The following is a 57,671-nucleotide window of genomic DNA, read 5'->3' on the forward strand; positions in this document are numbered from 1 at the left end:
CCCCATAAAAAAATCCCCTCCATAATAAACAGTAAAGTAACTTTCTTTCAACTGTCTACTATAAGGGGATCATATCAGAATACCGAAACCATCTTTTTTATTGCTTGATTTTTTAGAGTCTTTTTATTAAACTGTCCATTTTATAGAGTACAGTTCAATTCTTTACAATCTCAATTGATTGACAGTAACTATATTTACATCAACCAAGAAATCAAAAAGGGAAGGGTGACAAGAGACATAAGCGCACTAATAACAAAAGAAGAAGCTGTCTCACCTGCTAGACTGTCAAATTTCACTGAAATCATAGCAGCTACTGCAGATCCTGGGAATGCTACTAATAAAACTAACTTTGTTACGTCATCTGAAGATAATCCTATTGCAAGCGCAATTCCAAGCATGACAAGTGGTTGAACGATTACTTTAAGAAGTGAAATCCCAAATGCAGTTGGGCTAAATTGAACTTTACGAATTCCGATTGTGACCCCAACTGCAAATAACGCTGCACCCGATGTAATGCCACCAATTTGCTCTAAACTCTTCGCTAATAAATGTGGTGACTGGAACCCGAATAGCACAAGAATAACCCCAATTAAAGGAACACAAGCTAGCGGCTCTGAAAGACCATGTAAAATTGATTTAATAGTTACTTTCAAAAGACTTTCTTTCTCGTCAGTCTCTTCATTCTGACGTTGACCCACTGCACCAATAATAGTAGCTAATGGATCTAGCATGGCATTCACAACGATTCCTGTAATGGCAATTGGAAGCGCAGCCACACTTGCTCCAAACAAACTTCCTAAAACCGGAGTTCCCATAAATGCAAAAGTTGGTTGGGCTGAGTTTAAAGAAAACATTGATGCTTTTGTTAATGAAAACTTAAATACGTATTTAGCAATTAACAAGAAAACAATATAAAAACCTACAATACTAATAACTAAGGCAAGTAAAAATGGCCATTTTTCAATTAATGTTTGCTTAGGGGTTGTTGTAATCCCCACAAATAGATGGGCTGGTAATGCAAATTTAGTTACTAATGTATTTAATCCTTTTGATGTCGTCGCATCAAATTTTTTAAAATATCCAGCTAAATATCCTAATAGGATGGTAAAGAAAATAGGTGTTAAAATAATAAAGATTTGACTAATATCCATTTTAAAATCCTCCATACTTCACTATGATCTAAGCGTATATATCCTAAATTACGATTTAATTTCAAAGTGAATAATTTCTATTAAATACCGATGTCTATCAAGGTGATAGGCATTCATTTAAACTTACATAGCTATCTCCGAATTTTCACTAGCTTTGATTTGCTTATAAGTTGGATGCCACATGGCATCTTTTACAGCTTGTTCAACATCTTCTGGAACATGTTGAGCCACGCCGTCTTGAATAGCTGCTTTTGCAACTTTAATTGCTACTGCTATAGAAACAGAACGCAAGTCCTTTGTACTTGGAAGTAATGAAGCACCAGTTTTACGACTATCAGTCATATCAGTCACAGCATTTGCAACAGCAGTAAACATACCACTTGTAATCACTTTAGCTTTTACGACAATCGAACTAAGTCCTAAACCAGGGAATACAAATGCATTGTTAGATTGACCAATCTCATATACTGTCCCTTTATAAAAAACGGGCTCAAATGGACTACCTGTTGCAATTAGTGCTTTTCCATCAGTCCAAGTAAGTAAATCTTGCGGAGTTGCCTCTGCTAATGGCGTTGGGTTTGACATTGGCATAATGACTGGGCGTTCCACATGTTTGGCCATTTCTTTTACGATTTCTTCTGAGAAGGCTCCTGCTACACCTGATGTTCCTATAAGAATAGTGGGTTTTACTTGTTTAATTACTTCCAGAAGAGTTATTTTACCGGATTCATCACGCGCCCAACCTTTTACTTCTTCCGATTTTTGTAAGTAAGGTTTTTGGAACTTTAGAATACCATGCATATCGTCTGTTAAAAGTCCTCGGTAATCAACAGCCCAAAATCTACTATATGCTTCTTCTGCCGAAAGACCATCAAACACCATCGCATTATGAATTTGATCAGCATTACCAATCCCTGCAGCTCCTGGTCCAAATACCACTACTCGATGCTCTCGTAATGGAACGTCAGTAACTTGAACAGCAGAAAGGATAGCTGCTAATGTAATAGCTCCAGTACCTTCAATGTCATCATTAAATGTTAAAATCTTATCTCCGTATTTCTCAATAATGTTGCGAGCATTGACATTACCGAAATCTTCCCAATGTAATAAAGCATTTGGGAACATTTCTAATGATTTTTCAACATATGCATCAATAAATTCGTCGTATTTTTCGCCTCGAACTCGTTCATGTCGATTTCCAATATAAAGAGGATCTTGTAACAATTCTTCGTTGTTTGTCCCTACATCTAATACAACAGGTAACACACGACTAGGATCGATACCAGCAGCTGCCGTGTAAACAGCCAATTTACCAACAGAAATATTAATTCCATTTGCTCCCCAATCTCCAATACCCAGAATACTTTCAGAATCTGTAGCTACAATTAAATCAATGTCCTCTGCTTTAACTCCACTATTTGCAAATGCCTTTTCAATACCATCCATATCATTAATAGAAAGATAAATACCGTCTGGACGATGATATTCATGACTATACTCTTGAATGGCTTGTCCAACAGTCGGAGTGTAAATGATAGGTAACATTTCACTAAGATGATCTGTTAGTAATCGATAGAATAATACGGTATTGCGATTAGATAAATCGTTTAACCAAACATTTTTTCGTAAGTTATTAGGTTGTTCTTTAAATTGTAGATAAGCACGTTTAACTTGTTCTTCTAACGTTAAAACTGTTGGAGGTAATACCCCTTCTAAGCTAAGATCTTTACGTTCTTGTTTTGTAAATGCTAATCCTTTATTTAAGAAAGGTTGAGCAAGAAGATTTTTCCCTTTCAAATTTGTTTGAATAGATCCGTCATTGGAAAGATTAAATGTATTCATGTGATGATTCCTTCTTTCTAGATGCTTTGTATTGTATTCTTTTTTTTATTTATTAGAGAACCATAATTGGGTAGTAACAAAAAATTCATATGGCTTCTTTAATATGAGTTATCCTTTTTCTAAATAGGTTCCTTTTCACATAAAATCGTTAGGCTGTCATACAACGTTCTATATCAAGATTGTCATTGTTTTTGACACGTCAACATACTCAATCGTTTTAACAGATTAATTTGTCTAACGACCTAAAATAAGCGAAAAACGATTTCCACAATAATATTCAAAGGAGTCAATACTGGATGAATAACGAGATAGATAACAACTGAAAAGATCAGTGCTCCAATCGTTATTTTCATCGTTTGACTATAAGACCCTCCACCTAGCTTTACATTGAAGAGGACGATACTTCCCTAAAATAGTGCAGGAAGAATAGTTCAGAGAATATCCATTTGATTCAAACCTTCTTTCTTAAATCCTTAATGTATTTGTAAAGTGTCTTATTTGATTGCGCCACTCAAGGTTACTAATAGTAACTAACGTCACTCAACGTTACTAATCGTAACCAAGGTATTTTAAATAGTCAACAATTTTATTTTTCCTTATTTTCCCTGAAATTTACTTCTAATTATTTTTTATCGGCTAGTAAATAAATAGTTTCCTCTATATAAACAAAATTAAAACCGTATAGAATAAGGATTTTATTTTTACTTACATCAAAAAATTAATAGAAATAATTTAGAAAATATGAACCTATATAAATGTTTTTTTAGAAAGGAAAATATAAATACAATAAAAAACCTTCGGTTTAATTAATTACCTAGGTTATTTTTTGTAACCGCATTAGTTTATTGACCACCCTATATGTGGTTTATTATCTATCATATTAAAAACAGAAAGGTGAGAATGAATAATGGCAAAAGTGATGTGAGATCCAATTCACTCAGTATTTGACGATTCACACATAAAATCTCCCTGAATAAAGTCAACCTAGTTGACTGAATTCGAATTCTATTGTACTATAAGTAACGTAGTAAACTTAATTGACTATTTTTAGAGTATAAAAGGAATAGGATTCACCGAAACAAAAATTAATACATTATGGAGGTTTCTCATGGCTAATATCGTTAAAATTAGAGGAAGTGTATTTGCTCCGTATGCTTGGTTAGAACCTATTAAGGATTCTGCAACAGGAAGAATCTTAGAGTATACTGGTGATGCACGTGAATTTACACCATACGCCGTAAACACAATGCGATCAAGATTAGAGCAAGAAGTGATTATTGATTTTTATAAAAAAGAAATTTTCACATTTGCAGATGCTTGTATTACAACTGTAAAAATTACAAATCCAGATGGTTCTATTGAGCATAAAAAAGGAAAAACAGGTACAGAAAACATTGTATGTACGAATGTTGTGTGGGGCGCTGATGAAGTCTCTTTTGAAATGAGGGCAAGTGCCAGCAACCCTTTAGATACAGCAGCACCTGCGGCTGATTATTTATTAACTGTACGTGTTAACAAAAGTAGAGCTTTGCATATTGAAGGTTCTCATGATGGGTTCCCTTGCTATGAATTTTATAAGCAAATGGATTTTGGTCGATTTGAATTAATCTATACACATGATTACAGAGAAACTGGTGACACTCCAGCGGCGCTAGCTGGAGAGATGGAATACAGTTTTAAAAAGACAATATAAATATAAATATGAATCAGAAGAGTATCACACTTTACAAGCAGTAGCGAGTATAAAAGGAAAACAATTGATTGTTCTAAAGAAATTGTGACCTGTTTTTCTCAATGATGAAAGGTTATGTATTATCCAAAATAAAATTAAAATTACAGAGGTGTTTCTCATGACTAATATCGTTAAAATTAGAGCAAGTGTATTCATTCCAATGTCTTGGACTGCAATAGGTTGGACTGGACCTAAGGAAGATAAACAAAAGGGAAACTTAATCGAATTCGAAGGTGACTCACGTGAATTTACCCCTTATGCTGTAAACGCTATGCGTTCTAGAGTTGAACAAGAAGTAGTTGTAGATTTTCATAAAAAAGAAATTTTCACATATGGGAATACGGGTATAACAACGGAAAGAGTTACAAATCCAGATGGTACCGTCAATAAAAAAACAGGCAAAGCTAGTACAGAACGTATTGTATGCACTGATATTGAATGGGTTTCTGATGACGTCAAGTTTCAAATGAGTGCAAGTGCTAGTAATCCATTAAATATAAATGCACCTGCTGTTGACTATCTTTTAACTGTGCATGTCAAAAAAGATGGTACTGTTGATATTGAAGGTAAACATGATGGATTCCCTTGCTATGAATTTTATAAACAAACAGATTTTGGTCCGTTTGAACAAATTCATATACATGATTTCAGAGAAACTGGTGATACAGCTGAAGCTCTAGGTGGAGAAATGGAGTATAGTTTTAAAAAGGTATTGTAAAGACAATATAATTTCCCTTTTAATGAAGAGTCAAGGTTTCTTAAAAGATAAACAAGGGCCTGAATATATAAGGAAATATTATGCGGCTATTAGTAATTGCTGTAAATTATGATACACCGAAAAGGCGAAGTCTATTTGAAGACTTCGCCTTTGTTTTTTCTCATATGCAAATACGGGTATAACAACAGAACATGTCACAACACTAGATGGTTCAGTTAATAAAAGAACGGGAAAAGTTGTTTTATTTCCATAAAAAAACTAAATTTCACTTATCCTACGGGAGCAAATATACAAATTATTTTACGGTTATTTAGCCCATACACAAGAAGTGATGGATTAAGTATTAGAGAATATGGCAATGGAACAACTCGTTACATTATTAGTAAATAAAATAAATTCTTCGTATAAAGTGTATATTTTTTTACGCCACCTATAACTTATATAGTTACAAGTGGTGCGATAAAAAGAAAAGTGAGGAAACGTATATATGACTGTAAAAATTAAAGTTTATTCTGATTTTGTATGCGCATTTTGTTTTTTAGCAACAGGTCCTTTGGATGAGGTGTAAAGGAAAAAGATGTAGAAGTAGAATGGATGCCATTTGAATTGCGTCCTAGTCCATCTCCGAAAATTGATCCACGTACACAACCTCGTGTAATGGCAGCTTGGGATTCATTTATTTATCCTACTGCTGAAAAATTAGGATTAGAGATAAAGTTACCACATTTTCGTTCGTATACACTCCTTGCGTTTGAAGGTTATCAATTTGCAAAGGAACTTGGAAAAGGAAATGAGTTTCACCATAGAGTGTTTATTGCACATTTCCAAGAGGAAAAAAATATTGAAGACATCGAAGTGCTAACAAAATTGGCGGAGGAAGTGGGACTTTCTCATGTTGCATTTAAAGAAGCATTAGTATCACGAAAGTACCGAGAAATACATCAAGAAGCTCTAAGACATGCCCATCAAGAAGCACAAATTATGGCTGTTCCAACGTTCATTATTGGTGACGAAGTCATTCAAGGATTTGCTAGCAAAGAAAAATTAACAAAGGCGATTGATCAAGAATTAGAAAAGGGTAAAGAGAATGAGTTAGATGGACTGGACCGCAATGTAATGTAATGTAATGTATACGGAGATTGTTAATGCTAATGCTATAAATACTTGATGATTCATATATAAAATTCAATAAAGTCAATTAAGTTGACTTCACTTGAATTTCATTGTACTATACGTAATGTAGTCAATAAAGTTGACTACATTGTTTTTATTATAAAAGAAATGGGATACCCATTTTTAATGGGTAAATATAGAACAACGTAAAAGTGAGTAACAGGAGGAAAAGAGAATGACAACAGTTTTATTTGTAAAAGCAAACAACCGTCCAGCAGATCAAGCAGTTAGTGTGAAATTATATTATGCTTTTTTAGCAAGTTATAAAGAATCACATCCAAACGATACAGTGGTAGAGCTTGATTTATACAATGAGGAATTGCCATATGTAGGAGTAGATATGATTAACGGTACATTTAAGTCTGGTAGAGGATTTGATTTAACAGCAGAAGAAGCAAAGGCAGTAGCTGTTGCTGATAAATATTTAGATCAATTCCTTGCAGCTGATAAAGTTGTATTTGGTTTCCCGCTATGGAATTTAACAATCCCAGCTGTACTACACACATATATTGATTACTTAAACCGCGCGGGCAAAACATTTAAGTATACGCCAGAAGGACCAGTAGGTCTTATTGGAAATAAGAAAATTGGATTATTAAACGCAAGTGGCGGTGTATATTCTAAAGGACCAAAAGCTGAAATGGAAATGGCTGTTAAATATGTAGCAAGTATGATGAGCTTCTTCGGTGCGAAAGATATAGAAAAAATAGTAATTGAAGGTCACAACCAATTCCCTGATAAGGCAGAAGGTATTATTGCTGCAGGGCTTGCAAAAGCGATTAAAGTAGCAAGTACGTTCTAATTAACAAAACACTCGTCACTCATTATGGCAGTACCAACACTTCTATAGCGATGGTACTGTTTTTTTATTCGCTTCTCTCTCTACTTTGTAGCAGTAAGAACCTAATTGATGCGAGCTTTCCATTCCCAAATTATTCAAACGAAAGAAGGATTACATTACAATGGAACGATTGTGGACAAAGAACTATATAATGCTGACAATTACAGCATTATTACTATTTAGTGGTTTTTATTTACTAATGCCAACATTGCCTATGTTTATTAAACAATTAGGTGGAAGTGAATCTCAAGTTGGATTTATTATTGGAGTGTTTACAATATCGGCAGTAATTTTACGTCCTATTGTTGGCGGATTAATGGATCGATATGGCAGGCACGTATTTATAATAAGCGGACTACTATTTTTTGCAATTACAATGTATTTTTATGATTGGGTAACAGGAATTATATTTTTAGTGGTATTACGTATCATCCATGGAATCGGCTGGGCGATTGCTACAACTTCGATTGGAACGGCTGTGACTGATGTGATTCCACCATCTCGTCGCGGAGAAGGAATGGGATGGTACGGACTTGCGATGACTTTAGGTATGGCTTTAGGACCAATATTAGGTCTTTGGGTGGTAAAATCATTTTCATTTCATTATCTATTTCTACTATGCACAGCATTAGCAATTATAGCATTCATACTTGCATTTGGTACAAAAATCCCAGCAGTTCAACCTACATCAAAACAACCAATATCATTTTTTGAAAAAATGGTTTTACCAATCGCTATTGTGACATTTTTCCTATCCCTTACTTTTGGCGGCATTACAACATTTTTACCATTGTTTGCGGCAAAAATTCAAGCTAATGCTGGTACTTTTTTCTTAGTTTATGCTGTCACACTTATAGTAATTAGACCGATTGCAGGGAAAATATCCGATAAGCGTGGAGAAGGAATCATTATTGTTCCTGCGCTTATTATAATGATAATTGCACTATTCGTCCTAGCAATGACAAAAGGGCTTGTTGGACTAGTTATTACAGCTATTTTGTACGGAATTGGATTTGGAGCAGCGCAACCTGCTCTTCAAATAGTAACGTTACGATTAGCTCCACCAGAGAAAAGAGGAGTAGCGAACGCTACATTTTTTACTGCTTTTGATTTAGGGATTGGTTTAGGATCTATTCTTCTAGGATTTGTTTCACAGCTCATGGGGTATCAAATGCTATTTATTGTGTGTGCTGTATCTGGGTTTATTAGTCTGTTAATTTTTACTTTGTTTGTAAAAAAGACACTAAAATAACTTTTTAATTTACGAAAAAAGCGCTATTCTTTTGTGGAAATACACAGAAAGGATAGCGCTTTTGATATCTTAGGCGTCGTATACAATTATTCCATATCTCATAACCCATATAGCTTAACTTAAAAAATGAAGCCTGTTAGAGGTTATTGGGTATGCGGCAAGACCTCCATCAGTAAGTGTTCTCCTGTATTCCCACTGATAAAATTTTTATTTCTCCTTCAAAAATTCACTGTGTATTCATTGATATATTTCTAACCCTAAGATATTTTACATTTAATTATTTTTATATTTAAATTTATTTCTTAAGTAACTTTTTAAGGCAGTTAAAAACATCCTTCTTATTTTGCAATATATAATACCTAAACCTCTCATCTTCAATGTTTTTATAAACAGAAAAAAGGGTAGATGATGAACGATTATACGGTTTAGTTAGCAGGGGTGTAACCAATTTTAAGTATGTTCTATTTCAAAAACCCATCTGTAATTTTATTATTTCTCCTCGATAAAATGAATTACAGGGAAAGTATTAATATATTAAATATTCAATAAAATTAAAAGCCAATTTGGAAAGAAAAAAGTTGATGGCATTATCAATTTTGATATTCAAATTCAGAAAAATAGTTTAACTGAACAATATTCAAAAAACTATGCACGTATGGTTTTGGGTTTATTTTCTCAAACTTTAGAGAAAGCCATTAAGTTCAATATGATTAAAACTAATCGTGCTAAGCAAGTAGGTGCAATAAAAAAAGAAAAAGTAAAAGTTGAATTTTGGACTAAGAATGAATTTGAGAAAGTTTTATCAACATTTAATCTTGATGATTATTATGGAGATATAGAGCATAAAAGTAAAGTTCCTGATAAAATTTTCGAATGGAATAATTTAACCTTGGCATGTGGTAAATGCAATCTCAATAAAAGATATTATTATGATGTAAAATCACCATTATTAAACCCTTATATTGACAAACCTGAAGAGGAAATAATATTTATGGGACCCATAATTTCCGCAAGAAGTGAACGAGCTCTCATGACAATAAAAAAACTTGACCTTGATAGAGTAGAATTATATGAAAGAAGAAAGGGGCATATAGATTCTATACAGCCCTTAATATATTTGTATGCTACTACCGGTGACTTTAAACTAAAGGAAATATTATATAATGACTTACTTAAGTATACTGAGGAAGATAAAGAATATATTTCAATGATGAAAAGCATTATACATAATATTAACCCTCCTGTACCAGTAAAGGTGTAAGTTTTGATTGACGATATAGTATTTCATTATCTGTTCTTTGGCTAATAATTATCTTTTCCAAATCTATATATGAAACAAAAGATATTCTTCCTTCAAAATCAATCAGTTAATTAACGTTACACATAAATCATTTCATTCTCTAATTTTTCATAAAATGCCCTTATTGAATAAAATTTCAAGTAAAAACATTTGGTAAAGGATAAATAAAAATATCCATTCTTTTTTATTAAATTAAAAGCAATAACTCCAGGGAAGCATATCCTTGCATAACAAAACAGGAATCATAACTTTGCATAAACCTGCATTTTATGCAAAGTTATGATTCCTGTTATACATTTCACCATTTATACTTTTATATATTTATAAAATTATAAATCACCCCAAAACTTCCACCACGATTTCTTTTTCGCTGCCGCTACTTCTTCCTGTGCTGATACAATAGTACTTTTCGCATCTTGAATTTCTCTAATCACTCTCATAAGGTTTTCATCTCTTTGCTCTAACCTTTTTTCTATCCTTTCTTCACGTTCCTTCCTATCTTTCATATCATCTTCAATTAACTTATTCCTTTGATCTATACGATCGCCTAGTCTCTTTTCCATTTCTAACAAGTTCGCTTGCTGCACCTTATTAATTTCTTCTATCATAGCGCTATATTGTTGTTGAAATTGATACTGCATTTGATAAGGTATTGCATCTGTCCCCTGGCTTTCTCCCTTCTTATTATCGATTCCAAATTGCTTTGCAATCATTTTTGCTGCTTTTTCTAAGGTCATACCATCCTGCTTACTCAACTCTACTAACTTTTCAATAAGTAACACATCAAACTCTGTATATTCTCTTCTTCCTCGACTATTTTTTTTTGCATCATATCCTTCACGCTCAAGAATATCTGAATACTTTCTAAGCGTGCTGCCACTCACTCCTAAACGATTATAAACCTCATTAGCGGTGTATACTATCTCCATTTCTGCCATAGCGCTACGCCACCTCCTATAAGAAAAATTCAATAAATGAGGACTAATACCTTTAATAATCAATCGACGAAGCTCGTACTGTCTTTGCTGTATTTTGTCGGGATAGAGGTATCTTAAATTATTTTTCAATACAATAAAATTTTTAAAAACGATCCCCTTATTAAAATCATGATAATATTATAGAAAAGGAGGTTTACAATATGCAAAATTCAGCATGTGATAAATGTGGATCTACTAATCTTAAAGAAGGAAAAGTAGGATACGGTTTCCATGCATATATTTATGAAAATATAGCTAGTACAATCTTCAAAGGTGGGAAACGATCTAAACTATTAACTACATTTTGTCTTGATTGCGGAGAAGTAATTTCCTTTAGAGTTGAAGAACCAAGTGTATTTAAAAAATAATATATACATTTAATAATAAAGGCACTCAAATAAAATAATGAGTGCCTTTATTATTAAAAATTATTCATTTGAATAACATTTTCGCTCCTATGACAAGATTATGCAAAAGAACAAAGAGAGAAAAACCAAAAATCGTATATTTGATTTCTGGTTTAACATCTAGTTTTAGGATTAATATAGATACACATATAATGATCAATGCGCTAAAAAAATACGTAATGTAAATAGGTAGAGACATATTAGAGTATTTTAAAATTACATATCCAAACAAAGATAATATTAAGAAAAATATAATCATAAATGTAGTAACCTCCTAAATAAAAGAAAACAATGAATATACATTGTTTTCTTTTAAAATATTATTTTATCTACCAGAAATTTGTACAATATTTACTGGATTCCAGTTACTCAAATATATTTTTGTTCCTTTACTAGTCATTCTATAATCCACTTCATTTCCTACCCACCAAAGCCCCGCTGAAATTAACCCAGCCGCTAACGCAGCTGCCGCAGCCTGAGGTACACCCATGGCCGCTACATAACCAGTGATAACAGCAACACCAGCTGCACCTGCCGCCCATTTATTACAGTTATATACAAATGTCTTTGATTCGGAGTTACTTAAATAAAAGTTCCAACCATAAAAATTACTATCCCATGTCCAACTAGGAAGACTTGACTGATTTGAAGGTGCAACCGTTTCTAATGCCAATGAATTCGTATTTGCATTTACATTGACCTTCACGTTACCAGTTGCAACTGCTAGATTAATAGCTTCTACACCTTTTCTATACTGATTTAAATTTTCCTCAGTAGTTCCAAGTTGTTCCGCAGTTGCATTAAGGCTCAGTGTACCATCTACATTCTTCACAAAATATTTCTCTGCTTTTTGTGCAATATCGTACATCTCTTGTTCATTGTTAAATTTTATTTCTGCACTTTTTTCACTTTGAACCTCTTGAACAGAATTTGTTTTTTGTACCTGTTTTTCATTAACAGCCGCTAAAGACGGAGTAGCAGAAAGAACCAATAATGTCGATACAATAGTACCAGTTACAAATTTTTTAGTTATCATCCAAATACCTCCTAGAAATATTTTACAAATACATGAATATATTAACATATTTTAAAATATTTGTATTAATCATTAGATTGATAAATATTAAACTGAATATTCAATTATCGATTGCACAGATACAGACTATAAAATTCTTTATAGGGGTATACAAAGAAAATTTAATAGAGAGAGGGATACCCTAGGAATCTATCCTCGCAGCGCTGTTGCTAAATAGGAAATTAACTCTCTATAAGATTCTTATATATATATAATCTACTCAACCAATCTTTATCTGAATTAACTTTATATTATGAAGAAATATTTGAAGTATTTTTCCAAGCCTGTAAATTAAGATGGCGTATAGCTTTAGAATACACAAGATAATATATCAACCAAAAAGAACTCTTCAGATTATGAAAGAGTCCTTTTTATTTCTTGCTAATAATTTAATAATCAAAACCACTTTATAAAAGAACATAAGTTCGTTTATAATAGGAACTAACGTTCTTTTTTTCGTTAGGAGGAAATCATAATGTACAACTATTCACTTTTACCGAATAGAATCATTTTATGCGTAGATCTTCGAAGCTTTTACGCTTCAGTTAGTTGCATCAAAATGCGATTAGATCCACTTCACACAAAATTAGCTGTAGTTGGTAATGTTAATAGGAATGGCTCAATTGTCTTAGCTGCAACTCCACCATTAAAAGCAATAGCTAAGTTCGGCAAGAACAGCATATTAAGAGGGATTTCTTATACTCATAGCGCTACAGCAAGACACAGAAACACATTGTTAGGAGAGCATAAATCTTGAATCATACAAATATACCAAGAGGACGAGGCATGGTAAAGTTCAGTCCATTTTCTGCAATTCCTGAGCAATTCGAAGGGATTAAACAGATTATTCAAGAACAATTAAAGGTAGAGAAGCCAGTGTTAGACGAGCAACAAATAGAGGAGATAGGGCGAACATTAAATGAAGCGCTACATACAAAGCAAGAAGTAAATCTATGGTACTACAAAGACGGTTGTATATACCATGAAATAATGGATATCCAAAAGATTGACCTATTTAAAAAAACAATAATTACTACCGATGCATTTCGTTTTCAAAATAAGTTTGACCTGGATGACATTGTTGATTGTAAATTTCATAATTAATATCAAAAAGGAGAATACAGTATGAATGTTATTCAATTTGAACAAGCAAGAAAAAGAAAAATCAACGAACTACAAATGACGACAAAAATACCTATCGTCGAACGAATTTATGAAGTGAATGGAGAAGTAAAGTTTGATGTATCTGGTGAAAAGGAATTACCTAAAGCATTTCTAGAAAAAGATGTTAATTAAGAATAGGCGTGTTAATTTTAAGTATTGATAAAACAACTGAAAAATAGAGAAACCTTTTTATTTTGAGGTTTCTCTATTTTCTTGAATAACTAAGATTGTTGTAGCCTTGAAATAAAGTTTGATTAAATCAGCTTAATATACCTTCATAAAAGGGGCAAATGGAAAAAGCGTGTCTGAAAAAAAATTTATCAAACTACGCTTTTTCCATATTCAATATAATCAAACTTTTATAAAAAAGTTTGATTATAAATTATATAGAAGTCTCATTTTTATATACATAAGATATTTTATACTTTACATTTACTAAAAAGTTAGACGCAATACAACAAATAATTCCAGTAATAGGAACACTAAATGATAATATTTAAAAAGATTGTTGTTTTGAAACCGAATTAAATTTACATCACATTAGAAATCGGTGTTAACATTTCTCTAACAAAGCTTTCGTGAATGTTTTGTATTATTTGTTCTATTTTTGGAATGTCTTCTTTTGGGATATGTAACAATTGAATTGAAAAGTTAAATTCATGGACTACTAGAGCATTTTGTAAGAATAAAAATTTGACAGTATTAGATTTATAGTTATTATCAGGTCTTAGCGTTAAATCTAGTATGATGTTATCTATATTGTTAAATGGGATGGATTGAATTGAAATATTCTCTGAATCTCTAGTTGATGAGGATGTTTCTTTTGTTGTTCTTCTTATTTTAATCATTTTATTATGAAGAGATATTTCAATGTTTTCTTCATTTAATACACTTGGATCTTGATTATGTGTGTAGTAATCAGTCCGAATATTATAACTAAGTATATTATTATTTAAAGCCTCATGGATTTCAAATGGTATCGAATTAAACATTAAAGTCATTGTATCAGCCCTTTCATTTTTTAAAATATAGAGTGTTTTACTCTAATTAAATTATAGCATTTTTAAAGTGTTTCTTTACAATAAAGTTGATTGGAAACACCTCATAAACCTGTGTTTTTCGGTAAATAGGGTCACGTCAAATGTCCACTTAGCTTGGTTGCTGTACAAGGGAAATTCAACATTTCATCTAGGATTTTTGAACAAACTTTTTTACAAACGGTGCAACTTTGTTTCAAAATTACAATTGTCTTATGATTGAATCTTGTTCTCCAACTCTTGGATTCTCTTTTCTAACTTTTTGTTTTTTTCCATTTCTTGATAAACAAGTAAAAAAGATAAACTCCCCATACATAAAGCAAGCCATTCCATATTCGCACCCCCAAACTATACAATCATGCATTAAACGAGAAATAGCCTAAGAGTCGAGGGTATTTCCCTTCCGTCTTAGGCTATTAGAATAGGATTTGAAGGTATGTCCTTTCCCTCGCTATTCCACACTCTGAATACTCGTTACAACGTTGTTATAGCATTCATGATAACCTTTTAAAATGAAAATGTCAAATTTTGTCGTTTTAAAGCCTTCTCACTCGAATCTATTGTAGCTTTGAAATAAAGTTTGATTAAAACTCTCGCAAATATATGTATTGCCCATAACCTAGTTGTACACGTATCTCGACTGTACCCCTATTGCATGATTTGGTTCCGTTGCTACACGGCCATACTAATTTAACGATTGGTAGGATGCTTTATTTATATCTATTTTCCTACTTTTTCTATACTGAAAGTTTTTAATTTCTCCCAACTCTTTTTAGGGTGTCTCTTCCTTGTATGTCTTCTCTTTTGTTCATTCTTAATAGCATCTATCAACATTTCTGGACTATGATGATAGTATGCTTGCTCGTAACCATCCTCAATCATACCGAAATAATCACATTCATTGTCGAAAAAGTAATTATCCCCAATTAACTTCTCAAATTCACTTTCAATATAACCCCAATTGTGTACTTTACTATCAGAAATTGAAACACCATTAGAAGTTATTTCGAGCTTATCCAATAAATAATCCATATACTCTCTTGATACTTTCTCTAATTCCTTAATTTTCTTCATATGTTCCTTATTTTCCAGAATAAATTCAATATACTTTTTTTCAAACCTACACTATTCGTTACTTATAGGTAACGAACAACCTTTACAGAAACAAAATGGCAAAAAAGAAGGTTGACTTATAATCAACCTTCTTTTTTATTAAGTGTGAATCAGAATCAATTTACATTCCAAAGACTCTCAATAACAGTCGGTATACGTCTTTTGATACAAAATTAAACATCGAATGACTAATCCAACTAGCCAAGAATCCATATCTCAAAAATAACACTCCGTATAAAACACCTGGTATCAAGTAGAACCAAATATTCATCATGTTGACTCCATGACCTACCGAAAAAAACACGCTAGATCCTAAAAGCCATAAACAAATCCATATTCTCTTCTTTATTTCAGAGCCATCATAAACCTTTCTAATTAATGAAGATTTATCTTTTATCAACTCTAGTAATTCAAACAGACCTAACAGACCCATATAAAGCCCATATCTATAGATAGCTTCTTCCAAAAACGGTCCTGTTAAATATACTAAGATCCATTCACCTGCTGCCGTCAAACGTCCATCCGAAACATATTGTCCTGAACCGACAGGAATATCAAAACCTAACCACAGCACAAAAATTTTAATGAAAGATAGGGTTAATTGCATGATAATACCCAACAAAACAGGTATCCCAATCACAAAAAACATTTTCTTCTCCCTAATGAAATGTTTAGAAAAAGACGATCTAAAACCCCTAAAAAAGATTAGTGCCACTAAAAATCCTACAATCAATCCCAGGTGACCAATACCAACTGGACCTGATAATCCCAATCCAAGAGCTATATCTACTTGTCGCATTAAGAGAAATGCTAAAACAGTTGATATAGTATATAGCGAAACTATTAAAAGACCCTTTAAGATTTCTACTACAACATCCCAAATACGATTCTGAACAGGCGAATCCACACCACTCACCCCCTTCAACATTTTGTTATTACCATTATAATACAGAAAAAACTTGTCATGTGGTCGATTCGTATCAAGCAATAAAAACCTAAACATTCGACTCATAAAGAAAAAAAACTCTTGAGAATCTGAAAGAATTCTTTTTCTTTGAAATGGCAATATTTTTTATCCTTCCTTATAACTATCAGTACTTTTTCAATATTTCCACTAAAACTGTAACTATTTGTAACGTTTACAGTTTTACGTGTCACCGCTTCAATAGGTACAGTTTTTACTTTTGGTGACGTGACGCCTATAATAATATTAACAATCTATGTTCTATATAATAGCTGCTACATTATCAATCTTATAGAGGTGTATATATGAAAATATTATTAGAGGGAAGAAGAATATTTGAACACGAAACTGATGAAAATACAAAGTATCTGATCTTTTCGAATGAAAGTTTAAAAAAATATGTGTACAATTCCGCATCGATATTTATTAAAAAAGGGGACTTTTCTTATCCTCAAAAATGGCTCATTAGTGACAATTTTGAAACTAGAGAATTATTAACTCCTATAAATGATTTTGATTCCAGTATTTATGAATATATGTTTCATATTGATTGGCCGCTAGTAGAAAGGGTAACCCAAATTCTAAAGCCATATGGCATACAAGTTGCCGAAGAACCTAATGGAGTACGAATGCGCGATTTAAATGGTTTGTTGCGTTTAGAAGAGATACCTCAAGAAGTTCAAGATGAAATTAGAGGTGCTTTAGCAGAGGAGGATTTAAGGACATACGAAGAGTTTCAAGTATTCGAGTGTTACTCTTGTAAAGAAAAGGGTAATGAAGAATTCTTCATTATAAATGGAGATAATGACATAATCTTATCCGATATTTCTTACGATCAGACAGATTGGTTTTCCGATAAATATATAGTTGAAACATATCGAAAAAAAACTCATTCAAACACGGAGTATGTGTTTAAAACAGATAGAGACGAATGGTTTATATACTTCCCTGGAGATTCAGATAGTAACTATTGGGTTTTAGAGCATATATATGACGATGAATTGGAGGACTTTCCGCTTTCTTCTTATATAAAAGTTGAAACAGAAAAGAGAGAGATTCCCGAACGAGAAGATGAAATCGATTTTCAGCGTTATTTTAATAAAGATACTCCTTACGACTTTTATTATTCAGATAAGATGTTTGCACTAAGAATTTTACAAGACGAAGGACGATTCAATATGGCAAACATTAATGGAAAATGGCAAAGGTATACAGAGATGGTTTTAAAAGATGAAGAACCGTTCTGCAAGTGGGATGATATGAAATATGTTGGTTCGGGCATCTTCGGTGATATTAAAGAAGAAAAATTATCACAGGTAGAGATCATGAACTTTGCTGTTGAAATTAGGGAAAAGAAACAGAAGGACACAACTATACACTAAGGAAAACTCAAAAGATACGGAATATTTAAAAATGTACCAACTAAAAAAGAAAGTAAACTTTTGAATCATTTATAGCTAATTTTGTAATAAATTTGTCAATCGGATATATATTTTAGAGAAACTTTTGTACAATTGTATTTTCCATGCATGTCTTTAGGAATATCCCTATTACTTTGGTTTCAAACGAGTTAGAAATCGGAAAAGGAAACATATTTCATCTTCAACATGCTAGAATGCCTAGTCAAGAAATTCTATTATTCATCAAGAATTTAAAACAGCATGTTGATTCTTTATATGAGGAAAATAAGTGTTTATCTAATATATAAAAATCTTCATTAAAAATACATTAATATTTCGTTTAATCTGAAATGAAAATTTCATTTGAATATAAAAAAACGCTATTCTTTTTGTAGAGATATACAGAAAGGATAGCGTTTTTTATGAATCTTTCGATTCAAGGTGAACTACAATTCTTACTTTCAGATATCCTTCGGTTTCTGTACAAATCCTAATTCTATTAAGTGAAATTTTTTAATATAAAGGTAAAAAAATTATGTAATGCATGAATAAAAAAAACAACCCAATATGCGGAGAGTGTTTTAGGTGTTTTTTCCTTCTTTTTTTGATAAATCCAATATGAGTATCCTAGAATGACACCCATTAGGCCAGTATAAACTTTATAGGAAATCCCATATGAGTGAATAGTTCCAAAAATAATGGCTGAAAGAAAAATCGTTGGAATATTATCGTATTTACGTATAAATGGAATATCTTTTAAAATCCAAAACAAAAACATCTGATAAAGAGCTGTTTCTATTAGTGGAGCTACGACACAACCAGATATAACTTGTCGAATAAGAGAGACATCCTCAATCGGATTTCTTTCTGCTTCTATCGGTATAAGAAAGGATACCAATGGTAGTACAAATGTAGCTATAGTCATAAGTATGATGAAATACGGAAATCTTAAGTTATAAATAAAACGATGTAAATATTTACACATAATGTACTCCTTTGACATGTTGTGAAATTATTTATTCTGGTTAGGAAATATGTATTTTATTTTACTACTAATCATAATGACGAGCAAATATAGAAAATGCATATTAAATATAGAATTATGTAAATGTAATCTAAATTTATTATTTTGAAAAAAAATTGAACATTACTATTGTAAACGTTTCCATATAGTTGTAGAATATATATCGTAAGCTTACATCTATATATATATATAATTTAAAAAATGGAGGGCGTTATGTATGAAAACTTTAAACAAAGAAAATAGTTTATTAGCAAATCTAGAAGAAGTTGAACTAGAAGAAATCAATGGTGGAGGTTGGAAAGACGCTGCTAGATGGGGCGCAGACTTTGTTAGAGGGATTTATTCTAAGGGTCACGGTTGCGGTATGGGTGACGGATACACTAAAGGTTTTACAGGTAATGGTAATTACTTAGAAGGGGCATATGGCCACCGTTAATAACTTTAATTGATAGATAATAGTTACAGGGTTAGTTTACAAAACTAACCCTGTAACTATTAAATGAGGGATGATGTATGGGAAATTTCAATTATATTTCAAACGAATTAAGATATAATATAAATTTTTTTGAAATATCATATAATAAATTGTTAGCTATGAATATTAATGATGATAACTTGTTAAATAAGGTTAGTAAACGAATATCACTTTTAAGAAATATTAATAAATATTCAGAAGAAGCTAACGGATTACTTTCTGATTTACATTCAAATCTAGTTAAGGAATTGAATTATTTAAGTGATACGCAATTTATAGAAATATTAAAGAATTACCTAACCACTAAAAAAATTAAAATTTCTGTTAATATTATGACGTTGAATGAGGAAAGATGTATTGCTAGATGTATTGAAAGTATTCAAGATCTTGCAGATGAAATTATTATTTTAGACACTGGCTCTACCGATAAGACACGAGAAATAATTCAAAATAATTTTCCAGATGTGAAACTATATCATTTAGAATGGAAAAATGATTTTTCAGAGTGTCGAAATCGCTTAATAGACTATTCGACGGGTGATTGGGTACTTCAAATTGATGCAGATGAACATTTAGAAATCAAACAAAAGGATATAAGAGAATTTTTGGAACTGTTTTACGAATTCCCTATTTCTCCAGTAGTCATCTGTCCAAAAATTAAAAATCACGATAATCAAGAGATGGATTTTAATAAGAGAATCTTTAGAAAAAAGGATAATCTAAAATACTTTGGAATAATTCATGAAGATTTACGTTATGATATTCAGAAAAAAGGAAGCGACTTAATCTATTTCACAACAGATTTTACGTTTAATCACGATGGGTACAAATCAGAAATAAGAGAATCTAAGAACAAGTGCAAAAGAAATTTAAAATTACAGCATAAAATGATACATATAGAACCAGACAATATAAGATGGTATTATTTCTTAGCAAGAGAACAAAAACAAGCTAGTTATTCTGATGAAGAAGTGATTAATACACTTGTACAAGGAATTGAAAATAGTAAAGATAATCATGAAAATAATCATTTTTATTTACGCTCTCTATTAATGTTAGCGGATATCTATGATTCTCAACGTAATTTTGAAGCATTACAAGGAATTGTCAATGAATTATCTAATAGATTCCCATATTGTATCGATGGACTATACTATAGTCTAATAAATAACTGGGCAAATCAATCGTCTCAGATTTCAAATCTTATTCAAAGTAGTATTCAACATATGCGAAAGATTGAATCCCCCTTTTCTATAATTAATTCGGATGGATATCATATCTTTTATCTACTAGGTATGTTGTATTTTAATCTGGGTAATTATGAAAAAGCTTTTCAAATGTTTTCTATTATAAAGGAGGATGCTTTGTTAGATGAAATTAAATCAAAATTAAATGCTTTAAAAGATAATATTGAAAAATTTTTAAGTAAATGAATAGTATTATATTCTAACTACTATAAATACTTTTATTTTGCGTTAGGATTTATGGTTAACAGAGCTAGATCCTAACGCAAAATAAAATTGTAAGGAGTTTTTGGAATGCAAAAGTCATTGGAAAAAATAAAGAAACAATTGGATGCTACAGAAAATATATTGTGTGTATTACAATGCTCATTCGACCTATATGTCAACCAAAATTCCTCTCGTCCTGGCATATTGGTTGCCACTGAACGAAGAATGATTTTTTACGGGCCACCCCTTTTAAATTTTAAAAACGAAATGGTTGAAGAATTCCTTTATGAAAAAATCTCTTCATTTACATTGAAAAAAAGTATCTTTGGAATAAGAATTCGAATGGAGTACAATGATGAATATTTGAAATTCAATAAAATTACAAATACGTATGCTACTACATTTGTAGAAACAGTGAATACCCTGCGTAAAAAGTAATAGCAAACTTCATATCCTCCACTTTGATAGTAAAATGTTTTGGAACTTAGCGGTTTTATCACTGAGAAAGAAGGTAGTATTTTGGTTCGAAAGAAGTTTCGTTGTATCAAACAACATGATTTAAAAGACTGTGGTCCAGCTTGTCTAGCTATGATTTCACGTCACTACGGCCTTTCAATATCCATATCAAAAATTCGAGAGGTTGCTGGAACGGATCTACATGGCACAAACATCAAGGGTTTGCTAGCAGCTGCTAATAGCTTAGATTTTGATACGAAGGGTGTGAAAGCAACAAGCGTAGATGCATTGCAAGAAATACCTTTGCCTGCTATTGCTCATGTCATTATGGACGGTGGACTACTTCATTATGTAGTCATACACAAAGTAAAGAACGGTAAAATCTATGTAGCAGATCCAGCACAAGGGCTTGTTACATATACATTAGTTGATTTTTGTCAGATTTGGCAAGGAATATTGGTGTTATTGACCCCACGTCAGAATTTCCAAAAAGGAAAAAAATCTGAAGGAACACTTTTTCGATTTTTTTCACTATTAAGACCTCAAATGAGTTTGTTATTTCCATTATTTATAGCTTCTATTTTTTTTAATATATTTGGTTTTGCTGGCGCATTTTATTTTAAGTTCTTAATTGATGATATTGTGACGAATCAATTGTTGCAAACACTCCATATAGTGTCTATAGGAATTGTTATTTTATACTTCTTTAAAGTATTACTCTCCTATTTTCGGACGCACCTCATTTTATACTTAAGTAGACGGATAGATATTCAATTGATGCTTGGATATTATCGTCATGTTGTAGGTTTACCTATGAATTTTTTTGAAACACGAAAAGTCGGTGAAATCATTTCCCGCTTTATGGATGCAAGTAAAATACGCGAAGCTTTATCGACAATTACTATTACATTAATGATTGATACAGTTATGGTTTTCTTAGGTGGTATTTTATTATATGTACAAAGCTCCACTTTATTTGTCGTCACATTGCTTCTCATTCCATTTTATATCGGAGTTATTTTTTTATTTCATAAACCCTATCAGACTATAAATCGTAATGAGATGGAAAGTAGTGCAAAATTAACATCGTATTTAGTGGAATCATTAAATGGAATTGCGACGATAAAGTCTTATAATGCAGAGAGAGAAGTGTTTTTTCAAACAGAAAGTCGCTTTGTAAATTTGTTAAGACATATATTCAAAAGAGGAATGGTATCGAATTTGCAAGGTTCTATTAAAATGGGACTGGCGCTTATTGGGGGCACTGTTATTCTTTGGGTGGGAGCGATGCAAGTCCTAAAAGGAAATATGACAATGGGTGAACTGATTACATATAATGCACTTTTAGGATATTTCTTGAATCCAATTGAAAATTTAATTGGTATTCAGCCTACGATGCAAACTGCATTAGTTGCTGGTGAACGTTTAAATGAAATCTTAGATTTAGATGGAGAAAAAGATGAAACAGAACAACGTAAAGTTTCCCCTAAAATATTATCTGGGAAGATAGCATGCTTAAATGCTACATTTCGATATGGAACACGTAAAAACGTGTTGCAGAATATTAATTTTTCGATTCAACCAGGTCACCAAGTTGCATTTGTAGGAGAAAGCGGTTCTGGTAAAACGACCATTGCTAAGTTATTAATGAATTATTATGAACTACAAAAGGGTGACATATATTATGATGATTTTCACATAAAAGAGATTAACCGAACGGCACTTCGAGATCGAATTGCTTATGTATCACAAGAGTCATTCTTCTTTAGTGGATCTATTTATGATAATTTAAGATTTGGATTGGAACGCATGCTTTCGTTAGAAGAAGTCATTCAAGCTTGTAAGGATGCATGTGCGCATGAATTTATTTGTGATTTACCTTTACGCTATGAGACTTCCTTAGAGGAAAATGCTTCAAATTTATCTGGCGGTCAAAGACAGCGATTAGCTATTGCAAGGGCACTGTTAAAAAAACCAGATATTATTATTTTAGACGAAGCAACAAGTAATTTAGATTCAACAACAGAAAAGTATATTACAGATATGTTAAAAGACTTAGGTTCCAAAGGTATAACAGTTATTATGATTGCTCATCGACTCAGTACAATTCAGCATGCCAACCAAATTTTTGTAATGGAAAAAGGAAATATTATAGAAGAAGGACCTCATGAGGAATTATTACTCCAAAAAGGTGAGTACTACCGACTATGGAAAAATCAAACCGTTCATGTAGAATATCTTGAGACTGAATTTGATGCAATGCGAGGTGGGCAACATGGTTAAGATGTACTCTTTTGATGAATTAACTGATAGTGTTGAGTTATTAGAAAGAAACCCGCCTCGTTTTATAGCTATATTATTGAGTTCTCTTTTTTTGTGTCTATTAGGTTTTATTGTTTGGGCATATGTTGGAAAAATGGATATTGTCAGCAAAGGTACTGCGATAGTTGAAGGGAAATCAAATATCAGTACAATTCGTACGCAAATTGTAGGTATTGTAGACACTGTTTCTGCTCAATCTGGTGATGAAGTGAAAAAAGGCGAGGTTTTACTCCAATTGAGGAACCAGGAGTTAACAGGTAAACAGAATCAACTAAATGACATTATAAAACATGTAGAAGAACAAAAAGCAATGTTAGAGCAGTTAAAAAAGAGTATTGAATCTGAGAAAGCACTTTTCTCTGAAGGATTAGATCAAAAAATACGTGATGAATACAAGGCATATGAGCAAGGATATCAAGCTTTAGAAAAAGAACAAGAAAATGAGATTAAATCCCTCATGAATAATAAGTTATCTAATGAACAAGATGAGGTTTTACAAGGGTTGCTTGCGGAAAAGGAAAACATACAAAGAGAGCTGAAATCTACTCAAAAACAAAAACAGAAAGAACAGCTTCTACCAGAACAAATTGATTCATTAAATGAAAAGATTCAATCATTAGAGGCGCAACAAACTAGTGTAGAAAAAAGAATAGAACAGAGAAAAGTAACATTAGAAAGTGAAAGAAATAAAATTGAATCAGCTAAAGAAGGAAAACAAGAGCAAAAGAAATATGCCTTACGTCAATATAAAGAGAATGCTATTGTTTCAGTTAATCAGCGTATTCAGTCTGTAGAACAAGAGCTGTTTGTAAAAAAACAAGAATTGAATAGCTTGCATCATCAAAGTGAAACGACTGTTATAAAGGCACCAACGGATGGTATTATACAATTCTCCTCTATTTTGCAAACAGGAGATTTAGTTGATCCTGGTCAAGAGGTAATATCGATTGTTCCAAAGGAAAGTATCAAAAAGATAAAGGTACTATTGCCTGCACAAGAAGTAAAAGGGATAAAAAAAGGAGACAAAGTGCAGTATTCCTTTAAATTAAAAAAGACAGATAAGCAAGTTGGAACTGTAACTTACATATCTGCCCATCCTATTTTTGATAAAGATTCCAAAACATATATGTATGAACTGAAAGCATCGATTGATACAAACGAATTTGATGAATTACATATGGGAATGGTAGGTAGAGCTTCTGTCGTAACGGGTGAAGAATCTATTTGGAAACTTATTTTACGTAAGTTAGATTTTATTTCTAATTAGGAGTCTCGCCACATCGCTATCAAGCTAATAAAAAGAAATGCGCCTAAAATGAAAAAATACGCTATTCTTTCTGTAGAATCATAGGAAAGGATGGCGTTTTTTATGTCTGTTTCTGTGTCTGATGAATTACATCTATTTGCTCAAGAGATTCAAAGTTTTTTATCTCCAAATACCTTACAGGATCTTGCTAGAGATGCTGGTTTTGTACAACGAACCAGTAAGTACCAAGCAAAAGATTTAGTAGCTTTATGTGTATGGGTGAGCCAAAATGTAGCTATGACTTCTTTAACTCAGTTATCTAGCTGTTTAGAAGCATCAACAGAAGTACTCATCAGTCCTGAGGGACTGAATCAACGGTTTAATAAGGCGGTCGTCCAACTTTTACAACACCTACTTGGGCTCACCATATCAAAAAAGAAAATTGTACGTTTAGACATTGTCCTGTACCTTTGTTAATGAAATAAACTCACTGTTTGACTTATTTAAATTTTTTGGGCAGCACCATAGGTATTACTATAATATAAGTAATTCTTTTTATTATTTATATTTTTGTTATTTCCTGTTGCAGAATCCTTAAGCTATTAAGGATTCCTTTTTTGTATCTAAAATCCAAAAATTAAAAGATAAGATCCGGGAACACGATCTTATCTTTAGCACAAGGAGTAAACATATGGGATAACCATCATGTTTTTATTATACTTTATTTTTTGTAAATTTTTAATATTAAAGCCATAATTAGCAAATATATCTATATTGAGAAATTTATTACAAAACGAACTATAACTGATGGAAAAATCGAATGTAAACTTTTAGCCATTAGTTTACATTCAAATCTCCTTATTCATTGACTTCAAACCAAATCCCCCGATATAATCAATATGCACAACAAAAGTATACATTCAAAATGCTATAAACAAAGAGGACAAGAAATCTGTAAACAAAAAGATCTCATTAATATAAAAAAGAATACCACCTTTAAAGGCGGTATTCTTTTTATATTTTCATCTAAGCAACTAAATAATTAAATGCCATATATATAGTTAAAAATACACCTAATACTAATTCAAGACCAATAATTATATATGAAACATTCAAATTAAAATCTCTTATACTTCTATATATAAACATAATCCCTAATAAGAAGAATGTAACATATAAATATTGACCGATACTAAAAGTTAAAGTACTCGATAGTAAAATTAAAATTATAAACATTTTGTCTATTGTTTTATAATTAATTATTTTTTGTCCAACAAATGGTTGCATAAATCCCCTCCTAACATTTTTTTCTAATTATGGATATTATAAAGATTATTATATCATGAATTTTCTGTTTTTTAAGGTTATAAATACGCTGTTTATATAAGTTTACATAACCCCACTTATCGGTATTCAATGTATCTAGAAAAAACCCCTTCAGTTTACTTGCTGAAGGGGTCTCGTATTTACATAATTACCGTTATTGGAAGTTGATTAATATCAGTTTAAAGTTAGCTTAAAGGAAATTATTTACCATTATGTTGATTTGGATTATACATTCCGTTTTGAACCATATAATATTCTATTACTTGGTCTAACCATCTTTCTTCTTCCTCTGTGTAAGGAGAGGCCATCATACATTGAAAACCTTCTATTTCCTCGTCCTCTAATTTTCCAAAAGCGTGCATAGCCTCTTCACCAACATATTTAAGAGATGCCTGCAAATGTTTATTTGCTAACTCTTGTACTTCTGGATCATGAACTGGTTTTCCAACTAAACTCTTCACATCTCTCGATAAATCAATAAACTCTTTATCTAAGGACAAATTCTCCTCGTCAGTTTTATTGTAAACTTTATCTGCAATTTCTTTAGAAGTGAAATGTTCAAGCCATGTACGTTGATTTTCTTCATTTTGAATGTTATTAATCAAACTAATTAATATTTCACTTGGAACATCCTTTTGACTATCTAACAAAAAAATTGTCTGATTAATTGCCTTCAGAACTTTATCTAAATGCTCTTTTTTCTTCTCAAATGCTTTTTGTTGTTGAATTAAAGTGTCCTGTAAGCTTAAGTTGAGACTTGTATTAGTTAGCATTAATCTTATTTCTTCTAGGTTATAACCTAAGAATTTTAGGGCCAAGATTTTTTGAAGTTTTACTATATGATCCTCTCCATATAGTCGATGGCCAGAACTGAGGTCTTTTTGAGCTTTGAGTAGCCCTATTTCGTCGTAATAATGCAATGTCCTTAGTGAAACACCAGTTTTCTTAGAAAATTTACCAATTGAGAAACTTAAATCATTACCCAACTTATATAACCTCCTTACAATCTATTATTAATTTCATCATAATATCTAACGTAACTGGAGGTTCAAGCGTTAATTTTTACAATTTAAATTTTGTATATCCTATACAGAGTTAGTCGACATAACGCATCATTATTGGTAGCAAAAAAAAGCGAATCCCTACTTTCAAAAGGAATTCGCCTTTTTCTTTTTCTATAATCCTATTCATCTTTTTATACATTCCTATCCTGGCGTGGGTTTAGGTTTCTTGTTTGTTACAGGATTAGCGAAAAAACTGTATAAAATCTTGTATACTCTTAGCGTGGTTATTTCCCAAAATGCTGGTGGAACCCCACCGCCATCAAGCTAAGAAAATACAACTACTCTCAGAGCGAAATTTTGTGCTAACTTGTAACAAAAAAGCTCATTTTTTCATTTTGGAGTAATTCTGAATTCTTAAGTTGATGGGCATGTATGGTGACCCCTAATAGTAAATATATTTTCCATAAAATTCATTATAACACAAAGAAAAGGGGTTGCTTTAGACTGCACTCTAGGGTGTAACGTTTAATCAAGAGTTACTTTTTAATCAATTGATACTACGCAATATAGACGTACTAAATGCTTAAAAATCTAAACTGGTAAATTATTAGGAGGTAAATACAATGAGTAATGAACGTTATCAGCGTGGCTGGAAAAAACTAATGGAAATAGATGGAGAGGGTGGGCAACGTGTTATAGATTCCCTAAAAGATATTGCTCCTAATCTCGGTAAATATGTTGTTGAATTCGCTTTTGGCGATATCTATCCTCAAGAAGGATTAGATCTCAAACAAAGTCAATTGGTTACAATCTCATCACTAACTACACAGGGTGGCTGTGAACCACAACTTGATGTCCATATTAACGCGTCACTTAATGTTGGTCTCTCACCAGATGAGATAGTAGAAGCAATTATGCATTGCATCCCTTACACGGGCTTCTCACGAGTCCTTAATGCGATCTTTGTGGCAAAACGAATTTTTGAAGAACGTAAGCTAAACTTAAGATGAAATTCCCGAAAAATGGAGGTATGCACATTGAAAAAGGAAAACATTGTATATAATAGGGTCTGGTTCATTACTGGGGCTTCAAAAGGATTTGGACGTGCATTAGTTGAGGCAGCACTTGAGCAAGGTGATATGGTAGTAGCTACAGCACGTAAACCAGAAATTTTAGCACAATCTTTTCAAGATAATAATCATTTATTAATCCTGCCTTTAGACGTAACAAATTCTTATCAAATCCAAGAATCAGTCAAAAAAGCCATTGAAAAATTTGGGCATATTGATATTTTGGTCAATAATGCCGGGTATGGACTGTTAGGAGCAGTGGAAGAAGCGAACCTGGAGGAAGTAAAACAAGTATTTTCTACTAATGTTTTTGGTTTGCATGCTGTAACACAAGCTGTCTTACCCCATCTTCGATCCCAAAGATCCGGTCATATTATCAATATCTCTTCAGTTGGTGGATTTTCAGGTTCTATAGGATGGGGAATCTATAACTCCACTAAATTCGCAGTGGAAGGATTATCGGAAGCGTTATCGTTAGAAGTGAAACCTTTAGGTATTCACGTTACCATTGTCGAACCAGGAATGTTTCGTACCGATTTTCTTGCAAGTTCTATGCGTTCTGTTAATACAGTTATTAAAGATTATACAAATACTTCAGGACAAACACGAGAAACGGCTAATGAAAGTAACGGTAATCAGCCTGGTGATCCTAAAAAGGCAGCTTCAGCTATCTTGAAGGTTGTTGCAGCTGATGATCCACCACTAAGACTTGTTTTGGGGCCTGATTCCCTAAAGCGAATAAAAACAAAACTTGAACAAGTCAAAACAGATTTAAATAATTGGCAAACTGTCACATTAAGCACAAATATAGAGGATGAACAAATTGATTAAATCTTTATATCTGGTTTTTAAGTTGCAAGTATATTTACAAGAAAAAATTCAATATAATACTTAGAATTATATTGTGATATATATCAACGGTAGATTGCAAAGAGATTTTCGTGTCTCTTCCCCTACTTTTTTCCTTGTTATATAAAATCTATATAATAAACATGAAATTATCAAAATAGACGTAACATCCCTAAGCCGCAATGTCTTAAACAAACGTTTGTTTAATTTCCCCACAATTAATTGCTATATAATATAAGTAAAAAAGAGATAAGAGCACTTTTTTAAGTGCATTATCTCTTTTCGAATATGCATTTTATATCCCATGTAAATTTACCACATATTTCAACGGGACTTACAAATTGCTCTTCAATAGTAATTATATCTTTTTTTTGTAAAAAATATACGATTTCAAACTTTTTCAAAAATAAAAGGTCAGAATGTCAGTGCTTTACATGTTTTAAAGAATTATAGTTAGTGATAACATGAAATTCATTTTATTATAGTTGTTTATACTTAAATATAAATATAGGTCTTTCTGTAAGAATCCTATACAAACTTCTCTAATATATTATAATTTCTCTTCATAAAAGAACAAACATTCTTTTATAAAGAGAGGAATCACAGTGTATGACTATTCAATCCTATCGAATAGAATCATCTTATGTATAGATCTACGAAGTTTTTACGCTTCAGCTAGTTGCATCAAAATGGAGTTAGACCCTCTGCATACAAAATTAGCTGTAGCCGGCGATATAAATAGAAACGGTTCACTCGTTCTAGCTACAGCTCCGCCTTAAAAACCTTAGGTATAAAGAATATGGCAAGACTATACTGGATTACCAAAAAAACAGACACATCCTCTACAGTGGCGTGCCTGTTTTTTATGTATAATTAATAGAATTATATCATTACAATTGTTGCAAGAAATTTTTCAATTCTAATAAACTATCATGTTCTAAATCCCAATAATGTTTTTGCGCTCCTAGACCTAAACTATTAACTATTTTAGGCTTGGTCGCTAAATAAACCTGTACTTTAGCTTTTGATAGATTCCGAGGAAATTCAGATGTGTTACTTCCTACACATTCAAAAAATTGATTAACACAATTCATTACAGGATCTTCATTTTTGGTTTTTAAACATAAATCTTCTAACATCGTTCCATCTTCTGGATTTCCTGGCATTATAAAAATTCCAAAGCTAACTTCTCCTTCACAAGAAAACGTATTAGCTGTTTTAGGGCCAACAAATCCATTTTTCTTAATTACATCACATGCGCTTTGAAACGCCCCATCAAAGTTAGCATCCGCATCCCTTACCAACGCAATTGATTCTACAAGATCAGAAAATCCCGTACGATTTATTAATGCTGGAAGTTCAGTTTTAAATTTTTCTACTCCACCTACATCAATTATTTGAACATCATTGTCCATTTTATGTTTGCTTAAGAAAGAGCGAAAAAATGAAATTTCATCTTTTCCTTCTACTAATAAAAGTTTTGGCTTAAATATTTCTCCATCATTTGGTGATATTGAATGTGGTAATACTGGCATTAGCGAACCTCCCAGCCTTTCTCTATTGCAACTTTTAGTGTTTCATAGTCGAATGTCTTAGAAACTACCTGCTCACTTTTCTTTGATCTCTCAACCCTAAAGTACCTAAAATCAAGCTGATTTTCAGGACGAATACCATTAATTGCTGCACTTAAGCATTCATAACTATGCGTAGTTGCATACAGTTGGCAGTTATAATCAATCGCAGCTTTACTAATAACTTCCCATACTTTACTTAATACAGAATAATGAATACCATTCTCTATTTCATCTATAAATACTAATCCATTTTTATTTGTAACTATAGCAAGTAATATAGTTAACAACCTTGAAACTCCATCTCCCATATACGAGATTGGAACCTTTTTCCCAATACCAATATCCGCATGCAACATAGAACTTCCATTCCCCATTGTAATAGAAGATATTCCTTTTAATCTGGGCTCAATTATAGTTAAAAAGTGAACTATAATTTCTGCTTCTCCACGTACATCCAATTCTCCAAATCGAATTGCGTCTTGATGGGCATGAGGTTGTACTTTCGCAGGAAGATAATCTGCTGACTTCGGTTCTGTATATGCAGCAATTACTTCCATTCCAAACCCTTCATTGTTTACTATTAAATTTACTTCCTCTGTCTTCATGTTACTTCCTTTATACCTTATATTCAAATAATTGGCAGCGATTATCTGTTCATCAGTTCTAATTTGTCCATCCTGGCTTTTCATGGGTATAATTTTTCTACTACCATCGTTTTTAAATTTTATAGCCATATTCACATTAAATTTCTTTTCATCCGTTGTTTCTATTACAATTGATTTATTTAGATCAAAATTATAAAAAATAGGTGCAAATAATGATTCTGGATTTAGTGTTAACTCATTTACCCCACGCCAATTATATTGTCTGAGAAGAACATTAGGATTAAATTTGTCATGAAACATAAATAAAGCTTCTAATACCGTAGTTTTTCCTGCGTTATTTCGTCCACCTAACAAATTTATTTTCGATACATTATTTAATTGAAAGTTTTCTAACCCTTTAAAATTCCTAATCCTTACTGATTCTATCATTTACCTTCCTCCTATACACAATACAGGAAAACTTCGTTAACCAATCCTGTATATGCTACACACTCTTAAGTATATATCAATTGTACAATCTTTAATCGATTCAAGCAGTATTTTTTATTCCTAATCTTAATTATTATAAGTAACTACAATTAAATCATATTATATATTCACTCAAATAAAATCGTGGTTTCTATCATCAATTATTTTATTCTACAAATCATTAATTTCCTGTGTTTTTTTAGGGAAAAGAATATTCATTGCTTCTACTGTTAAAATCCATTCCCCACGTTGTTTCTCTTGGGGCTTGTAGTATTTAATTTTCCCACCCTTAATTAGTTCATCTACTAATTTATTATCTTTCCCTCTCTTCAATTTCATCCGTAGTGCTTCTTGTGTAATTCCCCAATGATCGCATGCTTCTCTAGGTGTCATAATTTCCTCTAGCATAAACAACATCAAAATCACCCTTTTCATTACTTATAAGTAACTTATATTAAAAGTGTACATTGCTTGTAAGTAACATACAAGAATCTAAGACAAAAAAGACCCTAAATAGGGTCTTTTTCTTAACTTGTTTCGGTAAGTTATAAAATATCTGAATTTTTTATAATAATCCTCCATAACCGACATCATTTGTCATTATCGTACCAAAAGGTATACCTTTTGATGTGGTGTAAAAACTATCAAAATAAAAACTTCAAAAGGTTTGAAATCTCTTTTTGAACTAGTTCAAAAAGAACATATATCTTTTGATTCACTTTTGGTATAATTATAGATAAATAGATAGAATAGTATTAATGTTCTTGTTATAAGAAAGGTTGTTGTTTTATGAACACAAAAAAATTCGGATATGTTCGTGTTTCAAGTAAAGATCAGAACGAAGGACGAAAAATTGTAAATATGAAAAATATCGGAATTGACGAACGAGATATTTTTATCGATAAAAAAACTGGAAGTAATACGGATAGAGAAAACTATCAAACGATGAAACGAATTGCTCGCACAGGAGATACAATTGTTTTTGATTCTTTAACAAGACTCGGAAGAACTATGAACAATATTCTTGAAGAATTCAAATATTATGAGGACCAAAAAATAAATTTACATTTTTTAAACGAACCCTTTATAAATGTAACTTATACCGGAGATGACACGAATGATGTAATTCAAAGAGCTATCCAAAAAGCAACCACCACTATCCTATCAGCCTTTGCCGAAAAAGAGCGACAGGATATTAAACAACGTCAGGCTGAAGGAATTGCTTTAGCAAAAGCAAAAGGAAAACACTTAGGTAGACCTCGCATTCCGATCACTCAGGAATTTACCGATGCTTATAATGAATGGAAAGAAGGGAAAATCACAGCTACAGCTGCTATGAAAAAGTGCAAAATTTCTAGTAGCGCTACATTCTATAGAATCGTCAAGCGCTATGAAAATAAAGAATTTGACACTATTTAAATACTGAGGATATAGATTAGAGAGGTGAAAGAAAAATGTATGAGATAACAATATTGGATTCCTTTCTATTAAAGGCCCTTCAAGATAGTTATGAGGATATAATAGAAGTCAAAAGAAATGATCCTTGTCCTTGTGGTTCTGGATTGAAATTCAAAAATTGTCATATAAAATCAGATGAAAAATGGGGGGAAGGTTTCGAATTTTATGACGGTAACTTCGGGTATGAAAACATAAGTCTAACTATAAAACTTTTGAACACTATCCAAGAAATTTCATTTAAACTAAAACCTCATAATTCTATAGATGAAGAGTTGGGTTTAGAACTCCTCGAAAAATTATATTCAGCATATGATCCAGCAATAGAACAATTACAAAAAAACGCCCCTTGCAAAAAGGGATGTATCGCCTGTTGCTTCCAAGAAGTTAATCTTCAAAAAATAGAGGCTCAAAGAATTAATATAAATATGAATAAAGAAATCAAAAAAGTTATTAAATATAATTTAAAAGAAACTAAAGCAAGAAGAAAAGTTCCTTATTCCCTTTGGACTGACAGACAGAGTTCTCTTGAACCTTGTCCTTTTCTTGATATTACAAAAGGAGAATGTTCAATATATAATATTCGACCATTTAGCTGTAGATCGTACTTTGTCATAAGTAACCCGCATATGTGTAATGAAATAACAGGAAATGTCACTTGGTTTAATCAAGATATATATATCAAACTTACACGTTCAATAATAGCTTTAATTAACCAACTCGTTTACAACGATGACCAACCTAAACTTTTAAAAGAATTTTATGAAGAACTTTCATTTAAAAAACAACTTAATCATTTTTTTAAACACCTGACTTCAAAAAGTGACAACGTATGATTTATGAACAAATGATGATGACAGTGAAATTAACAATTTCTCCAAAGATATAATCCTAATATTATTAGAAGAAATTAAAAAGACGAGAATAGAAGCCCTTCAAAACTTACGAAATGAGGTGGTTAAAAATATGTCTACTACAAATCTAGAAAAAACAATACAGCACTTTACTGATTACTTATTACAAAAAGGAAGAAAAACTTCAACAATCAAAAGATATATGTATGATGTAGAACACTTTTTATCATGGTTAAAAAATACCGATTGTGCCATTGATGAAGAGATATGGGAATCCCTAAACAAAAAAGATTTCAAAGATTTTTTTCATTACCTTAAAGAAGAACGTCACTATTCAGATAAGACTATACATCGTATTTATATTGCCCTAAATCGGCTGTATGAATCATTGGATTTGCCTAGTCCGATAGAAAGTGTAATACAAATAGATCAACCTGACCGTTCATTAAGAGATAAAGATTTTATATCTTCTAAAGAAGAAAGACGTTTAAAAGAAGTCGTTTCTTCCTTAGCGAATCTAACTGACAAACAGAAATCTACACGCCCAATGTTATTAGAACGCAATCTTTCTATTATTATATTACTCCTAGATTACGGATTATCTTTACAGGAGCTTGTTTCTTTGCAAATGAAACATGTTCATTTCGAGAGTAATATGTTATCTGTTCCTGAAGACTCACAGATAAATCGTACAATCCATTTGAAAGAAGAAGATAAATTACATTTTTACCATTACTATAAAACCATTCCTGAACCTGTCCGTCCTAAATATCACAGCAGCGATCCACTATTTGTTGCCTTTGACTACACTCGTGGAACATATCATTGGAGCTATGATGATGATGCACCTAAAAACTTAACCGAAATATCTATACAAAAGATGATACGATTAGAAGTGAAACGTACCAATCTTCGAAAGGGAATTTCTGCCCAACATTTTCGGAACACATTTGTTTTAAAGGAAATTAAACAGAAAAACACACCTGAACAAATCATGAAGCAAATTGGATTTAAATCTCACTTATCCCTAAAAAGATATTACGATTACTATAAGAAAACCGAAGTAAAAACAGTTTAGAAATTAGCACTTAATATATAGTTTTTACATACCTACAGGTTTTCAATTATTTTAAGGAGGAAAAAAGGATTTATAATGAGGAAAAACGAGGTATCATATTATATACACGAATATACCTTACGAAATCGAACCACTAAATCTATCAAGATTAAACCCTGGCGTTCATTAAAAGAAGAAATGCATGTCCTGGGAATTAAGGACAGTGATATCTTTCAAATTCAAATGATAGATATAGATCCGAACAAAAAGTAACATAGCGCTATACCAATCATTATCAATGTACTGGAGGATTTCAACAATGAAAAAAACAAAGGAATTCCTAAATAATCCATTTATTAAATATCCGTTAACTTTAATTTCAGCCATGGCTATATTAAAAACAGGTTATGATTTAGGTGTCTTTATAATCAATATAAAATATATTTAAATCATCATCATAATGAAAGAGAGAAAACATCACAACTTTCATAGAAACATCGTGTCTCTATTTCAAATTCACAGTAATACTCAAATAGAAGTGTAGCTTTGATATAAAGTTTGATTAATTTAACTCTTTTAACATTGATATAAAAGCAAATATAAAAGCATGTTTTGAAAAATCTTTTTATCAAGACCTAATTTAAAAAATGTAGATAAATTAAAGGACATAACATATTTTATATGACTAATATGTTATGTCCTTTCTTACTCTATAATCGCGCCCGTTTACTGAACAAAAATCAATCGGGACTCTTCGACTATGCTTCGGTAGTGAGGAAGAAGAGTGAGAACAACGTTCTCCTTCTTCAACTATCGGGCCAGATTACGGAATAACTCCTTACTAAATAAAATTTTAAAGAAGAAAAACTAAAACTTAGTAAGGAGTGATTTCTTAATCTCGCATTGCCCCAGCTTCTCGGGAAGTCATTGCTCCTTGTCCTTCTCTTACATCATTTTGAATTTCTTGTTTTACTTTTTGCGCATCAGTTTCTGCAAAATTTGATTTCATAATAGAACCAGACTTCTCTATAGTTTTTTTATGATGTTGCATACAAACCCTCCTCAATTTAACGTTTAACAATCTTATTATGTACAAAAGTACACTCGGTATCCCCCGAGTAGTTGAACGAATTTCACGTAAACTAAAAGGGGGGAATTAAATAAGTGGTTTCTGATTTTAGGAATAGCCATTAGAAGTGATTCCACAATCGGGCGCGATTGTTGAAGAAGAATTAAAAGGGCGATACATATTATGTATGACTAATATGTATCGCCCTTTATTTTTTATGACTTTTTACAATTTAGGTCTTGATAATTGAATAACGGTTAAACTTTATTTCAAATCAACAGTTGATTATTTTTTATGCAATAGTGCAATGTATTTTGCAACTATCACAAAGTTCGTCATCTTCAGGAGAATTTATTACATCACCGCATTCGATACATTTCCTTACGTGATTAATATGCTCACAGTATAAGCATATGCCGATACCCAATCCATTATAATCTGATATGTTGATTGCGTATTTCTGACAGTTTTGGCAAGAGAAAGAAGCTACTTCGTCATCTTCTATCTCTAGCATTTTATCTTCTAATAGATTGTTAATGGCTGTTTCTAGATTATAAAGTGCTGAGATATTAAGTTCTTCTTGAATAAATGGTAAATAACAGCCTTGTTCTTCGTCAAATCTTGCACTACCATTTGTATAGCTAATATTAAAAGATTCTTCCATATCATCATTATAGTATAATGTGAGCTTGACACTACTCGAACCTGCTTCACTGCTATCTATATATGCTTCTATATCTACGTGTATTTTGTGATTAAAATAATTATGAACAATCGTAAATATTTTTTCAACCTTATCCAAGTGAGGCTTAACAAAAATCACTTCAATATCACTTCGGTAATAGATATCTTCTTTTATGTTATCAAACGTATCAATGATTTTTTCTTTTAGTAAATCGAGAATTTGTTCTTTCGCAAGAATTTCTACCCCGGCTTCTTCACTTACTCTTCTTCTGAGATCGAATTGCATTTCGTAATCATTGATTAATTGCATTGCTTCAAGTTCTTCAATATATAAATCCATTTCTGAATTTAAATGATCGTTGAATTCTTTTTCGGCTTCTTTAATCAACTTTAATAAATCATCCATGCTTTTCTTATACTTTCGGTATAATTTGAAGTCTATTAGTTTGTTATGAGCTACATGATTTCTATCTTCACTAAAACTATCCCACTTTCCTTGAAATTCTCTCGAATCACAAGAAAACCATGGTGCAAAGAAATCTTTCCAAAAATCAATTTCTACCTCCATTTCATCTATTAAAATATCAGTTAATTCCTTCCCATGTGATTCTATTTTTTGACCATTCAATATATCACTCATGATATATCGGAATCTTTGGGATGAATTCATATAGTTTTCTACCAATTCCCTTTGTGAATAGTTAAATAAATTAAATTCTTTTACTTTATATGTTTTAAACGTCAAAATCTTGACTAAGTCTCCAGTATTAATAGACATTAAGTTTGTATGTACATCTTGGAAGCTCCGTGCTCGTTTTCTATACTGATCATTTCGCATACTATATGTACTGATAAGATTAGTAGGCATATATTTCTCCCACCAGTCACCACCTAGTTTATAAAATAGAATTGTATTAATTACTCTCCGTAAAGTGTTTTCTACAGAATGAATATCCATATATAACTCTTCTGAAAATGCTTCAGATTGCCGATCTTCTAACCATACGCACTGTTCCCATTCACTCATCATTTCATCCTTTAGTTTAATTTTCAAGTTATGTAGATTATGATCTGGATGGACGGAAAATATTCCTGAGATATCTATTTTTAATTGTGAACCTTTAGTGGAGAAAATATGGGTAAAAGTAACAAGATATTCATTAGTATCAATAATTATTGAACATCTTCTTGTTTTAATTCCGTTTGTATAAAATCGAAAATCACTAATATTCAAAGCGCTTTTAATTTTAGCTAAAATGTTATTTGTATATGTTTCTAATTTAAAAATCCATTTTGGATTTTTTTGATTAATCATTACAAAGCGAATTAGATCACTCATCGCGAATTCCTCCGTTATTGCTTACTAAAAATATATAAATGAACACATTTTCATTTTTTATTGTAACATTTTTCAGTTTAGGGCATGAGGTATATATTTATTAGTAAAAGGCAAATAATCCACACCTATGTAAAGGGATGGGGATTATTTGCCTTTTACTTAAAACCACAAAAGTGTAGTTTTAAAATAAAGTTTGATTAAAAATATCTACTCCCACCCTTACTCTACGGAATATAAAAAGAATCTAATTTGAAAAAAGGTTAATCAAAATAGATTCTTTTCCAGTAGATTTAAGATTGGTTTTTATAAAAATGTTTGATTAAACTTACACATTTTAACCTTACTATATGATTCTCTGATTAATAAAACTCATAAAAAAATTGGGAATAGTAACACCTATACGTTATTATTCTCCTTTTTTTTATAGAAATGGTTCGAATTACAGGCAATAACCCATCCTATAATTATTAATGTTATAGAAAATAACTTAAGACACGCCCTATATATATAATCTAAATCTTTAAGATAAACCCAGGATATTATCCCTATAACAGCACCGACTATCCCTAGAATCAAACCCTTATATTTTTGTAAAAACATCAAGTTACCCCTTTCGTACAAACAAAATATCCGATATATAAACAATACTAAATTATGGAATATTTTTAAAGAATCAAAACGTTTTTATATTCAATTCATATATTTTATTTCTTTTCTTAATAAAAATATCCCCATAGATAAGTGAATCCAAAGGGATAAAACTGTACATCTTTGTTATAAACAGTACAACTTTATTTCAAAGCTACAATACCAGTTGCTACGTTCAATTCTCCAAAATAAAAAGGGCTTCAAAGAGAAACCCTCATAAGCGTCATGACGCTATATCACATCAATTCATAATTGTTAAATGATACTTATTAATAGACAAAAGAGCAGCATAACGCTATGTCGTATACAAGAATTGTCTATATGGATAAGACATATGATTTTACTCTTTAGAATGTATCGGGATATAGCCCTTCAAAGCGAATTAAAATCCGATTGCGAATTGTTGAATTTTTAACTACACTGTAATACCTTTCATTCCCCCAACACTTTTGAACATTGTTTTAAGTTGTTTGCAACAATTCATCTGGTCGAAATTCATCTTGATCTAATATTTCTATTGGTTCAATTAGAATTCTCTGCTTCCCTTTCGGTCCTATATACTCAACTTTTTTTGCTTCATAGGTATCAACAAGATAATCTATTATTTGCTTATGTTCTTGTTCTCTACATTTACCACTACACCCTAATTGCGTACATAATGGATACACTCTTTTCCTTGTTCCTCCATGATAAGTAGACAACTCTCTTTTTTCTTCTTCATCTTGATAGGGAAAATACTCTCTTAAATGGGATACATCTTTCCAATTACTATATAATTTTTTATATACCATCTCATAGGCATCATTTACATCTCTCTTTATAGGACCTGTTATTCCTTCTCGTTCCATGAGATTCTTTAAAAATTCTCTTTGCTCTTTATTTACTCTATTTTTTGTTATCCTCACTTCATTTTCTCTATAGATTTCTTCCACTGCCTTACTAGTTCCTTCAAAAGCTAAATATTGACCAAGTTTCTCTTTCTCTTCAATATCCCTATAAGGAAAATCCCTCATTATTCGAGAAATAGGGAGATTCTCCATAGCTAAACTAGTACATACTTCTTTAAATACAAGTTCTATATTTCCATTTAGAATAATTTTAAAGTTAGCATCTTTACATACATTTTCTAAGAATAATCTTTGAGCTTTTTTTATTTTCTTAGGTTCAGACATTTTCCCTTGTCTCGATTTTGTATGTTTTCTATTCTTTGTTTTCGCTAATATCTTACGATTAGGGCGGCTTAGCGAATTACCAATATTCAACACTTCCCTGTTGTATGGTTTATATTCAGCTTCCGCTCCTTTTTCTAACTTTTTAACATAAAAAGCTTTTACTTCCTCCCATGATCTAGTCAGTACATACCCTTGTCTTTCTAACAATTCTTGTACATCCTTCCCATACCCTTTGGATGTATAAATTCGCTCATCAAGTATTGTGATAACTCCATAATCCTCAATACTTCTAATTAAGCGCCCGACTGCTTGATCTAACTTATTAATCATCATTGGATAACTAACTTTTTCAAACCTATCTTCCTTTTCAATTCCCATACTCATTAATTCTATAATAGGATCATTAAAGGCTGGAAATGGTAACTTATTTATAATAACTGACGTTAAAGAAGTTCCCGATATCGAAAATCCAGAAAAAAAACTACCAGACCCAACTAACACACTCTCCTCTGACTCTTTAAAGCGTTTAGTTAGATTTTCAACTCCACTTTCCCCTTGCTTGTATAATGGAATAGCAGAAGTAGCTAACTCTGTTTTGATTCCATTATAAATATCATCCATATGATCCTTAGAAGTATTTAAAAGGAGCGTTCGTCCCTCCGTCAACTTCAATAGTTTATGAATCTCTCTCAATGCGTTTCCTATAAATTCATCTTTATTAGGATTACCTAATTTCTTAGGTATATAAATAAGAGCTTGATTCTTATAATCAAATGGACTAACTAAAACTTTTGTTATCGCTTCTCCACTTTTAATATTCCACTGATTTTTAATATAAGAAAAATCTTTATTCACTGTAAGAGTACCCGACATAAATATAATTTTATTTAAATTCTTAATATAGTCTAACATCTGCCGGAATGTCTCTTTATAGTTATTCTCTATGACATGAAATTCACCATCTTCTAGGCTTACCCAAGACGTATACTTCTTTTTTTGTAAGAACTTATGAAGAATACCAGACAACTCATCCAATATTTCAGCCTTTCGATGCTTTGCCTGTAATAGATTTTCATTTAGGATCTCTTGTAATGTCCTTAAAATAGAAAATACAAAATCTGTTAACATATAGCGTCCCACATCTGATTTCTTGTTATCTTCCTTGTTCCTCTTTATCCATGCTCTTAACCTACCTACAGCTTTTCCCCACTTATCATTGTCTCGTTCTATATACTTTTCAACCCTCTTCAAATACGATAGGGTAAATGTTTCTTCTAACCGACCAATAAATGTTTCCAGAAAATCATGTGCCTCATCAATTATCACTATTCCCATATCAGTTTTTAGTACTGGCTCATAAATACTATCCGTATCCATAGCATTTAAAAATGAATTAATTAATTGATCATGATTTGTTATAACTACATCATTTTCAATTGCTTTAAATCTCCTCCGGTGTAAAATTGTCGGACATATCATTGAAAATTGACAAACTCTACAGTTTGACTTATTAGATAACTCCACTCTTTTCCACTTTTCATCTTCTATATTAAAGGTGTATTTCTCTTCTAGTTCGCTCCTTTGTCCTGTTTTACTTGTTTGAAAAAATTTTTCTAGGGCACGTTGATCCGCACGCGTAAATAATTCTTTTTCTACTCCTTGGCTTGAATTCTTCATCCTAAAATGACAATAATAGTGTGATTTTCCTTTTGCAACAATCGGGTTATTTACTAGTCCCAGTTTACGCAATAATGGAATTTCACTTCTCATTAACTGTCCTTGTAAGTTAATAGTAGCAGTAGCATACATAACACTTCTTTTATCGAATATATTATATTTACGATCTATTAAAACTGGAACTAATGCTCCTAATGACTTCCCAGTTCCCACTGGTGCCTCAATAATCATTACTCTCTTACTAGACTCCAAGAATTCTCCAATGTCTAATGCCATTTGTATCTGGGATGTCCTTTTAACACTTGTACCATAGTGTTTCAGTAACTTTTCCTCAAATAAGTCTAAAATTACATCTGCTTTAGAATTCATCTACTGCCCCCTCTATTTTTCTAATTTATAATACATAATCCCTCGTTTATATAAATTCTTCTTATTTAACTAGTTATTCTTTTACTTAACCCTCTACACTTTATACATTTTTTTCCTAATACAGACTATAATTATATCACCGAACAGATAACCGTACAACATACAGTTCTTATTTAAATAAAAACAACCATATATAGTTCTTATTATTGAAGAGATAATGCATCGCATCATTTTTAAATACTAGGACTAGTAACTACATAAACTTGTACATAAAACATTTATAGGATACTATATTACTGAACATATAATAAAAATCATTATTCAGAACATATGATTTCTATTTAAAAAAGGAGAAAGAAACTGCTTTTCAAAAGATAGTAGATTAATATATATTGTTAAAAGTCATTATGAATGGAGTTGTTCAAAATGGATTTTAAGATAAAAATACCTACTGATAGCCAAGGGTTTTACTCTTTATCATGTCCATATTGTCATGAGAATTTCAAGGTACAAGCTGGTGACATAGATTCGGAAGAGGTATTAGAATTATACTGTCCAGTTTGTGGATTGTCTGCGGATAATTCTAAATTCACACCTCCTGAAGTATTAGAACATGCAATGACTATTGCAATGAATTATGCTCAAAATGAAATATCCAATATATTTAAGGGTTCTAATAAAAGTTTAAAAGGATCAGGAATACATATGAGTATAAATAAACCTAAGGAAGATGTTCCTAAATTACTAGTTGAAGACGAAAATTTAGAACAGGTTGAACTAAATTGTTGTAACAAAATCATTAAATTGAATGTTGCACAAATTGCAACAATTGTATACTGTCCTTTTTGTGGGGTGAATTAATATGAGTCCAGAATTACAATTAACAGAAAGCGATTATAAAAAATTATCATTAAACTTTCGAAAAGTGGCAAGTAGGTTCCTTCAAACTAATTTTACCGAAGCGAATGATAATTTAGCAAGATTTTTAATATTCATTGAAGGATCGCCAGTAATTCTTCAATTTATTCAAAATAATAATACCGTTGAGTACAACATTGAAAAGATCATTGCGAATACCGAATATCATGATAAATACAAGTTGCCTGTTCGTACTTCTGAGGAGATTGCGTTTATTTATCAATTTTTAAAATATATATTTGCGAATAATATAAGGTATTTTGATATCATTCCAATGAGCTATAGATCCGGGAAGAAAATTCAAAATACTGTTGATAATTTTAACCAACAAGTAGTAAAATCTCTTGTAGATCATATAGTTACATATTTGGGGGAGATGGCAATAGATATGGGATTGGATAAAAGCTCAAGTACACAATTTAATATTCAAGATTTTAGAGGGCAACTAAACCACGCTGAGAGAGAGTCTTCAATAACAGCACACCAAGTTTATAATGAATCCAACATTGAAGATTTAAAGAAAATCAGTTCTCAATTTATACAAGAACTTTTAAATGAAAAAAGTGATTTAGGAATTGATAAGGAAGAAACCAAAGAATTTTTAGAAGCTGCAATTGAAGAGGTTGAATCAGAAAAACCTAAAAAATCTATCATAAAAACCGCAATCGAAAAAGTAAAAAATGTCAATGAACTAGTAACAGTGGGGTCAACATTATACACTTCAGGTGAAGAGCTTTTAAACTTACTTCAAAAATATATAGGATAATACTTAGGAATACACTCATTATTTGTATTATCTTTTCTTTTGTCATAAGATTTGTTATAATTTCTATACAAACTTATATAAGTATTACATTGTTTATTTTTGCATAAAATAAAAGAAGAGATGCCAGTAACATCTCTTCTAGTAACTGCTACCGCAAGGTGGTCGGTTGCTAAATATTATTTGCTTCTTTTAGAACCGCCCTTTCGCTTGCCGGCTTTGGGGGCGGTTCTTTTATTTTTATTACTAAGTTTCTTTACAAGCTCATTCGCATAAGCTGTTGCAAAGACTGTGAGAAATACTTTCACAGCATCATGCAATAAATTAATTAAAGAATCCATTCGGTCACCTCCTTTCTCTCTAAACTAAGAGAAAGGACAGCAACCTCCCGCCCTCACAATATCCAGTTAATTTTCATTTTAACATATATATAAATACTGACCAATATCTTTATTCTTTTTACTCCCTACGAATCATCCTCCAAGCAAATATTAAATTCCACATACTCAGTTTATTCATTACTAGCGGGGGTATCTCCCTCTCCCAATGTAGCTTTAGAATAAAGATTGCTTAAAAAGTTCTCTTCAACCTTTACTTAATAGCAAACGCAAATACTCCATTTTGAAAAAGGATTAATCAAAATGGAGTTGCCTTTTTAACTAAGTCTGAGTTTTTTATAAAAAAGTTTGATCATTCTAATAATCCTTATTGAGCTAAAGCACCCATTAGCTTAAGTACGATCTTGTAATAAATAAAAGAGTCGCCAAGCAATTCGATGTTTAACTAATAAATTTTTTCATTTTTTTCCTTGCTCTTTATTACATTCCGGACACCATTGCCCTTTACTTTTTATATTGTTAGGTGTAGCTTCCCATTCATGACCTTTTGCACATCGCCATTTAAGACGCTCTCCATTTGAATGATAGTTAATAGAGAGACATTCACCCCCCCTTTTTTTGCGGCCAATTTCATATCCTCAATGGTTAACTTCTTCTTCCCTGCGCATTCGGGACACCATCTACCATTAACGATTACAAGTGGCTTAGTTTCCCATATATGACCTTTTGCACACTGCCAGAGAAGTTTTGTCCGATTATTTACATAGGTGGTGGAGAGACATTTTCCTCCTTTTGCTTTAGCTAACTCATGCATATATTCTATCGTGTTTCTTTTCAATCCTGAGCATTCGGGACACCAGCTACCATTCTTTATATTGTTTGGCCTCGCTTCCCAAATATGCCCTTTTGCACATTGCCATTTTAGTGGTGTTTTACTATTGACGTAGAAGGCAGATAGTAAGTTCCCTCCTCTTTTTTTTGCTATTTCTCTTAGTTCGTCTAATACAGTTGAACTTTTATAAAAATTATTAAAAGGTATATCTTTTAAAGAAACTTGTACAGGGATTTTCAATTCCTCTAAACAATTAAAAACGTATTCAACCAGTGATTCGTCAGTTGTGTAGCAGTTATAAGGGACGATCACTAGTTTTATTCCCTTTTGTCGGCATATTTCCTCTTTATATAAATCTACAGCTTGGCGTTTATCAAAATCTTCAATGGTTTTAAAAAAGAAAGGATCGAATTTATAATGTTGGATGCCATGATACTCAAAGGCAATATTCAGCTCTTCATTATAACCGTCTAATTCTAAGTTTCGATCAAGGATTCTTCGAGTTTTTTTGAACGGCTTATGAAAAATGGATTTCATAATAAATCGAACTTTCTCCTCACTGTAGAACGTATTACAATGTGGACACCAAGTATTACTATCCTTTACTTCATGAAAAGTACTTTCCCAGGTATGCCCTTCAGCACATTGCCATTTTAACTTTTGTCGATTATTTTCATAAACCTTAGATAAACACACCCCCCCCCTTTTGATTTAGCGTATTCTCGTACAAATTCAATATCATGTCGATGTCTACCACTACAAATATGACACCAATGCCCATAAAGTATACTATCTGCTTTTGCCTTCCAAATGTGGCCATGTTCACATTGCCATTTCATTTCCGTTCTAGAATTTTTATATGTTTCTGACAAGCACTTTCCACCTTTAGATTCAGCCAATTCCTGCAATTTTCCTATACTAAATCTACGGGCATCCCCAGCTGTTTCTAAAGCACATTTGGGACACCAGCTTTTGCTATTTTTGATATGTCCCGGTGCTGCTTTCCAAATATGTCCCTTTTGACATTTCCATTCTAGTTTGGTAGACATATTGAAATAAGTTGAAGATAGACATTTACCTCCTCTTTCTTCAGCTATACTTTGCATTTCTTCTATTGTAAGTTTTATATTGTTACCTTTTTTCCCTATTCTACATTTAGGACACCAATGTTCCTGATTTTTTACGTTATCAGGACGAGCTTCCCAAGTATGCCCTTCAGAACACATCCATGTGAGAGGTGTTTTATTCGTTTTATATTCAGTGGAAAGACATTTCCCACCTCTAGATTCAGCCAATGTATTCATATCATCTATAGTTAATTTTTTTCTACTGCTGCATTCAGGGCATCCATATCCATTGTTAATCCCATTGGCTTTCGCCTCCCAAATATGCCCTTTTACACATTGCCATTTTAGTGATGTAGACATATTGATATACACAGTCGATAAACATCGGAATCCTTTGGACTCTGCCAATAAGTGCATATCACCAATTGTTTTTTTTACTCCCATTTTTTATTCCCTCCGTAAAACTTACCTTCTTTCTAGTATAAAACAGGAAGAGAAACTTTGAGAGGAGAATAGAGAAAGTCTTTCAATGTCTTATAACTTTTTTATGTCACTAACCTGCCCCGTTTGTTAAATAAAACAAGCTCTAGATAAATGATCTAGAGCAAAAGCATCGGGACTTCATTTCAAATCTACAATAACAGAAGAAAATAAACAAAAAAAAGCGACATATCGCTATGTCGCTTTTCACATCATCTTACTATCAATCTACACTTGTAACATTTGATAAATTAAAGCCGCTGCCTCTCCACGAGTTGCTGTTCCTTTTGGTAGAAATTGATTATAACCATTCCCTTTTACAACTCCTAATCCATATAGGCGCTGTACCGCTTGTTTATTATATGCAAGATTTAGATCTGAAAATGGTGTATCCACAACTTGCCCTACAACCTGTTTATATCGCAATGCATTATCTATCATAATTGCCGCTTCATCACGTTTAATAGGGCTATTAGGATCAAACATACCATTTCCTCTACCTTTAACGATACCTGCACTTCCTGTACGCTTAATTCCCTCCCACAAAGTAGAATGTGCTTCATTTATATCATAGAAACCTGCATTCCCCGGCGGTAATTTCAGGGCATTAGAAATTAAAGTCGCAAACTCTGCTCTTGTTACTAAACGATCTGGCCAGTACGTCCCATTTCCATCTCCAACCATGATTCCCTTCTTATTCAATTCCTGAATATGACTTTCATACCATCCACCTGCTATATCATCTTTCTTCATTTCATCTCTTGGGAAGTACTTAGAAATCCCATCTGCCGTTAATGCCATTAACCTTCTTTGGTATGCGGGATCAGAAAGTAAGCGGTCTTCTGTAGGATTTGACATGAAACCTATTTCAAGTAGTACTACTGGCGTTTTTGACCAGTTGAATCCCGTCATATCGCTACGCTTAAAGATTCCATTGCCATGAATATTTATGCCGCCATCCCTTACGTTATTTAAAATTGTTTGTGAAGCTCGTAAACTATCTTGATAAATCCCCCTTGTATCCTGGGTGTTTTCAGGCGTTAATATAGAAAATCCTTTTACACTCGAATTATCATCACTACCATCAGCATGTACTCGTACCGTTAGGCTCGCATTTGCATCATTAGCCATTTGCGCTCTTTGAATATTACTGATATTCACATCATTTGTTGTACGAGTCATCATAACGTGGAAACCTCGTTTTTCTAGTTCCTCTTTTAAAATCAAACTAGTTTCCAAAGTTAGTTGATACTCAGGTTTTTTCGTTGCGACACCCGATGCTCCATAAGTCACTTTATATTTCGTTTCATTAGACGATGGAGATACTCGTTCTTTAGATAAATCCCCTTTTCTTTGATGCCCTGGATCAATAAAGATTGTTTTTTTCCCAACTGGCGCATCTGTATTTGGATTTGTAGAAGAGCCTGTTTTTTCCACATAAGCCCCACTTACATACCCTGTTTGTCCCTTGAAATTAATCTTGTACCATCCATTTGCTTCCTGACCAATTACCGAAAGAGTTTGATCTTTATATACAAATCCTAAGCTTGTTGTACTTGGACTCGCTCCACTTCGAACATTTAGCGATGATGCTGTCACTCTGTATGTTTCACTATCAGCGTACACAACGTTTGAACTTACCAAAGGAGCTTCTACACTAAAAATCCCTGCACCTAGTACCGCTACTGTCGCCATTGCCATAAAAGGTTTCTTCCATTTATTCTGTTTTTTCACTGGATTAAATTGTTTTTGTTTCATTGCTGTTTCCCCTTCCATATTTACAATCAAAATCAAAAATATGATTAAAATTACATTCATATCCATCAATCTAGATACCAAATAACTCCTTCCTTCTTGAACTTGTGTAAATGTGGACATTTACACAAGTTCACATTTACACATTTTCTAATTCCTTAAAGTTATTATACTCCGCTCGAATTGACATACCAATAATACATTTACACACGTGGACATTTACACAATTACACAAGTTCACAAATAAAAGTGAAATAAAATAGACTTCAATTTAATATGAAGTCTATTAGTCTAGCAATTATAATAGTTCTATGTTAATTAATTAGAAGACTTTTTGCCAAAAATACAAATAAATTATATGAGATATGAGCTAACATTGGGACTTTCAAATCTTTTGTCTTTTCATAACTCCACGCATATAAACACCCATTCACAAAGTAAGGGAAGAAGAACCAATCTAAATGAACGAAGGCAAAGAATCCATTGGCAAAGAGAATCGCTTCCATTCTGCTCAACCTTTTGTTGAATAGATTGGTTAATTTCTTACGGAAAATCCACTCTTCTACAATAGGAGCAATCAATAAAGGTACTAACATATGCAAAGGATTCACCTCAATCCTTTGATTCGTGGCTACTGCATTACCATCTCCAAGCGATAACAACTCTTTTATATAAGAAAAAAACAGGCTAGACAAAACTGCAAGTCCAGCCACAAGTACGATCCACTTAACTTTTTGAAAAATACCATTTGTTTTCAAGACCGAATCTTTCTCTTTTCCTAAAACCCTAACCTGGTTATTTCTTAGCAAATTCAAGTTCAATCCTCCCACTAGAATTCAGCTTCAGATAAGCATCGAATTCCTTACCTGATTTCCCCTTCATCCCTTTAATAAGTCCTGTTTTCTTTCCTTCTAATAACTTTTTAGCGTTCGTTTCACTTATTTTCTTTCCTAAAAATTCACCTGGTATTGAGAACTTACAACCCTCTTTATATCCGTTGCAACCATAAAACGTTTTGCGATTCACTATTTCTTTCCCACATTTCGGGCATTTTCCAACTGCATCTTTTTCTTGCATCTCCTGGATTTTGCTGTCTATTTGGAGCTGATCTAATGATTTTGTAGCATTTTCAATTAATTGTTTCGTGAATTCCCCTGTCTTCGCTACAAACACATCTTTAGATCCTTGTTTCTTCCCTATTTTTCGCAAATCCCCTTCCCATTGTGCCGTCATATCGGGTTTGGCCAATAAAGTTCCTCGCACGGCTTGGCAAAGGATTTCGCCTTTTGGTGTAACAGATACTTTGTTACGTATCACTTCTATATATGCCTGTTTTTTCAGCGTTTCTATGATTCCACTACGAGTTGCTTCTGTCCCCAAACCTTCTACTTCTTTGAGAATCCCCTTACTTTCTTCATCTTCTACGGAAGAGCCGCAAGTTTTCATCATCGTGATTAATTGTCCTTCTGTATAAGGCTTAGGCGCTATCGTCATGCCTTCTTTTGTTTTTAATTGTCCTTGGACAAATCCCCCTTGTTTCACTACAGGTAAGAGGGATTCTTGTTCTTCCTTGTCCTCTTCCTCTATCTTATCTGTTACATATAGTTCTTTCCATCCTAATGATTTTTCTGCCTTCCCTTTTGTTGTGAAATGCAATCCATTCATATCTGTAGTAATTACCGTTTCTTCGTATTCATAAGGCGCATGGAACATACTTAATACACTTTTTAACACTTCCATGTACAGATTTCGCTGCTTTTCACTTAGCTGATCGATCACGCTCTTTGAAGGGACATTTTTTGTCACTACAATGGCATAATGCTCCTGGACTTTTTTATTATCGACATAGCGCTTATTAGGCTCTAATGAACGAGGTTGAAAGTTTACACCTGCAATCGACTGATAACCACTCAAATTATTTTTCAAATACTCAAATTCACCATCAGTAATATAAGGGCAATCTGTACGAGGGTATGTTACTAATTTTGCTTCATATAACTCCTGAATCCCCTTTAAAACATCAGCTGGTGAATACTTATATTTTTTGTTGACCAACGCCTGTAGGGAAGAAAGAGAAAACAGTTTTGGTGCTTCTTGTTTTTTAGGATGCACTTCCACCGATTTAACCGCTCCTTGTTGACATCCGCTCTCAGAAAGTTGGTGTTGCTTTAATAACATCGTTAACTCGTCTTTTGTTTTAAATCTCTCTTTATATCGTCCTTTATACGTACCATTCATCGCCTTGAATTGTGCTTCCAACTCGAAAAACGGTGACGGTTTGAAGTTCTTAATATCTTGTTGTCGTTGATTAATCAGGCATAAAACTGGCGTTTGCACACGCCCCACACTGTAGGCCCCCTGGACACCTTTCTGACGTAGTAAAAGAGTATATAAACGACTAGCATTCATGCCAATTAACCAATCACTAATTTGACGGGCTTGTGCTTCTTCAAACATACTTACATATTCTGAACCCGGCTTTAAGTTTTGGAATCCCTTTTTAATTTCATCTACTTCTAGGCTGTTGATCCATAGGCGTTTTATTGGCTTAGAAGAACAACCTGCTTCCTGAATGATTAATCTTGCAATTGCTTCACCCTCGCGATCTATATCGCATGAGTTGCATATCACGCTAGCTTCCTTCATTAATTTCTTCACGATATTAAATTGCTTTTTCTTATCAGCCGATACTTTATATTCATATCTCTCAGGTAAAATAGGTAATTGGGATAGATCCCACTTTTCCCATTCTTCTTTATAATCTTGAGGTGATTTCAATTCAACTAAATGACCGTACGCCCAGGTAATATTCGCCCCTTCTGGCATTAATGAACAAGGTGGGACATAAAAATGCCCATCCTTCTTTTCTACTTTCGGGAAAGCCTCCGAATATGCTTTTGCCTGTGACGGTTTTTCTGCAATAATTAATACGTATCCCATGTTATTACTTCCTCTCATATATAAGTTTTTTAAATGCAAAAAGGAGTATCATGGCGCTATGCCACCCCTTCCCAAACAAAAAAAGAGCAACATATCGCTATGCTGCCTCAATAAACCTTATCTTTCACGCCCCATTTGGTGCATATATGCCATTCTTCTTGCTCGTTCTCTTTGTTTATCTTGTTCTATTGGCTTCTCCTGTTCTTTTATCATTCCAAGCTCTTTATGATAATTTTGCAAAGTACTAAATTGATATAGAGGATCTCTCCTTCTTTCAGGTCTACGTATGTTTTCCTTATAATCTTTTTTATATCCTTTTATATATCCCCTTAACATCTTATCAAGTTCATCAATATTCTCATTGATTTTAGCCTTTTGCACAGTGGGGATTGCAACCCTTTCTTTCTGCAAGACACTTAAATAACTCTCATTATTTATTATCAAAGCTTTTGTTAAGTCTAAACAGGCATTCGGTCTTGTTTCTGAAGGTATGGAAAAAGTACCATGCTCTACTACACGATTATTATTTGGTGCTTTTGTACGAAAAGGAACACAAGCATTTAATTGGTCCGAAAGTTTTACAACAACACCTATATACATTCTGCGCTCTTCTTTATTGTACATTTTCTCTTTTAAATTCGGATTATCCTTAAAATATCGATCACTAATCTTTACATAATCACCTGTTTCCATAGTTGTCTCCCTTTCAAATAAAAAAGGCACTTACAAAAGTAAGTGCCTAAGGATAAAAAAACCTATACCGTATAACCTGCGATTTTACAATGTTGAATCTCACTACATCGAACTAATTCAAACAAAAAAGCACTTACAGCAAAGTAAGTGCTTTTAAAATCCATCATTATCGGTTTTTTATTTAGCCGAGCGCATTCCGAAAAACCGCTCCGTGTCTTGTATCGGTTTATTTATTTAGCCGAGCGTACTCCGAAAAACTGCTCCATGTCTTTCATACTTAGATTATACATAATATCGCTAAATAATTCAATTTTGACCCTGATTGTTTTTTATAAAATTATACTTTTATACTTTTATACTTTTATATTTTTATAATTCATCTTTCTCTACTCATATGCCGCAAATAAGCCGCCTGCCTCCCTTGATCCCGCTGTTTCGCTACATGCTTACACTCATCATTCCAATCCCACTTTTGTTCTTCTGAAGGAGCTTTAGGGAATTCAGGTTTAAAAACAACTATACTTCCATCATTTTTTTCATATCGGAAATGCTTCAATCTATCTACAAAGTTTCTTCCTGCTTTATCATTATCTACACACAATGATAAACTATCCGGCACATCACCAATTCTCTCACAACTCTTCATGTAATAATTGAATAAAACTTGTGGTTTTAATCCTTCCATGCTAACTAAATGCGTATTTTTTAGATCTTGTTTATGCAACGAAGCGTAGCTTAAAAGGTCTACAGATGATTCGAAGAATTTTAAATTCCTCGGCTCACCATTTAACACATTAAATCCATAATTAGGAGTCGAGTTTTTTTGAATCATCTTCCATGTTCCACGCTTGTATTTGTCTGATTTCACAACACCTTGCTCAGAACACCCCATTACTTCTCCAGTCTCACGATCTTTCCATTGAAACAGAACATTATTGTACTTATCTTGCTTAATCAGTCCTTTATTATGCAATGCATCTACAACTTGAGGGTCAATTTTCCTGTCATTAACCAGGTATTCCTTTGCTCTGTCAAAATTAGGTACTTCTTTTTGAGCATAATATTCATAATCATATGGCTCAGTCACAAATGTAACCTCTGAAGCTTTTTCATAATCCTTTTCCCCTTCTAACAATCGCTGCATAGCTCCTGGAAATGAAGCCCCTTCTACTTCCTGTACAAAATTAATGATATTTCCGTTAACACCTCTACTGTTCCAGTAGAATTGATTTTTCTTTCTATCGATGATTAGACTATCATGCTCCGCCAAACGGTAATAACGCTCACTATCACTTTTTACAGGAATATCGTTTTGCATACAATAATCTACAATATCTAACGCTGCCGCTTTGTTTATTTCTTCCTCTGTATATTTTTTTACATCCTGTTTTTTGTGATCCACGATAACCCCTCCAATAAAATAAAAAAAGACCGTGTATTTATTCCTACACGGTCTTTTTGAGTAATTTTTTATATTTTATTTTTATATAAGGGATCTATTCATTAATGAATAAATCCCTTAATTTTCTCAAATAATGAATTCATTACATTCACTTCAGGAAGATGTAAACTCGCTCCAAAAGAACGAATTTCAATTATTAAAATAAACATACTTACAACTAAAATTCCAAACTCTGCCATTCCGCCAGTACGATAATAAATTATGTGCAATCCACTTTGAAATTTTTTATTTGATAATGGAAGTAACCATTTGACTCCACTGATTGAAAAGCTATCTTCAATTAAATGCAAACAATATCCTGCTAATACACACATTCCAGTAATAAAAGATAAAGGAGTCATTTTTACAGCAAAAAGAATAGGAATCAGTACAAGCGCAACGCCTAGTAGCGAATGTGTAATTCCTCTATGTCCAAAAACTCCATGTATTAAATCAGACACGCCCCTAGTTCTTCTACCCATCCAAGAGTGCGGTTCATCAATATCTGGTAACAAAGCCCCTAACCCAACAGCTGCAATGTTTGCTATTGTTAGAGTGTCTGTGGCTGCTAATACTGGTAAAGCAATTACCATACTTGTTGTAAGATGCGTTCTATATTGCATGTTCTACACTACTTTCCATCTTTATTAATACTCTCGCCCATGCATTTGTTGCATCATGTATTGCTTTCTTGCTTGCTCTCTTTCTTGAGATAAATGTGAATGTTCTTCAGAGTGAATCGTATCATTCCCAAGATATCTTTTCCCACTGTTAGGATTGATTTTTGATTCTTTCACCTGTTCTTCCCCATCCCCTATTTTCACAGAACCTATCGTTTTAACAGATTGCATGCGATATATCTCTTCTTCAGCTTCATTATCGTCAATAATTCCAACTGTAGGAATAAAACGAAGTTCACCATCTTCATATTTTTTCTCTTCTACATATTGGATTGGCGCAATTCGTTTTTCTTCAACATCTTCATAATCAATAGTTGTATAATAGGCGTTTCCTTCTTCAACATCTTTCGGGTTTACTTCTTCCGGTACAAAATATCTATCATAACCTTCCATGTAAAAAACTTCTTCATCTTGCTGCAATGGTTTACCTGTCGATTCACAATAAATAACATCAGCTTCATCTACAGGATAAAGCCCTTGATACTCAACATCACCGTTCATTACCTTTTTATGAGCTTCTGTTATAGAGTGATTAATGTAATTAAGGGTATGGAATACCGAATTATTGAAATCAAAGTTACTATGATTATCCTTCACATATTCAGAAGTACACTCTACTTTCATGTTTTGTTGTCGATCAAAAGAAACTTTTGCAATAGGTGTATTATAAAATTCTGTTTTAACAAGAACTGCTTCATAATATGGTTCAAGTGTTTTTGCAATAGCTTCTAATTCTTGAAGTTCCTCTTTCGTCCCAAACTTATTAACAACGGTATATAATTCTCCTAGACTCAAGCGCATTTCTGGACGAATATCTTCTATAACTCGAAGATCTTCAGATAATTGGATTTCATATTGCTCCCAATGTTTTTCCAAATCAATCCCTAATTTTCCATCGATATAGCGCTGTGCTTGTTGCTGAATGTCTGTTACTACTTCAAAGTTATCCATTATTTTCTCTTCTCCTTATCGATTATAAATTTAAAATAAAAACACACCTTTTCAATTTCGGGTGTGTTTTTTATCTCTCCATTTGTTGCATATATGCCATGCGTGCCATTCTTCTCTTATCTTGTTGTGTATCATTCACAGCTGTATCTTCATTTCTTTCTGTTTCTTTAGATAAAAAATGGTCAACCTTATCCTGTTGTTTCTCACCAATTACAGTACGATCTACTGCTCTTAGTTTTTCAGGATTAGATTGACCTCTTGTTTGTTCATTATAACTACTTATTTCCTTCTGCAATGCTTGTTTTACTTCATCCGATAAATATCCTTTTTCATCTAATATTTGCTCATACGGAGACTTATATCCTCCATCCCCTAAATCTAATCGATCCATTGTGATTACTTCCATTCGTTGAAAATCTTTATCCATTTCTTTTGGTAGAATTATATGATAGCGAGTTTTATCATAAGGAACAAATTCACCTTTCTCTCTTGCTTTTTCAGATTCAATATCTATTTCTGCAATTCGTTTCCTCATCATTTCATTTGCTTCACCAAAAGGAATTGCTTTGTTTGTTTCTAAATCCGCTTCAGACCATTGGATAACAACCATAGGTTTCTTAATTTCATTATGATTTAACGCAATACAATTTACTTTATTTACTTTATTGAACTCTTCAATATACTCTTTATCATTTAGAGACTTAGCGTTTTCTACATCATTATAGGATTTATCTCTACCTGCTCTTTCACGTAAATCATGCACAGTTACAATTTCCTCTTCAGTACTCGTTAAAGCGCCATAGCGCACTAAATATACATCCTCTATTTCTCCTTTGCTTTGCTCCATGTTCTTTTCCATCTCCCTTTGTAGTTCAGACATCTTCTGATCAATGGTATTAATAAAGCTACTTGCTGTTTCATGAACACGCATTATAGATTTATCTTTCTCTTCTATATCCTGTCCATTTTTTGTCCATTGAGCAATGTAAGGAACCGTTACTTCACTAGTATCCATACCATAATGCTTACATACAACATAAGAAGTTAACTCCGCTTCAAATTCTTTTGTAGGTGTATGATCAGAATGATCTACCTTTACATTGTGTAACTTTGCATGTGCTAATTCATGTATAGATACAGCTAATTCTGTTGTTTCAGTGTTTCGAGTGTTCATAACAATCTCGGAGCGAGAACCATCGATAGTCTGAACATACGAACCGTGAATATTTCCTAATTCATCTATTAATGCATCTCTATCCCCCATCATCTTAATTTTTATATTCTCTTTTTCCGCCAGGGCTTTAATACCCAACTTCAATAGGTCTTTATTTTCTTCCGTCACTTCAAAGTTGAACTGTCGATTAGGAAATATTTTAGGCAAGTCTTCAGGTTTAGCATTCGTTTGCGAAATATCAAATGCTGTAGCTTTTAAATAATAAGTTGTTTGTGTTTGTACCTTCAGCTCACCCTTTTCCACTTGTCTTTTCTGTTCTTCCGTTAAATTTTTCAAAGGAATGGCTGCCTTTGTTTTCGGGTCTCTTACATATTCTTTCATATAAGGATGAAATACTTTCATAGCCTTTTCACCCTTATTCACATGAAAACCTGCATCTTTAAATGTTTTATAATTCGCACATGCATAAGAGTGTTCGAACTGAGATTTAATTAATTGCATGTTCCTAGGAGAATAATCACTAAACTTAGACATGAAATTGGCCAACTCTAACATATCTTCAGGTGACGTATAGTATTTTGTTATATCCGCCAGAACTTTATCCATAACTTCTTTTGTTTCTTCTTGAATTTGCTCTTTTGTCTTAGGTGTAAAGTTTTTCTTTTTGTAAGCCATTATCCAATCACACCTCGTTCTTCATCATATTCAACAAATGGCAAGCTCTCATTTGCTGATGTTTCCTCCATTAATCCTTCATACATTGCTGCATCTTCTTCAGAAACATTCACTACGACTTGTTTATAAAACAAATTCTTTTGTAGGTGAACCTTCTTCTGTACTTGATCTACACGGACAATCATATATAAACTTTTTTGAGACATTTTTACACTACCTTTCTAGTATTAAAACGAAATTTAAAAATATATTTTTTCGTAAGTTCTCTGACCCTTGATCCAGGAGAAGTTCCAATCATCTAACGTTCCTGAATATGATTCTTTAAATTTAATGATTGGGCCATTCATTGTACCCTCTACAGTAATACCAAACCCTTTGTCAAAAACAGAATTCCCCTCATGTTTTTTCCACACTTCAAATTCCGTAATTTTATATTTTTTAGCAAACTCCTTTATGTTTTCTAGTAACCAATTCTCATTCACTTCTTCAGTTATATTTTTTTCACAATCAACCTCAAAGCACTCTCCATAATCATCCCCTCTTATTACAAAATTAGGCTCTCCTTTCTTTATGTAATTTTCTATCAACCTCCTATTTTCTTCATTCCGACTAAATCTCACACTT

52 protein-coding genes and 9 pseudogenes (1 of these 61 running past the window's edge) are annotated in these 57,671 nt (G+C 32.4%); 28 read left to right on the forward strand and 33 right to left on the reverse strand.

Annotation, left to right across the window (positions count from 1 at the left end; all coding sequences use genetic code 11):
• Positions 1–194 precede the first annotated feature (194 nt).
• The 3 genes and pseudogenes from SB773_RS22285 to SB773_RS22295 form a co-directional block, all read right to left on the reverse strand.
• Positions 195–1,151: an AEC family transporter gene (locus SB773_RS22285; protein ID WP_410592143.1), complete on the reverse strand. Its 957-nt coding sequence runs from the start codon at positions 1,149–1,151 to the stop codon at positions 195–197.
• A 123-nt stretch (positions 1,152–1,274) separates the two neighbouring features.
• Positions 1,275–2,993, reverse strand: a complete 1,719-nt coding sequence (locus tag SB773_RS22290; RefSeq protein WP_410592145.1) for an NAD-dependent malic enzyme — start codon at positions 2,991–2,993, stop codon at positions 1,275–1,277.
• 245 nt (positions 2,994–3,238) lie between these two features.
• A pseudogene (locus tag SB773_RS22295) lies at positions 3,239–3,394 on the reverse strand (GRP family sugar transporter); the annotation flags it as partial.
• A gap of 707 nt (positions 3,395–4,101) precedes the next feature.
• On the opposite strand from SB773_RS22295, the gene SB773_RS22300 reads away from it, so the two are divergent.
• Positions 4,102–4,686, forward strand: coding sequence for a DUF3238 domain-containing protein (locus tag SB773_RS22300; RefSeq protein WP_410592147.1), 585 nt, complete (start codon positions 4,102–4,104; stop codon positions 4,684–4,686).
• 157 nt (positions 4,687–4,843) lie between these two features.
• The gene (locus SB773_RS22305; RefSeq protein ID WP_410592149.1) at positions 4,844–5,443 is read left to right on the forward strand and encodes a DUF3238 domain-containing protein; all 600 of its coding nucleotides are present in this window, start codon (positions 4,844–4,846) and stop codon (positions 5,441–5,443) included.
• Between the two features lie 78 nt (positions 5,444–5,521).
• Here the strand turns inward: SB773_RS22305 and SB773_RS35380 are convergent.
• Positions 5,522–5,599 (reverse strand): annotated as a pseudogene (locus tag SB773_RS35380) (IS6 family transposase); the annotation flags it as partial.
• A gap of 22 nt (positions 5,600–5,621) precedes the next feature.
• On the opposite strand from SB773_RS35380, the gene SB773_RS22310 reads away from it, so the two are divergent.
• From SB773_RS22310 to SB773_RS22330, 5 genes and pseudogenes are all read left to right on the forward strand, one after another.
• Positions 5,622–5,696 carry a hypothetical protein gene (locus SB773_RS22310; RefSeq protein WP_410592285.1) on the forward strand — a complete coding sequence of 25 codons (75 nt, stop codon included), beginning with the start codon at positions 5,622–5,624 and terminating at the stop codon, positions 5,694–5,696.
• Between the two features lie 234 nt (positions 5,697–5,930).
• A pseudogene (locus tag SB773_RS22315) lies at positions 5,931–6,565 on the forward strand (DsbA family oxidoreductase).
• A 226-nt stretch (positions 6,566–6,791) separates the two neighbouring features.
• Positions 6,792–7,418 carry an FMN-dependent NADH-azoreductase gene (locus SB773_RS22320; protein WP_410592151.1) on the forward strand — a complete coding sequence of 209 codons (627 nt, stop codon included), beginning with the start codon at positions 6,792–6,794 and terminating at the stop codon, positions 7,416–7,418.
• 160 nt (positions 7,419–7,578) lie between these two features.
• Positions 7,579–8,709, forward strand: a complete 1,131-nt coding sequence (locus SB773_RS22325) for an MFS transporter (RefSeq protein WP_410592153.1) — start codon at positions 7,579–7,581, stop codon at positions 8,707–8,709.
• 706 nt (positions 8,710–9,415) lie between these two features.
• On the forward strand, positions 9,416–9,970 hold the full coding sequence (locus SB773_RS22330) for an HNH endonuclease (RefSeq protein WP_410592156.1): 555 nt from the start codon (positions 9,416–9,418) through the stop codon (positions 9,968–9,970).
• A gap of 368 nt (positions 9,971–10,338) precedes the next feature.
• On the opposite strand, the gene SB773_RS22335 is transcribed toward SB773_RS22330, so the two are convergent.
• Positions 10,339–10,947 (reverse strand): DUF3967 domain-containing protein, encoded by a 609-nt coding sequence (locus SB773_RS22335; protein ID WP_410592158.1) that lies wholly within the window; start codon positions 10,945–10,947, stop codon positions 10,339–10,341.
• 200 nt (positions 10,948–11,147) lie between these two features.
• On the opposite strand from SB773_RS22335, the gene SB773_RS22340 reads away from it, so the two are divergent.
• The gene (locus SB773_RS22340) at positions 11,148–11,354 is read left to right on the forward strand and encodes a hypothetical protein (RefSeq protein ID WP_410592160.1); all 207 of its coding nucleotides are present in this window, start codon (positions 11,148–11,150) and stop codon (positions 11,352–11,354) included.
• 364 nt (positions 11,355–11,718) lie between these two features.
• On the opposite strand, the gene SB773_RS22345 is transcribed toward SB773_RS22340, so the two are convergent.
• Positions 11,719–12,429 (reverse strand): hypothetical protein, encoded by a 711-nt coding sequence (locus SB773_RS22345; RefSeq protein WP_410592162.1) that lies wholly within the window; start codon positions 12,427–12,429, stop codon positions 11,719–11,721.
• A 514-nt stretch (positions 12,430–12,943) separates the two neighbouring features.
• Here SB773_RS22345 and SB773_RS22350 point away from each other — a divergent pair.
• The 3 genes and pseudogenes from SB773_RS22350 to SB773_RS22360 all read left to right on the forward strand — a co-directional run.
• Positions 12,944–13,126 (forward strand): annotated as a pseudogene (locus SB773_RS22350) (Y-family DNA polymerase); the annotation flags it as partial.
• Between the two features lie 95 nt (positions 13,127–13,221).
• The gene (locus tag SB773_RS22355; protein ID WP_410592164.1) at positions 13,222–13,572 is read left to right on the forward strand and encodes a YolD-like family protein; all 351 of its coding nucleotides are present in this window, start codon (positions 13,222–13,224) and stop codon (positions 13,570–13,572) included.
• A gap of 21 nt (positions 13,573–13,593) precedes the next feature.
• Positions 13,594–13,764 carry a hypothetical protein gene (locus tag SB773_RS22360; RefSeq protein WP_410592166.1) on the forward strand — a complete coding sequence of 57 codons (171 nt, stop codon included), beginning with the start codon at positions 13,594–13,596 and terminating at the stop codon, positions 13,762–13,764.
• Between the two features lie 398 nt (positions 13,765–14,162).
• Here the strand turns inward: SB773_RS22360 and SB773_RS22365 are convergent, their stop codons facing one another.
• The 3 genes from SB773_RS22365 to SB773_RS22375 all read right to left on the reverse strand — a co-directional run bounded on the left by SB773_RS22365 (position 14,163) and on the right by SB773_RS22375 (position 16,689).
• Complete coding sequence (locus SB773_RS22365; RefSeq protein ID WP_410592168.1) at positions 14,163–14,633, reverse strand: hypothetical protein; 471 nt, start codon at positions 14,631–14,633, stop codon at positions 14,163–14,165.
• Between the two features lie 756 nt (positions 14,634–15,389).
• Complete coding sequence (locus SB773_RS22370) at positions 15,390–15,743, reverse strand: hypothetical protein (RefSeq protein WP_410592170.1); 354 nt, start codon at positions 15,741–15,743, stop codon at positions 15,390–15,392.
• Positions 15,744–15,903: 160 nt separating this feature from the next.
• A complete protein-coding gene (locus tag SB773_RS22375) occupies positions 15,904–16,689 on the reverse strand; it encodes a CPBP family intramembrane glutamic endopeptidase (protein ID WP_410592172.1) in 786 nt (261 codons plus the stop codon).
• A gap of 362 nt (positions 16,690–17,051) precedes the next feature.
• On the opposite strand from SB773_RS22375, the gene SB773_RS22380 reads away from it, so the two are divergent.
• Both SB773_RS22380 and SB773_RS22385 read left to right on the forward strand, forming a co-directional pair.
• A complete protein-coding gene (locus tag SB773_RS22380; protein WP_410592174.1) occupies positions 17,052–18,128 on the forward strand; it encodes a hypothetical protein in 1,077 nt (358 codons plus the stop codon).
• Positions 18,129–18,218: 90 nt separating this feature from the next.
• A pseudogene (locus tag SB773_RS22385) lies at positions 18,219–18,454 on the forward strand (hypothetical protein); the annotation flags it as partial.
• Positions 18,455–18,645: 191 nt separating this feature from the next.
• Here SB773_RS22385 and SB773_RS22390 read toward each other — a convergent pair.
• Complete coding sequence (locus SB773_RS22390) at positions 18,646–19,131, reverse strand: CPBP family intramembrane glutamic endopeptidase (RefSeq protein WP_410592176.1); 486 nt, start codon at positions 19,129–19,131, stop codon at positions 18,646–18,648.
• 256 nt (positions 19,132–19,387) lie between these two features.
• Between SB773_RS22390 and SB773_RS22395 the strand changes: the two genes are divergently transcribed.
• The 6 genes and pseudogenes from SB773_RS22395 to SB773_RS22420 form a co-directional block, all read left to right on the forward strand.
• On the forward strand, positions 19,388–19,606 hold the full coding sequence (locus SB773_RS22395; protein WP_410592178.1) for a hypothetical protein: 219 nt from the start codon (positions 19,388–19,390) through the stop codon (positions 19,604–19,606).
• A 77-nt stretch (positions 19,607–19,683) separates the two neighbouring features.
• Positions 19,684–21,078 (forward strand): glycosyltransferase, encoded by a 1,395-nt coding sequence (locus SB773_RS22400; RefSeq protein ID WP_410592180.1) that lies wholly within the window; start codon positions 19,684–19,686, stop codon positions 21,076–21,078.
• Positions 21,079–21,183: 105 nt separating this feature from the next.
• Positions 21,184–21,534, forward strand: a complete 351-nt coding sequence (locus SB773_RS22405; RefSeq protein WP_410592182.1) for a PH domain-containing protein — start codon at positions 21,184–21,186, stop codon at positions 21,532–21,534.
• 81 nt (positions 21,535–21,615) lie between these two features.
• Positions 21,616–23,835 (forward strand): peptidase domain-containing ABC transporter, encoded by a 2,220-nt coding sequence (locus SB773_RS22410; RefSeq protein WP_410592185.1) that lies wholly within the window; start codon positions 21,616–21,618, stop codon positions 23,833–23,835.
• On the forward strand, positions 23,828–25,141 hold the full coding sequence (locus SB773_RS22415; RefSeq protein WP_410592187.1) for an HlyD family efflux transporter periplasmic adaptor subunit: 1,314 nt from the start codon (positions 23,828–23,830) through the stop codon (positions 25,139–25,141). The genes SB773_RS22410 and SB773_RS22415 overlap by 8 nt, the downstream gene beginning before the upstream one ends.
• Before the next feature lie 102 nt (positions 25,142–25,243).
• A pseudogene (locus SB773_RS22420) lies at positions 25,244–25,558 on the forward strand (IS4 family transposase); the annotation flags it as partial.
• A 588-nt stretch (positions 25,559–26,146) separates the two neighbouring features.
• Here SB773_RS22420 and SB773_RS22425 read toward each other — a convergent pair.
• Both SB773_RS22425 and SB773_RS22430 read right to left on the reverse strand, forming a co-directional pair.
• Entirely contained in the window at positions 26,147–26,407 is a 261-nt protein-coding gene (locus tag SB773_RS22425) for a hypothetical protein (protein ID WP_410592189.1), read from the reverse strand.
• A gap of 239 nt (positions 26,408–26,646) precedes the next feature.
• A complete protein-coding gene (locus tag SB773_RS22430) occupies positions 26,647–27,432 on the reverse strand; it encodes a MerR family transcriptional regulator (RefSeq protein WP_410592191.1) in 786 nt (261 codons plus the stop codon).
• A gap of 641 nt (positions 27,433–28,073) precedes the next feature.
• On the opposite strand from SB773_RS22430, the gene SB773_RS22435 reads away from it, so the two are divergent.
• The 3 genes and pseudogenes from SB773_RS22435 to SB773_RS22445 form a co-directional block, all read left to right on the forward strand.
• Positions 28,074–28,460: a carboxymuconolactone decarboxylase family protein gene (locus tag SB773_RS22435; RefSeq protein ID WP_410592193.1), complete on the forward strand. Its 387-nt coding sequence runs from the start codon at positions 28,074–28,076 to the stop codon at positions 28,458–28,460.
• Between the two features lie 12 nt (positions 28,461–28,472).
• Entirely contained in the window at positions 28,473–29,351 is an 879-nt protein-coding gene (locus tag SB773_RS22440; protein WP_410592195.1) for an oxidoreductase, read from the forward strand.
• A gap of 623 nt (positions 29,352–29,974) precedes the next feature.
• A pseudogene (locus SB773_RS22445) lies at positions 29,975–30,204 on the forward strand (Y-family DNA polymerase); the annotation flags it as partial.
• A 55-nt stretch (positions 30,205–30,259) separates the two neighbouring features.
• Here the strand turns inward: SB773_RS22445 and SB773_RS22450 are convergent.
• The 3 genes from SB773_RS22450 to SB773_RS22460 form a co-directional block, all read right to left on the reverse strand.
• Positions 30,260–30,904, reverse strand: a complete 645-nt coding sequence (locus tag SB773_RS22450) for a DUF3226 domain-containing protein (RefSeq protein ID WP_410592197.1) — start codon at positions 30,902–30,904, stop codon at positions 30,260–30,262.
• Positions 30,904–31,977: an AAA family ATPase gene (locus tag SB773_RS22455; protein ID WP_410592199.1), complete on the reverse strand. Its 1,074-nt coding sequence runs from the start codon at positions 31,975–31,977 to the stop codon at positions 30,904–30,906. Before SB773_RS22455 ends, SB773_RS22450 begins: the two co-directional genes overlap by 1 nt.
• Before the next feature lie 210 nt (positions 31,978–32,187).
• Entirely contained in the window at positions 32,188–32,433 is a 246-nt protein-coding gene (locus SB773_RS22460; RefSeq protein WP_410592201.1) for a helix-turn-helix domain-containing protein, read from the reverse strand.
• Between the two features lie 372 nt (positions 32,434–32,805).
• Between SB773_RS22460 and SB773_RS22465 the strand changes: the two genes are divergently transcribed.
• From SB773_RS22465 to SB773_RS22480, 4 genes are all read left to right on the forward strand, one after another.
• Positions 32,806–33,435, forward strand: coding sequence for a recombinase family protein (locus SB773_RS22465; protein ID WP_410592203.1), 630 nt, complete (start codon positions 32,806–32,808; stop codon positions 33,433–33,435).
• A gap of 35 nt (positions 33,436–33,470) precedes the next feature.
• The gene (locus tag SB773_RS22470; RefSeq protein ID WP_410592206.1) at positions 33,471–34,307 is read left to right on the forward strand and encodes an SEC-C metal-binding domain-containing protein; all 837 of its coding nucleotides are present in this window, start codon (positions 33,471–33,473) and stop codon (positions 34,305–34,307) included.
• A 130-nt stretch (positions 34,308–34,437) separates the two neighbouring features.
• Positions 34,438–35,403 carry a tyrosine-type recombinase/integrase gene (locus tag SB773_RS22475; RefSeq protein ID WP_410592208.1) on the forward strand — a complete coding sequence of 322 codons (966 nt, stop codon included), beginning with the start codon at positions 34,438–34,440 and terminating at the stop codon, positions 35,401–35,403.
• A 298-nt stretch (positions 35,404–35,701) separates the two neighbouring features.
• The gene (locus tag SB773_RS22480; protein WP_410592210.1) at positions 35,702–35,830 is read left to right on the forward strand and encodes a hypothetical protein; all 129 of its coding nucleotides are present in this window, start codon (positions 35,702–35,704) and stop codon (positions 35,828–35,830) included.
• A gap of 444 nt (positions 35,831–36,274) precedes the next feature.
• On the opposite strand, the gene SB773_RS22485 is transcribed toward SB773_RS22480, so the two are convergent.
• The 4 genes from SB773_RS22485 to SB773_RS22500 form a co-directional block, all read right to left on the reverse strand.
• Entirely contained in the window at positions 36,275–36,433 is a 159-nt protein-coding gene (locus SB773_RS22485; protein WP_410592212.1) for a hypothetical protein, read from the reverse strand.
• Between the two features lie 310 nt (positions 36,434–36,743).
• Positions 36,744–38,474 (reverse strand): hypothetical protein, encoded by a 1,731-nt coding sequence (locus SB773_RS22490; protein WP_410592214.1) that lies wholly within the window; start codon positions 38,472–38,474, stop codon positions 36,744–36,746.
• Positions 38,475–38,870: 396 nt separating this feature from the next.
• Positions 38,871–39,074 carry a hypothetical protein gene (locus SB773_RS22495; RefSeq protein ID WP_341308640.1) on the reverse strand — a complete coding sequence of 68 codons (204 nt, stop codon included), beginning with the start codon at positions 39,072–39,074 and terminating at the stop codon, positions 38,871–38,873.
• Positions 39,075–39,583: 509 nt separating this feature from the next.
• Positions 39,584–42,340: an ATP-dependent DNA helicase gene (locus tag SB773_RS22500; RefSeq protein WP_410592216.1), complete on the reverse strand. Its 2,757-nt coding sequence runs from the start codon at positions 42,338–42,340 to the stop codon at positions 39,584–39,586.
• 426 nt (positions 42,341–42,766) lie between these two features.
• On the opposite strand from SB773_RS22500, the gene SB773_RS22505 reads away from it, so the two are divergent.
• Entirely contained in the window at positions 42,767–43,201 is a 435-nt protein-coding gene (locus SB773_RS22505; protein ID WP_410592218.1) for a hypothetical protein, read from the forward strand.
• Position 43,202: 1 nt separating this feature from the next.
• On the forward strand, positions 43,203–44,024 hold the full coding sequence (locus SB773_RS22510) for a hypothetical protein (RefSeq protein ID WP_410592220.1): 822 nt from the start codon (positions 43,203–43,205) through the stop codon (positions 44,022–44,024).
• A 176-nt stretch (positions 44,025–44,200) separates the two neighbouring features.
• Here SB773_RS22510 and SB773_RS22515 read toward each other — a convergent pair whose 3' ends face one another.
• The 14 genes and pseudogenes from SB773_RS22515 to SB773_RS22580 form a co-directional block, all read right to left on the reverse strand.
• Complete coding sequence (locus tag SB773_RS22515; RefSeq protein ID WP_176526510.1) at positions 44,201–44,362, reverse strand: hypothetical protein; 162 nt, start codon at positions 44,360–44,362, stop codon at positions 44,201–44,203.
• A 455-nt stretch (positions 44,363–44,817) separates the two neighbouring features.
• Entirely contained in the window at positions 44,818–44,988 is a 171-nt protein-coding gene (locus SB773_RS22520; RefSeq protein ID WP_410592287.1) for a zinc-ribbon domain-containing protein, read from the reverse strand.
• A gap of 269 nt (positions 44,989–45,257) precedes the next feature.
• A pseudogene (locus tag SB773_RS22525) lies at positions 45,258–45,728 on the reverse strand (hypothetical protein); the annotation flags it as partial.
• 116 nt (positions 45,729–45,844) lie between these two features.
• A complete protein-coding gene (locus SB773_RS22530) occupies positions 45,845–46,702 on the reverse strand; it encodes a zinc-ribbon domain-containing protein (RefSeq protein ID WP_410592223.1) in 858 nt (285 codons plus the stop codon).
• Between the two features lie 264 nt (positions 46,703–46,966).
• A pseudogene (locus SB773_RS22535) lies at positions 46,967–48,316 on the reverse strand (N-acetylmuramoyl-L-alanine amidase); the annotation flags it as partial.
• Between the two features lie 491 nt (positions 48,317–48,807).
• Positions 48,808–49,251, reverse strand: a complete 444-nt coding sequence (locus tag SB773_RS22540) for a CPBP family intramembrane glutamic endopeptidase (protein ID WP_410592289.1) — start codon at positions 49,249–49,251, stop codon at positions 48,808–48,810.
• Between the two features lie 37 nt (positions 49,252–49,288).
• Positions 49,289–51,433, reverse strand: a complete 2,145-nt coding sequence (locus SB773_RS22545; protein ID WP_410592225.1) for a type IA DNA topoisomerase — start codon at positions 51,431–51,433, stop codon at positions 49,289–49,291.
• 117 nt (positions 51,434–51,550) lie between these two features.
• On the reverse strand, positions 51,551–52,126 hold the full coding sequence (locus SB773_RS22550) for a hypothetical protein (RefSeq protein WP_410592229.1): 576 nt from the start codon (positions 52,124–52,126) through the stop codon (positions 51,551–51,553).
• Positions 52,127–52,502: 376 nt separating this feature from the next.
• Positions 52,503–53,528: a DUF3991 domain-containing protein gene (locus SB773_RS22555; protein WP_410592231.1), complete on the reverse strand. Its 1,026-nt coding sequence runs from the start codon at positions 53,526–53,528 to the stop codon at positions 52,503–52,505.
• A gap of 101 nt (positions 53,529–53,629) precedes the next feature.
• Positions 53,630–54,190, reverse strand: a complete 561-nt coding sequence (locus tag SB773_RS22560; protein ID WP_410592233.1) for a metal-dependent hydrolase — start codon at positions 54,188–54,190, stop codon at positions 53,630–53,632.
• Between the two features lie 24 nt (positions 54,191–54,214).
• The gene (locus SB773_RS22565; protein ID WP_410592235.1) at positions 54,215–55,198 is read right to left on the reverse strand and encodes a hypothetical protein; all 984 of its coding nucleotides are present in this window, start codon (positions 55,196–55,198) and stop codon (positions 54,215–54,217) included.
• A gap of 70 nt (positions 55,199–55,268) precedes the next feature.
• Positions 55,269–57,047, reverse strand: coding sequence for an LPD25 domain-containing protein (locus SB773_RS22570; RefSeq protein ID WP_410592237.1), 1,779 nt, complete (start codon positions 57,045–57,047; stop codon positions 55,269–55,271).
• Positions 57,047–57,253 carry a DUF5511 family protein gene (locus SB773_RS22575; protein ID WP_410592239.1) on the reverse strand — a complete coding sequence of 69 codons (207 nt, stop codon included), beginning with the start codon at positions 57,251–57,253 and terminating at the stop codon, positions 57,047–57,049. Before SB773_RS22575 ends, SB773_RS22570 begins: the two co-directional genes overlap by 1 nt.
• Positions 57,254–57,286: 33 nt before the next feature.
• Positions 57,287–57,671, reverse strand: the 3' portion of a protein-coding gene (locus SB773_RS22580) for a DUF5514 family protein (RefSeq protein WP_410592241.1). 32 nt of this gene lie beyond the right edge of the window; the window shows 385 of its 417 coding nt (coding positions 33–417); its start codon lies off the right edge, out of view; the stop codon is at positions 57,287–57,289.

This window comes from Bacillus sp. SIMBA_074 (assembly GCF_046534555.1).
Classification (GTDB): domain Bacteria; phylum Bacillota; class Bacilli; order Bacillales; family Bacillaceae_G; genus Bacillus_A; species Bacillus_A mycoides.

Bases quoted from the DNA above. Each gene is read 5' to 3' on its own strand.
- SB773_RS22340 (WP_410592160.1), top strand. From the start codon at position 11,148: ATGCAAAATTCAGCATGTGATAAATGTGGATCTACTAATCTTAAAGAA.
- SB773_RS22400 (WP_410592180.1), top strand. From the start codon at position 19,684: ATGGGAAATTTCAATTATATTTCAAACGAATTAAGATATAATATAAAT.
- SB773_RS22455 (WP_410592199.1), bottom strand. From the start codon at position 31,977: ATGATAGAATCAGTAAGGATTAGGAATTTTAAAGGGTTAGAAAACTTT.
- SB773_RS22495 (WP_341308640.1), bottom strand. From the start codon at position 39,074: ATGTTTTTACAAAAATATAAGGGTTTGATTCTAGGGATAGTCGGTGCT.
- SB773_RS22505 (WP_410592218.1), top strand. From the start codon at position 42,767: ATGGATTTTAAGATAAAAATACCTACTGATAGCCAAGGGTTTTACTCT.
- SB773_RS22560 (WP_410592233.1), bottom strand. From the start codon at position 54,190: ATGCAATATAGAACGCATCTTACAACAAGTATGGTAATTGCTTTACCA.
- SB773_RS22300 (WP_410592147.1), top strand. From the start codon at position 4,102: ATGGCTAATATCGTTAAAATTAGAGGAAGTGTATTTGCTCCGTATGCT.
- SB773_RS22290 (WP_410592145.1), bottom strand. From the start codon at position 2,993: ATGAATACATTTAATCTTTCCAATGACGGATCTATTCAAACAAATTTG.
- SB773_RS22390 (WP_410592176.1), bottom strand. From the start codon at position 19,131: ATGTGTAAATATTTACATCGTTTTATTTATAACTTAAGATTTCCGTAT.
- SB773_RS22305 (WP_410592149.1), top strand. From the start codon at position 4,844: ATGACTAATATCGTTAAAATTAGAGCAAGTGTATTCATTCCAATGTCT.
- SB773_RS22490 (WP_410592214.1), bottom strand. From the start codon at position 38,474: ATGAGTGATCTAATTCGCTTTGTAATGATTAATCAAAAAAATCCAAAA.
- SB773_RS22480 (WP_410592210.1), top strand. From the start codon at position 35,702: ATGAAAAAAACAAAGGAATTCCTAAATAATCCATTTATTAAATATCCG.
- SB773_RS22510 (WP_410592220.1), top strand. From the start codon at position 43,203: ATGAGTCCAGAATTACAATTAACAGAAAGCGATTATAAAAAATTATCA.
- SB773_RS22380 (WP_410592174.1), top strand. From the start codon at position 17,052: ATGAAAATATTATTAGAGGGAAGAAGAATATTTGAACACGAAACTGAT.
- SB773_RS22545 (WP_410592225.1), bottom strand. From the start codon at position 51,433: ATGGGATACGTATTAATTATTGCAGAAAAACCGTCACAGGCAAAAGCA.
- SB773_RS22425 (WP_410592189.1), bottom strand. From the start codon at position 26,407: ATGCAACCATTTGTTGGACAAAAAATAATTAATTATAAAACAATAGAC.
- SB773_RS22320 (WP_410592151.1), top strand. From the start codon at position 6,792: ATGACAACAGTTTTATTTGTAAAAGCAAACAACCGTCCAGCAGATCAA.
- SB773_RS22435 (WP_410592193.1), top strand. From the start codon at position 28,074: ATGAGTAATGAACGTTATCAGCGTGGCTGGAAAAAACTAATGGAAATA.
- SB773_RS22360 (WP_410592166.1), top strand. From the start codon at position 13,594: ATGAATGTTATTCAATTTGAACAAGCAAGAAAAAGAAAAATCAACGAA.
- SB773_RS22345 (WP_410592162.1), bottom strand. From the start codon at position 12,429: ATGATAACTAAAAAATTTGTAACTGGTACTATTGTATCGACATTATTG.
- SB773_RS22440 (WP_410592195.1), top strand. From the start codon at position 28,473: ATGGAGGTATGCACATTGAAAAAGGAAAACATTGTATATAATAGGGTC.
- SB773_RS22530 (WP_410592223.1), bottom strand. From the start codon at position 46,702: ATGGGAGTAAAAAAAACAATTGGTGATATGCACTTATTGGCAGAGTCC.
- SB773_RS22285 (WP_410592143.1), bottom strand. From the start codon at position 1,151: ATGGATATTAGTCAAATCTTTATTATTTTAACACCTATTTTCTTTACC.
- SB773_RS22325 (WP_410592153.1), top strand. From the start codon at position 7,579: ATGGAACGATTGTGGACAAAGAACTATATAATGCTGACAATTACAGCA.
- SB773_RS22470 (WP_410592206.1), top strand. From the start codon at position 33,471: ATGTATGAGATAACAATATTGGATTCCTTTCTATTAAAGGCCCTTCAA.
- SB773_RS22465 (WP_410592203.1), top strand. From the start codon at position 32,806: ATGAACACAAAAAAATTCGGATATGTTCGTGTTTCAAGTAAAGATCAG.
- SB773_RS22365 (WP_410592168.1), bottom strand. From the start codon at position 14,633: ATGACTTTAATGTTTAATTCGATACCATTTGAAATCCATGAGGCTTTA.
- SB773_RS22330 (WP_410592156.1), top strand. From the start codon at position 9,416: ATGATTAAAACTAATCGTGCTAAGCAAGTAGGTGCAATAAAAAAAGAA.
- SB773_RS22570 (WP_410592237.1), bottom strand. From the start codon at position 57,047: ATGGCTTACAAAAAGAAAAACTTTACACCTAAGACAAAAGAGCAAATT.
- SB773_RS22460 (WP_410592201.1), bottom strand. From the start codon at position 32,433: ATGTTGTTTATGCTAGAGGAAATTATGACACCTAGAGAAGCATGCGAT.
- SB773_RS22515 (WP_176526510.1), bottom strand. From the start codon at position 44,362: ATGGATTCTTTAATTAATTTATTGCATGATGCTGTGAAAGTATTTCTC.
- SB773_RS22415 (WP_410592187.1), top strand. From the start codon at position 23,828: ATGGTTAAGATGTACTCTTTTGATGAATTAACTGATAGTGTTGAGTTA.
- SB773_RS22575 (WP_410592239.1), bottom strand. From the start codon at position 57,253: ATGTCTCAAAAAAGTTTATATATGATTGTCCGTGTAGATCAAGTACAG.
- SB773_RS22405 (WP_410592182.1), top strand. From the start codon at position 21,184: ATGCAAAAGTCATTGGAAAAAATAAAGAAACAATTGGATGCTACAGAA.
- SB773_RS22335 (WP_410592158.1), bottom strand. From the start codon at position 10,947: ATGGCAGAAATGGAGATAGTATACACCGCTAATGAGGTTTATAATCGT.
- SB773_RS22485 (WP_410592212.1), bottom strand. From the start codon at position 36,433: ATGCAACATCATAAAAAAACTATAGAGAAGTCTGGTTCTATTATGAAA.
- SB773_RS22370 (WP_410592170.1), bottom strand. From the start codon at position 15,743: ATGAAGAAAATTAAGGAATTAGAGAAAGTATCAAGAGAGTATATGGAT.
- SB773_RS22475 (WP_410592208.1), top strand. From the start codon at position 34,438: ATGTCTACTACAAATCTAGAAAAAACAATACAGCACTTTACTGATTAC.
- SB773_RS22565 (WP_410592235.1), bottom strand. From the start codon at position 55,198: ATGGATAACTTTGAAGTAGTAACAGACATTCAGCAACAAGCACAGCGC.
- SB773_RS22550 (WP_410592229.1), bottom strand. From the start codon at position 52,126: ATGGAAACAGGTGATTATGTAAAGATTAGTGATCGATATTTTAAGGAT.
- SB773_RS22395 (WP_410592178.1), top strand. From the start codon at position 19,388: ATGAAAACTTTAAACAAAGAAAATAGTTTATTAGCAAATCTAGAAGAA.
- SB773_RS22450 (WP_410592197.1), bottom strand. From the start codon at position 30,904: ATGCCAGTATTACCACATTCAATATCACCAAATGATGGAGAAATATTT.
- SB773_RS22500 (WP_410592216.1), bottom strand. From the start codon at position 42,340: ATGAATTCTAAAGCAGATGTAATTTTAGACTTATTTGAGGAAAAGTTA.